Here is a 56299-nt window from a genome sequence, read left to right on the forward strand (position 1 = left end):
CCGCAGCGACCGCGAGGGTCTGCGCCGGGCCGGCCGCGTTCCACGGGGCGACGCCGGTGAGCGCGTGGAAGGCCGCCGCAGCAGCACCGAAGACGTCCGACGCCGGGCCCGGGGCGCCACCGCGGGCCACGACGGGGTCGACGTAGGGCGGGGTGACCTCGGCCCGGGCGGTGTCGCCCACCAGGCGCGCGGTGCCCAGGTCGGTGAGCACCGGACGCCCCTCGGCGGTGAACAGCACGTTGCCGGGTGACAGGTCGCCGTGGACCACCCCGCGCTCGTGCGCCTGGGCGAGTGCGGCGGCGACCGGGGCGACCGTGGTGACCACCTCCCCCGGGCGGAGGCGACCGCGCCGGGCGAGCAGAGCGGCGAGGCTGCCACCGGCCAGCAGCTCGAGCACCAGGCTGACCTCCGCCGGCCCGCCGCGCACCTCACGGCGGACGACGCGGTGCAGCCGGACGAGGTGCGGGTGGTCCAGCTCGGCGAGCAGCCGCGCCTCCCGCTCCTGCCGTTCCGGGTCGCCGCGCAGCAGCACCTTGACCGCCACCGGGGCGCCGCCGCTCTGCGGGCGCGCCCGCCAGACCTGACCGGATCCTCCCCGGCCCAGCAGCTCCTCCAGCACGTAGCCGGGCACGACGGGGGCCGTGGCCGGTGGGGTGGGTGCAGGCACGGAGCGGACCGTAGGCCGATCGGGCACCGGCCCGCTGCCGCTGTCCACAGGCAGCGGCGTGCGAGGCGAGACGGAGCTCCGGTCGCTGCACGAGGACGGCCGCCCCGCGCCGATGCCATGCGCTCCGCCGGTCACTACGGCGGCGCCGTACGGCATCCTGATCCGGGGCGTCGGAGAGAGAAGGGAACGCCGATGCAGGTCGACGGATCGGTCATCGCCCTCACCGGGGCGACCAGCGGGATCGGGCTGGCCGCTGCCCGCCTCCTGATGCGGCGGGTCGGCGTGCTCGTGGTCCAGGGCCCGGAGCAGGAGGACGACGTCCGGGCGACCCTGGACTCCCTGCGCGCCGCGGGGCCCGCGGAGCTGCACTACGTCACGGGCGACTTCACCGAGCTGTCCACCGTGGCGGGCACGGCCGAGGCGATGGTGCGGGCCGCGGGTGGCGGCCTCGACGCCCTGGTCGACAACGCCGGTGTCCCGGGAGCGCCGGACCGGGTCCTCACCGCGGACGGCAACGAGCGCACCCTGCAGATCAACTACCTGGCGATGGTCCTGCTGACCCGCCGGGTCGCGCCGCACCTCCGACGTGGTGGGCGGGTGGTGACCGTCAGCTCGACGACGCACCGGATGGCGGACCTCGCGCTCACCGACCTCGACCTCGGCGAGGGGTACTCCGCGGTGCAGGCGTACGCGCAGTCGAAGCTGGCGATCGTGACCTGGTCGGCGACGCTGGCCCGTGCGCTGGAGCCGCAGGGGGTGGACGTGGTCAGCATCAGCCCGGGTGTGATCAGCACGGGGCTGCTGCATGCGATGTTCGGGGCCGGCGGCCGGGACGTGGAGCACGGCGGGAGGCGGATCGTCGAGGCCCTGGAGGCGGCGGTCCCGACCGGGTCGTACGTCGACGACGGACAGCTGGTCCCCGCCAGTGAGGAGGCCCGCGATCCGGACGTGCAACGCCGTCTGGCGCGGGAGACCGACCGCCGGCTGGGCAGCCTCACCCACGCGCGCGGACGGTCGGGCCTACGCTCGGGGTCGTGAGCGAGCTGCACGTCATCCGGGCGGGTCTGGTCCCCTACGAGCAGGCGTGGGCCTGGCAGCGGGAGCTGCACGAGCAGCGGGTGGCCGGCAGCGGGCCCGACACGATGCTGCTGCTGGAGCACCCGCCGGTCTACACCGCGGGCAAGCGCACGGAGCCGCACGAGCGTCCCTTCGACGGCACCCCTGTCGTCGACGTCGACCGCGGCGGCAAGATCACCTGGCACGGCCCCGGCCAGCTGGTCGGGTACCCGATCGTGCAGCTGCCCGAGCCGGTCGACGTGGTGGCGCACGTCCGGCGGCTGGAGCAGGCGCTGATGCGGGTCTGCACCGGACTGGGACTGGCCACCGAGCAGGTCGAGGGCCGCAGCGGGGTCTGGGTCCGCGCGGACGAGCGCGGCCCGGACCGGAAGATCGCAGCCATCGGCGTCCGGGTGGCCCGCGGCGTGACCATGCACGGCTTCGCGCTCAACTGCGACCCGGACATGTCCGCCTTCGCCAACATGATCCCCTGCGGGATCGCCGACGCCGGCGCCACCTCGCTCAGCACCGAGCTCGGCCGCGACGTCCCGGTCACCGAGGTGCTGGACGCGGTCGAGCAGGCGGTGCGCGAGGTCCTCACCGCCGCCGTCCCCGCCTGATGGCCGTGTCGCTGCCGCAGAGCGAGTACGTCAGCCTCACCACGTTCCGGCGCACCGGCGCACCGGTTGCCACCCCGGTGTGGGCCGCCCCCCACGGCGACGCGCTCGTCGTCTGGACCCAGGCGGACTCGGGGAAGGTCAAGCGGCTGCGGCACACCAGCCGGGTCACCGTGGCGCCGTGCGACGTCCGCGGCAGGCTGCGCGGCCCGGCCGTCGACGCGGTGGCGACCTTCGTGCCCCCCGAGGAGTGGCCGGCGGCACTCGCCGCGCTGCGGCGCCGGTACGGGCTGCGGTTCCAGGTCGGGCTGGTCGCCTCCCGCGCGTGGACGCGCCTGCGCCACCCCGGCACCGAGCGGCACGCCCTGCTCCGCATCTCCGCGGTCGCCTGAGCTCCTGCCGGCCCGACCGCGAGCGGGACCGGCAGGAGCTCCCTGCTCAGCCGACGACGAAGTTGACCAGCCGGCCCGGCACCGCGATCACCCGGCGCACCGTCTTGCCCGCCAGCTGCGCAGCCACCTTCTCGTCGGCGCGGGCAGCAGCCTCCAGGCCGGCGGCGTCCACGTCGGCCGGCACCGCGACCTGCGCCCGCACCTTGCCGTTGACCTGCACCGCGACGGTCACCGTCTCGTCGACCAGCCACCGCTGGTCGGCCACCGGGAACGACGCCCACGCCACCGACGTGTCGTGGCCGAGCCGGGCCCACAGCTCCTCGGCCAGGTGCGGCGCCAGCGGGGAGGTCAGCTGCACCAGCGTCTCGGCGACCGAGCGCGGCACGTCCGTCCCCGGCGGGTAGGCCGAGGTCAGGTGGTTGGTCAGCTCGGTGATCCGGGCGATGGCGATGTTGAACCGCAGGGTGGACATGCCGTCCCGGACGGCCTCGATCGTGCGGTGCAGCGCGCGCGAGGTGTCCTCGTCCGGCTCGACGTCCGCGGCGCGCACCGCACCGGTCTCCTCGTCGAGCACGACGCGCCAGATCCGCTGCAGCAGCCGCTGCGACCCGACCGCCGCCTTGGTCTCCCACGGCCGCGACTGGTCCAGCGGGCCGGTCGACATCTCGTAGACCCGGAAGGTGTCCGCGCCGAACATCGCGATCATCTCGTCCGGCGTGACCACGTTCTTCAGGCTCTTGCCCATCTTCCCGTACTCGCGGTCGACCGGCTTGCCCTCGAAGTACCAGGCTCCGTCCCGCTCCTCCACCTCGGCCGCGGGCACGTGGAAGCCGCGCTCGTCGGTGTAGGCGTAGGCGGAGATGTAGCCCTGGTTCACCAGCCGCCGGAACGGCTCCTCGCTGGAGACGTGCCCCAGGTCGAACAGCACCTTGTGCCAGAACCGCGCGTACAGCAGGTGCAGCACCGCGTGCTCGACGCCGCCGACGTACAGGTCCACGCCGCCGACGTCGCCGGGCTCGCGCGGGCCCATCCAGTAGGCCTCCAGCTCCGGGTCGACCAGGCGCTCGTCGTTCGTCGGGTCGGCGTAGCGCAGGTAGTACCAGCACGAGCCTGCCCAGTTGGGCATCGTGTTGGTCTCCCGGCGGTACTGCTTGGGACCGTCACCGAGGTCGAGGGTGACGGTGGTCCACTCGGTCGCCCGGGACAGCGGCGGCTCCGGCTTGGAGTCGGCGTCGTCGATGGCGAACGTCTTCGGCGAGTAGTCGTCGACGTCGGGCAGCAGCACCGGCAGCAGCGAGTCCGGGACGGCGACCGGCAGGTCGTGCTCGTCGTAGACGACCGGGAAGGGCTCACCCCAGTACCGCTGGCGGCTGAACAGCCAGTCACGCAGCTTGTAGGTGGTGGTCGCCTCACCGTGCCCGGTCGCCACCAGCCAGTCGGTGACCTTCGCGATCGCCTCGGCCTTGTCCAGCCCGTCCAGCGACAGCTGCTCGTTCGAGCTGTTGATCATCGGGCCGGTGCCGGTCCAGGCGCCGGAGGCGTCGTCGAAGTCGGCCGGCGGCTGCACCGTGCGGACGACGGGCAGCCCGAACGCCCGGGCGAAGTCCCAGTCGCGCTGGTCCTCACCGGGCACCGCCATGATCGCGCCGGTGCCGTAGCCGGTCAGCACGTAGTCGGCGATGAACACCGGCAGGTCGCGCCCGGTGAGCGGGTTCCGCGCGGTGACGCCCAGCCAGACGCCGGTCTTGTCCCGGCCCTCGGTCTGCCGTTCCAGGTCGGAGCGGCGGGAGGCCTGCAGCTGGTAGGCGGCGACCGCCTCGGCCGGGCTCGCCGCGCCACCCGTCCAGCGCGGGTCGGCGCCCTCCGGCCAGGAGCCGGCGGTCAGCGCGGCGACCAGCGGGTGCTCGGGGGCCAGCACCAGGTACGTGGCGCCGAACAGGGTGTCGGGTCGGGTGGTGAAGACCTCGACGGTCTCGGCGGCGTCCGCTCCGCCGGCCTCGCCCGCACCCGCCCGGAAGCGGATCCGCGCACCGGTCGAGCGGCCGATCCAGTTGCGCTGCATCTGCTTCAGCGAGTCCGACCAGTCCAGCCGGTCCAGGTCGGTCAGCAGCCGCTCGGCGTAGGCGGTGATCCGCATCATCCACTGGGTCAGCGGGCGGCGGAACACCGGGAAGTTGCCCCGCTCGGAGCGCCCGTCGGCGGTGACCTCCTCGTTCGACAGGACCGTGCCCAGGCCCGGGCACCAGTTGACCGGGGCCTCGTGCCGGTAGGCCAGCCGGTGCGCGTCGACGACCCGGCGGCGCTCGACGTCGGACAGCTCCGACCAGCTCCGCCCCTCGGGCAGCGTGCCCGGGGCCGGCTGCCGGGTGCCGGCGTCCAGCTCGGCCACCAGCTCGGTGATCGGCCGGGCCCGGTCCGCCTCCGGGTCGAACCAGGACTCGAAGACCTGCCGGAAGATCCACTGGGTCCACTTGTAGTAGCCCGGATCGATCGTGGCGAAGGTGCGGCGGGTGTCGTGGTCGACGCCCAGCCGGCGCAGCTGGGCGCTGATCGCGGCGATGTTGGCCTCGGTGGTGACCCGTGGGTGCTGCCCGGTCTGCACGGCGTACTGCTCGGCGGGCAGCCCGAAGGCGTCGTAGCCCATCGGGTGCAGCACGTTGTACCCGTCCATCCGCAGGAAGCGGCTGGTGACGTCGGTGCCCAGGTAGCCCAGCGGGTGACCGACGTGCAGCCCGGCCCCCGAGGGGTACGGGAACATGTCCATCACGAACGCCTTGGGGCGGTCGGCCACCCGGTCGAAGCCCTCGCTCAGCGGGCCCACCGGGTTCGGCGTGTGGAAGGTCCCCGCGGCGTCCCAGCGGTCCTGCCAGGCGAGCTCGATCTGGTTGGCCAGCTGCGGGGTGTACCGGTGCGGGGGCACCCCGTCGGCGGTCGGCTCGGTGCTCGGCTGGCTGGCCGTCTGGCTCATGGCTGGTGCTCCCGGGGGCAGGCAAGGGCGGCGGACATGAAAAGACCCCTCACGCAGGAGGGGTCGCCGTGCTGGTCCGATCGATCAGGTCAGCACGGCCGGAGAAGGAGGAGTCCGCCGGTCACGCCGGCCATCCTAGCGCGCGCACCGGCCGGGGACGTCGCGCTCCGGGCAACGGGAGGGCCTCCACCGCACCCCGTCCCGGTCGCCGGACCGTCCCCGATCAGGTGGTCCAGCGGCGCTCGCCGCCCACTGTTCACCCGAGGGTGTCATGATCGCCCTTGTTTGCCATGTGCACCGACCGGGCATGGCAGCGCTCCGGCGTTCAGCAGCAGCGCCGCCTGCGCACGGTCGTGGAGCGGCGCGCTCCCGGAGACGCACCGGGCCGACGGGCCGTTCCCGTCCCGGCCGGAGCGCCTCCGGTGGAAGCCGATCCGCTCCAGGGCCCGGAGGCGCCGGAGCAGCAGCCCGCCACCGGCGGCGCAGGAGGACCGTCGCACCGCAGCAGTCGTGACCGCGCACCCCCGGTGCCCGTGAGAAGAGGAGGACCGTGCATGGAACAGCTCGCCCAGCCCGGCCCGGCACCCACGGGTGACGTGGACGTCCCCGGTGCCCTCCCCCTGACCGAACAGGCCCTGCCGCTCCTCGCCGGACGCGTCCGGGTGCCCACCTACGACCGCACGGCGCTCACCCCCGCCGTCGTCCACTTCAGCGTCGGTGGCTTCCACCGCGCCCACCAGCTGGTCTACTTCGACGACCTCGCCGAGCAGGGCGACACCGACTGGGGCGTGGTCGGCGTCGGCCTGCACTCGCCCGCGATGCGCGACGCCCTCCGGCCGCAGGACCACCTCTACACGGTGGTGGAGCGCAGCTGCGAGGGGGAACGTGCCCGGGTCGTCGGCTCCCTGGTCGACTACCACTTCGCGCCGGACTCCCCGGAGACCGTGCTGGCGGTGCTCACCGACGAGCGCACCCGGCTGGTGACCATGACCGTCACCGGCACCGCCTACCGCGTCGACCCCGCCACCGGCGAGTTCGTCCCCGACGAGGCGGTGCGGGCCGACCTCGCCGACCCGCACCGGCCCGCCTCGCTGTTCGGCTACATCGTCGAGGCGCTGGACCGCCGGCGCCGGGCCGGGCGCCCCCCGTTCACCGTGCTCTCCTGCGACAACCTCCAGCGCAACGGCGAGATCGCGCGCGCCGCCGTGGTGGGGTACGCGCAGCTGCGCGACGAGTCGCTCGCCCGGTGGATCGACCGGCACGTGAGCTTCCCGGGCAGCATGGTCGACCGGATCACGCCCCGGACGAGCCTGCAGGACCGCATCGCCCTCGCCTCCCGGACCGGTGTCGACGACCGCTGGCCGGTCATCACCGAGCCGTTCTCCCAGTGGGTCCTGGAGGACTCCTTCTGCAACGGCCGGCCCCCGCTCGAGCAGGTCGGGGTGCAGTTCGCCGACGACGTCGCCGGCCACGAACTGATCAAGACGCGCCTGCTGAACGCGAGCCACTCCGCGCTCGGCCACCTCGGCGTCCTGGCCGGCCACCGGTACGTCCACGAGGTGATGGCCGACCCGGTGCTCCGCCGCTACGCGACCCAGCTGATGGCCGCGGAGATCGGTCCGCTGCTCACCGCCCCGGCCGGGGTCGACCTGGCCGACTACCAGACGCGCCTGCTGCGCCGCTTCGCCGACCCGGCCATCGGCGACCGCCTGGAGCGGCTGTGCCGACGCGGCTCCTCGAAGGTCGCGCTGCACGTGCTGCCCTCCGTGCGGACCGGGCTGGCCCAGGGCCGGCCGACCGAGCTGCTGACCGTCGCGGTCGCCGGGTGGTGCCGGTACGTGCGCGGCACCGACCTGCAGGGCGGCGAGCTGGCCGTCGAGGACGAGCTCGCCGACGAGCTGCGCCGGCTGGCCCGCGCCGGCGGCACCGACCCCCGCCCGCTGCTGGGCCTGCACCCGGTCTTCGGCGACCTGGCCACCGACCCGGTGTTCGTCGCGGCGCTCACCCGCGCGCTGCAGGACCTCGAGGCGGACGGCGTCCGGGTCACGGTGGCCCGGGCACTGGCCCGCGCGGGCACCGACACCGGGGTCGCGGACCCCACCACCGCGAACCGGGTGGCGGCCGTCCACGACGACCTGCTGCCCGCATGACCACGCCCCCCCGGGCCCGGACCCCCAGGAGACCGCCCCAGATGCCAGGGATCACGACCACGCAGGTCCAGCGCCTCACCGCGCTGCTGTGCGACGCGGACGGGAACCTCTTCCCCTCCGAGGAGCCGGCCTTCGCGGCGTCGGCCGACGTCACCAACCGGTTCCTGGCCGCCCACGGGATCCCGGACCGCTTCACCGCAGAGGAGCTCCGCCGGGCCGCGACCGGCCGGAACTTCCGGTCGACCGCCGCCGACCTCGCCGCGGCGCGCGGCGTCGAGGTGAGAGACCTCGACGAGTGGGTCGCCGAGGAGCGGCGCGTGGTGACCGAGCACCTCGGCCGCGAGCTCCGTCCCGACGCCGACGTCACCGCCGGGCTCACCGCGATCGGCGAACGGCTCACGCTCGCCGCGGTCAGCTCCAGCGCACTCACCCGGCTGGCCGCCTGCTTCACCGCCGCCGGGCTGGACGAGCTCATCCCCCCGCCGCTGCGGTTCAGCGCCGAGGACTCACTGCCCACGCCGACCAGCAAGCCCGATCCCGCGGTGTACCTGCACGCCTGCGAGCAGCTGGGCATCTCCCCGGCGCAGGGCCTGGCGGTCGAGGACTCGGTGGCCGGTGCGCTCTCCGCCGTCCGCGCCGGCTGCCCCACCGTGGGCAACCTGCGGTTCGTGGCCCCCGACGAGCGCGCCGAGCGCGCGGCCCAGCTGCGCGACGCCGGCGTCGTCGCGCTGGTCTCCTCCTGGGCGGAGCTGACCGACCTGCTGCAGCCGACGCCCGCCGGGCGCCCGGCGACCGTGGCGGGGGTCGCCCGGTGAAGGTCGTGTTCAACAGCTTCCGCGGGGTGTTCTCCGACAGCCCGCGGACCATCTTCGAGGCACTCCGCGAGCGGGGCGACGACCACGAGGTCGTCTGGCTGGCCGCCCCGGACCGGGTGGGCGACTTCCCGGCCGACGTGACCACCGTCGAGTTCGGCAGCGCCGCGGCCCGGGCAGCGCTGGAGGCCGCCGACGTCGTGGTGTCCAACGACCACATCGGCTTCGACTGGGACAAGCGGCCGGGCACGACCTACCTGCAGACCTGGCACGGCACCCCGCTCAAGCGGATCCACAACGACGTGCTGTGGGCCCCGGAGGGCCGGCTGGCCTACCTGGACACCGAGATCGCCCGGTGGGACGCGCTGCTGTCCCCCAACGCGGTCAGCACGCCACGGTTCCGCAAGGCCTTCGGGTTCACCGGGCCGGTGCTCGAGACCGGCTACCCGCGCAACGACCTGCTGAACTCCCCCGACCGCGAGCGCATCCGGGCCGAGGTCCGCGACTCCCTGGGCATCGCCGAGGGTGTCACCGCCGTCCTCTACACCCCGACCTGGCGCGACGACCAGGTGTTCGGCGGGGACGGCGGACCGCAGCACACCTTCCCGCTCGACCTCGGCGACTTCGCCCACGGTCTCGGCGCCGACCACGTGCTGCTGCTGCGCCTGCACCAGATGGTCTCCGACCGGCTGGAGGTGCCCGCGGGCGCACCGGTCCGCGACGTCTCGCGCTACCCGGACATCCGGTACCTCTACCTGGCCGCCGACGTCCTGGTCACCGACTACTCCTCGACGATGTTCGACTTCGCCGTCACCGGGAAGCCGATCATCAACTTCACCTACGACCTGGACTACTTCCAGGACACCCTGCGCGGCTTCTACTTCGACCTGGCCGAGGCCGCACCGGGCCCGCTGCTGTCCACCAGCGACGAGGTGCTCGCCACGATCGCCGAGCTCGCCCGGCGGCCGTGGGAACCCACCGCCCGGTACACCCGGTTCCGGGAGACCTTCTGCTCCCTCGAGGACGGCCACGCGACCGACCGGGTCCTGGAGCTGTTCTTCCCCCGGACGGACCACCCCGGCCCGTCCGGCGCCACCCCGAACGACGTAACGAGGAGATGAGCATGCGCACTGCTGACCCGATCCTGACCGGGGGCCGCGACCGGCGGTCGCGTCCGGCGGTCGCCGCCGGCTCGTCCGAGACCCGCGCCGCCGCCCCGCAGGTGGTCATCCTGGCCGCGGGCATGGGCACCCGGCTGGGCCGCAAGCTGCCCAAGCCGCTCACCCCGCTGATGGACGGCCGGAGCATCATGCAGCAGCAGCTGGACGGCGTCCGGGCGGTCTTCGGTGCCGCGACCCCGGTGACCGCGGTGGTGGGCTACCGCGCGAAGGCCGTCATGCGCGCGCAGCCGGACCTGCTCTTCGCGTTCAACCCCGACTTCGCCGTCACCAACACCTCGCAGAGCCTGCTCAAGGCGCTGCGGTCCTCCCACGACGGCGGGGTGCTCTGGATGAACGGCGACGTGGTGTTCGACCCGGCCGTGCTCGACCACGCCGCCCCCTTCATCGAGGCCGACGAGAGCTTCGTCTGCGTGGACACCTCGACGGTCGCCGACGAGGAGGTCAAGTACACCCTGGACGACGACGGCTGCATCGCCGAGCTGTCCAAGACCGTCGTCGGGGGGCTCGGCGAGGCGGTGGGCATCAACTACGTCTCCGGGGCCGACAAGGCCGCGCTGGTCGAGCACCTGGCGGCCTGCGAGGCCGGTGACTACTTCGAGCGGGGCATGGAGCTGGCGATCCAGCGGGCCGGGGTGCGCTTCCGCCCCGTCGACATCTCGCGGTTCTCCGCCGTCGAGGTCGACTTCGACGACGACCTGCAGCGAGCCAACACCTGGCTGGGCTCGCGCGCGGCACTCGAGCCGCTGGCCTCCGAGCTCCGCTGAGGCAACGGCGCCCCGCCCGTCACCGGCGGGCGGGGCGCCGCGCCGCTCACCCCAGCTGCGGGGCCACCTCCGCGGCGACCAGGTCCAGGTGGTCCAGGTCGGCGAGGTCGAGGACCTGCAGGTACACCCGCGTGGCGCCGGCCTCGGCGTAGCGGCCGAGGGTGTCCACGGCCTCCGCCGGGGTGCCGGCGACGCCGTGCGCCCGCAGCTCGTCGACGTCCCGGCCGATGGCGGCGGCCCGGCGGGCCAGCTCGGCCTCGTCCCGGCCGACGCACAGCACCAGCGCGGAGCTGTAGACCAGCTCGCCGGGGTCCCGGCCGGCCTCCGTGCAGGCGTCCCGCACCCCGGCGAAGAGCCGGGCGTTGTCCTCGGCCGAGCCGAACGGCACGTTGAACTCGGCGGCGTACCGGGCGGCCAGCCGCGGCGTGCGCTTCCTGCCGTTGCCGCCGACCAGGATCGGGACGCCGCCGGGCTGCACCGGCTTGGGCAGCGCCGGGGAGCCGGTGAGCTGGTAGTGCTCGCCGGCGAAGTCGAAGGTCTCCCCCGCCGGGGTGCTCCACAGCCCGCTGATCACGGCGAGCTGCTCCTCGTACCGGTCGAACCGCTCCCCCAGCTCGGGGAAGGGGATGCCGTAGGCCCTGTGCTCCTCGGCGAACCAGCCCGAGCCGATGCCCAGCTCCACCCGGCCACCGCTCATCTGGTCGACCTGCGCGACCGAGATCGCCAGCGGGCCGGGCAGCCGGAAGGTCGCGGCGGTCATCAGCGTGCCCAGCCGGATCCGGCTGGTCTCCCGGGCCAGCCCGGCCAGCGTCACCCAGGCGTCGGTCGGCCCGGGCAGCCCGTCGCCGCCCATGGTCAGGTAGTGGTCGGAGCGGAAGAACGCGTCGAAGCCGGTCTCCTCGGTGCGCCGGGCCACCGCGAGCAGGTCGTCGTAGGTGGCGCCCATCTGGGGTTCGGTGAAGATCCGTAGCTGCACGCGCCGAACCTAGCCAGCGCCGTCGGCGGCTGCCGACGGGCCACCGGTCGGCGGGCCCTCCGGCGCCGGCTCGGGGTGTGCCCGTCGTCGATCCCGGGCAGGATGATCGTCACGCGATCTACCGGAGGTGCTGCTGTGTTCCGCAGGAAGAGCCCGTCAGAGGTCATCGGGGCCGAGTTGCAGGAAGGGCTCGCGCACATCGGTGCTGCGGTGACCGAGGCCCGCAGGGCGACGACGGAGCAACTGCGACCCCAGGTCTCGACGGCCACCAAGGCGGCCGCCGCGGCCTACGCGACCGACGTCGCCCCCCGGGTGGAGGCCGCGGTGGCCGCGCTCTTCCCCCAGCTGGAGGCCGCCCGTGAGGTGCTCGTGCCCCGGCTGGACGCCGCTCGCGAGGCGCTGGCCCCGCAGGTGGCCGCGGCTCAGAAGGCCTACGAGAAGGACGTCGTCCCCCGCCTGGACGCCGCGACCCGGGCGGCGCGGGCGAACCTGGAGACGGCGGTGGCCGCCGCCGTGCCGCGGATCGAGGCCGCCCGCGAGGCGGCCGGTCCCGCGTGGGAGAACGCCGCCAGGACCGCCCGCACGAATCTCGACGCCGCCCGGGAGGCCGCCGGCCCGCGGCTGACCGCGGCGTCCACCGCGGCCACCGCCTACGCGGTCCCGCGGGTGACGGCGGCCCGCGAGGCGGCCGGCCCGGCGCTGGGGGCCGCCCGGACGGGCCTGCTCTCCGGCGTCGAGTCGGCCCGGGCGCAGCTGGAGGCCCGCAGCGCGGAGCTCGCCGCCACCGCGGCCACCCTGGGCACCGCCGCCGGCGCGCAGACAGAGAAGGCGCGCCGCGACGCGGTGGCCGCTGCCGAGGCCGCCCGCGAGGTGGCCGCCGCGCGGCTCGCTGCGGCCCTGGCCGCCGCGGAGACCGGTCGTCGCGCCGCCCGCAAGCGGGCCGATGAGCTGGGCAAGCGGGCCGACGAGCTGTCCCGGACGGCGGCCAAGCGGCGCGCGGAGCTCGAGAAGGCCGCCGCCCGGGCCCGCAAGGACGCCGCCAAGCGGGGTGCCGCCACCGTCACCTCGGTCAAGCGGGGCGTCGGCATCGAGGAGCAGCCGCCGCGGCGCTGGCCCTGGGTGCTGGCGGTCCTGGCGGTCGTCGCGGGTGTGGTGGTGTTCCTGCGGGGGAAGAAGAGCGAGGACCCGTGGAACCCGGCGCCCACCGGCGACGGGCCCGTGCCCAGCTACCGAGAGGACCCCGTGTCCAGTTCCCCCAGCACCCCGGCCGGCGGCACCGAGACGCCGGCGGCGCAGAGCGGCAAGGCCGTGTCGACCGCCGAGACCGCGCCGTCGGACTCCGCCCCCACCGACGCGAACGTCGGCGCCCTGGAGGCCCAGCCGGCCTCCGGCCCGGGCGAGCCGAGCAACCAGTCCGCCCCCGAGCCGGCGAGCAGCACCCGCAACGACTCGGAGACCCCGGTGGCCACCGCCGGGTCGGCCGAGGCGGAGGACACCGGCGGCCCGGAGGGCACGCCCGGCAACGTCCGCGGCTGACCACCACACCCCGGAGGGGCCCGGCGCGCGTGCGCCGGGCCCCTCCGGCGTCTCCGGGACCGTGCCGGACCGGGAGTACCGTGCTCGTCATGAGCCTGGGCACTGACGAGGCGACCACGCACGAGGAGACTCCGAACACCCCGGGCACCGGGTCCCGGATCGAGCCGGCCGGCCGCAAGCTGCTGCGCCTGGAGGTCCGCAACAGCCAGACCCCCATCGAGCGCAAGCCCGAGTGGATCAAGACCAGGCTGAAGACCGGCCCGGAGTACACCGAGCTGAAGTCGCTGGTCCGCCGCGAGGGGCTGCACACGGTGTGCGAGGAGGCCGGCTGCCCCAACATCTACGAGTGCTGGGAGGACCGGGAGGCCACCTTCCTCATCGGCGGCGACCAGTGCACCCGTCGCTGCGACTTCTGCCAGATCGACACCGGCAAGCCCGCCGACTTCGACCGGGACGAGCCCCGCCGGGTCGCCGAGAGCGTCGCCACCATGGGGCTGCGCTACGCCACGATCACCGGCGTCGCCCGCGACGACCTGCCCGACGGTGGCGCCTGGCTGTACGCCGAGACGGTCCGGCAGATCCACGAGCAGATCCCCGGGTGCGGGGTCGAGCTGCTCATCCCCGACTTCAACGCCGAACCCGACCAGCTCGCCGAGGTGTTCTCCTCCCGGCCCGAGGTGCTCGCGCACAACGTCGAGACCGTGCCGCGCATCTTCAAGCGCATCCGCCCCGGCTTCCGCTTCGAGCGGTCGCTGGCCGTGATCACCGCCGCCCGCGAGGCCGGGCTGGTCACCAAGTCCAACCTGATCCTGGGCATGGGCGAGGAGCCGCACGAGGTCGTGGAGACCATGCAGGCGCTCCGCGACGCCGGCTGCGACCTGCTGACCATCACCCAGTACCTGCGCCCGAGCGTCCGGCACCACCCGGTGGTCCGCTGGGTGAAGCCCGACGAGTTCGTCGAGTTCGCCGCCCAGGCCGAGGAGATGGGCTTCCCCGGTGTGCTGGCCGGGCCGCTGGTGCGCAGCTCCTACCGGGCCGGCCGGCTCTACCAGCAGGCCGCCGAGGCTCGGGGACTCGCGATCCGCAGCTGAGCGCGCCTGCCCGGACGCCACGGCGTCCGGGCAGGTGCGACGGCGTCCGTCGCCGGGGGCCCTATCCTCGACGCATGGCACGCAGCAGGTCTACCGACACCTCCGCCCCCGCCGGCAAGGCCGGCCGGGGCCCGGCCGGCGGCGCGCCCGGACGCGGCAGCACCGGCGCCACCGCCGCGAGCAGCGGCAAGAGCGGCAAGCCGGGCAAGGACGGCAAGCCCAAGGTCAAGCGGCTGACCAAGCTCAAGAACCAGGCGGGGATGATCCGCCAGGCGTACACGCTGACCTACCGGAACGACCCGAAGCTCCCCTGGATCATGCTCATCGCCTTCGTGGCGGTGGCGGCGGTGGTGGAGCTGTTCGGTCTGCTGGTCTTCAGCTCGCCGTTCCTGTTCCTGCCCATCGCGATCCTGCTCGGTCTGCTGGCCGCGCTGATCGTGTTCGGCCGGCGAGCCCAGGGCTCGGCCTACCGGCAGGTGGAGGGCCAGCCCGGCGCGGCCTCCTGGGTGCTGGAGGGGATGCGCGGTGACTGGCGGGTCTCCTCCGGCGTCGCCGGCACCCGGGAGTTCGACGCCCTGCACCGGGTGCTGGGCCGGCCCGGGATCATCCTGGTCGGCGAGGGCACCCCGCAGCGGGTGCGCTCCCTGATCGCCCAGGAGAAGCGCCGGATGGCCAAGGTCGTCGGCGACGCCCCGATCTACGACGTCGTGGTCGGCGACGGCGAGGGCGAGGTGCCGCTGAAGAAGCTCAGCGCGCACGTCATGAAGCTCCCCCGCAACCTCTCCGGCGCCGAGGTCAACGCCCTGGCCAAGCGGATGAGCGCGCTGGGCGGCCAGCGGATGCCGGTCCCCGGCGGCCCGCTGCCCGGCGGCCGGCAGATGTCGATCAGCCAGCGACAGGTCCGCCGCCGGTAGTCCGGCACCTCTGACGACGAACGCCCCCGGCCGCTCGGCCGGGGGCGTTCGTCGTCCTCGCTCACGCCCGGTCGCGGACCACCGCGGTGTCGGTGAGCCGGTCGTGCATCCCGCGGCCGTCGGCGTCGACCACCAGGGCCGGCACCAGCAGCACGAGCAGGGCCGTGCGGACGACGGCCCGCCAGGGCGCCAGTCCCTGACGGGGGTGCGGGTGGGCCAGGCGCAGCCCCACCAGCCGCATGCCCGGCGTCTGCCCGGCGAGCACCAGGGACACCACGGTGACCAGCCCGAACGACAGCAGGCTCCAGTTGCGCGGCAGCTCCGGGGCGGTCACCAACCCGGCGATCAGCGCGGCGGCGAAGGCGTCGATGACGAAGGCGAGAGCGCGCTGGCCGAACGAGGCGAGCGACCCCGGGCCGTCCGCGGGCAGCCCCAGTGCGGCGCCGCGGGTGCGTTGCTGAGAGGGTGGGGCGTCGTCCGCGGCCATCCCGCCAGCGTAGGACCTGCCCGCCGCCGTCCCGGGCGGGACCGCACGGCGGGGTGACCGACCGTGGCGACCGTCTCCCGGCGACACGCCGGGAGCGGTGTTACCGGCAGGAAACACGAGGGACACCGGGGAGCAACTCCCCACTCGTAACTTGCCGGTGAGCTGGCCGTCCACTCCCGGAGGATCGATGTTCAACAGTCCCGAAGAGGTCACCGCCTACATCCGCGACAACGACGTGAAGTTCGTCGACGTCCGGTTCTGCGACCTCCCCGGCGTCATGCAGCACTTCACCATCCCTGCGGAGACGTTCGGGCCGGACACCTTCGCCGACGGCCTGGGCTTCGACGGCTCGTCGATCCGCGGCTTCCAGGCGATCAACGAGTCCGACATGCTCCTGCTGCCGGACGCGAGCAGCGCCTACGTCGACCCGTTCCGCATCCACAAGACGCTGAACATCAACTTCTTCATCCACGACCCGATCACGCGCGAGGCCTACAGCCGCGACCCGCGCAACGTCGCGAAGAAGGCCGAGGCCTACCTGGCCAGCTCCGGCATCGCCGACACCGCGTACTTCGGCCCCGAGGCCGAGTTCTACGTGTTCGACTCGGTGCGGCACAGCACCTCGATCAACGAGGGCTACTACCACATCGACGCGGTCGAGGGCTCCTGGAACACCGGGGCGCTGACCGGCGAGAACGGCGGCCCGAACCTGGGCTACAAGACCCGTCCCAAGGGCGGCTACTTCCCGGTCGAGCCCTACGACCACCAGAGCGACCTGCGCGCCACCATGATGGTGAACCTGGCCAACGCCGGGCTGGAGCTCGAGCGCGGCCACCACGAGGTCGGCACCGGTGGTCAGGCCGAGATCAACTACAAGTTCGACACCCTGCTGCGCTCGGCGGACAGCCTCATGCTGTTCAAGTACGTCATCAAGAACACCGCCTGGGCGCACGGCAAGAGCGCGACCTTCATGCCCAAGCCGCTGTACGGCGACAACGGCTCGGGCATGCACTGTCACCAGAGCCTCTGGAAGGACGGCGAGCCGCTCTTCCACGCCGAGACCGGCTACGCGGGGCTGTCCGACACCGCCCGGCACTACATCGGTGGCCTGCTGGCGCACGCCCCGTCGCTGCTGGCCTTCACCAACCCGACGGTGAACAGCTACCACCGCCTGGTGCCCGGCTACGAGGCGCCGATCAACCTGGTCTACTCCGCGCGCAACCGCTCGGCCTGCTGCCGCATCCCGATCTCCGGCGACAGCCCGAAGGCCAAGCGCATCGAGTTCCGCGTGCCCGACCCGTCGGCCAACCCGTACCTCGCGTTCTCCGCGATGCTGATGGCCGGCCTCGACGGCATCAAGAACAAGATCGAGCCGCCGGCGCCGGTCGACAAGGACCTCTACGAGCTGCCGCCCGAGGAGGCCCTGGGCATCGACAAGGTGCCCGCCTCGCTGGACGCCGTCCTCGACCGGCTCGAGGTCGACCACGACTACCTGCTCGACGGTGGCGTGTTCACCTCCGACCTGATCGAGACCTGGATCGAGTACAAGCGGGAGAACGAGATCGACCCGATCCGCCTCCGCCCGCACCCGCACGAGTTCGCGATGTACTACGACATCTGATCCAGCGCACGCACTGCGGCCCCCGACCTCACCGAGGTCGGGGGCCGCGGTGCGTCCGCCCCCCGCTCGGCGCGCCGGGCGGCGGTGGGTGGGTGAGGATCGAGCCGCGGGCACGGGTCCGCAGCCGACGACGAGGGGGACCCGATGACGCCACGACTGGTGCTCCTGCCGCAGCCGGACAAGTCCCTGGCGGGGTGGCGCGACCGGCTGGCCGAGCAGGTGCCACAGCTGGACGTCGTGCTGGCCCCCACGGAGGCCGGCGAGGACGAGCTGGCCGAGGCGCTGGCCGAGGCGGACGCGGCGTTCGGCCGGCTCACGCCCCGCCTGCTGGCGGCCGCCGACCGGTTGCGGTGGCTGCACTCCCCGCAGGCCAACCCGCCGGCGGGGTTCTTCTTCCCCGAGCTGGTCGGGTCCGACGTCGTCGTCACCAACGTCCGCGGCATCTACGGCGACTCGGTCGGGGTGCACGCGATCGCGCTGGTGCTGGCGCTGGCCCGCCGGCTGGACGTCTACCGGGCCCGGCAGGACGAGCGCTCGTGGCGACCGGACGACGAGGCAGTGCTCCACCTGGGCGGGGCGACCCTGCTGATCGCCGGCCTGGGCAGCATCGGTGCCGAGGTCGGCCGGCTGGCCGCCGCGCTGGGGATGACCGTGCTGGCCACCGACGCGCGCCCCGCGGACCCGCCGCCGGGCGTGGCCGAGGTGCACGGTCCGGACGCGCTCGACGCGCTGCTCCCCCGCGCCGATGTCGTGGTGAACGTCCTGCCCGAGACCCCCGCGACGACCGGGACCTTCGACCTGGCCCGGTTCCGCCGGATGCGGCGTGGCGCCCTGTACGTGACGGTCGGCCGCGGCGCCACCACCGTGACCGCCGACCTGGCCCGGGCCCTCACCGACGGGCTGCTCGGCGCGGCCGGGGTGGACGTGACGGACCCCGAGCCGCTGCCGGCCGACTCAGCCCTCTGGGGCGCCCCCCGGGTCCTGGTCACCCCGCACGTGGCCGACCGCGGCCCGGACCTGGAGGAGCGGCGGTACGCCGTGCTCGCGGAGAACTGCCGCCGCTTCGCAGCCGGCGAGCCGCTGATCAACGTCGTGGACAAGGCCGCCGGGTTCTGAGCTCGTCCCCGCCCCCTGCTCCGGCGGCCCGTCATCAGATGGCACCCGATCCGGTCGGTCGTCGGCTCAACACCGGCCGCCCACAGCCGATGAGAGCGGTGGACCCGGGCTGGGTGATCGCACGGCACCCGGCCCAGGAGGCCGACCGAGCGCGGCGGCCGGGAGGGCACGAGACATGGGGGACGACACATGAGGCGACGCACCAGCACCCCGGAGCGGACCGCCCTCTCGCCGGCGGAGATGCCCCGGGACGTCGAGGCGGTGGAGCGGGTCATCGCCGTGCTGGACGGGGGCGTCCGCGACTCCGTCGACGCCCACGACAAGATCACCGCCACCCTCGTCGACGAACTCGGGCTCTGCTACGGCGCCACCTGGCTCCCCAGCCCGGACGGCGCCTTCCAGCTGGTCGGGGAGCACGGCGAGATGGCCGGTCCTCTCGCCGTCACCCCGGCCGGCGGCGTGGACCGGGTCACCACCGGGGACGGCTACGCCGGCCAGGCGATCCGCACCAGGACCGCGGTGCTGGTCGACGAGACCAGCGACCCGGCCACGTGCCTCCGCTGGGCCGGGGCCCGTGCGGCCGGCGCCACCCACGGCTGCGTGCTGCCGACGGTCGAGAACGGCACCGTCGTGGCGCTGAACGAGTACTACGGCCGCGGTGAACTGCCCTTCACCGGCGCCCGCCAGGGCAAGTGGGACTCCCTGGGCCGTCTGCTGGCGCACGCCCGGCGGGCCGCGCTGGGCAGGAACGAGCTGCAGGAGACGCTCGACGACCGGGTCGCGGTGACCACCGTCGTCACCGAGCTGGGCGCGGCCGGTGACCAGGCATCCGCACTGCGGATCGCCCTGGACACCGTCCGGGAGGCGTTCGGGTGGGCGTACGGCTCCTACTGGGCGCTGGACGAGGCGGCCGGCCTGCTGCGCTTCCAGCAGGAGTCCGGCTCGGCCGGTGAGGAGTTCCGCAAGGTGACCCTGGCCGCCAGCTTCGCCGAGGGCGTGGGGCTGTCCGGCCGCGCCTGGCGGTCCCGCGACCTCTACTTCGTCAGCGACATCGGGGAGATGACCGACTGCGTGCGGGCGCCCGCGGCCCAGCGTGCCGGGGTCAAGTCCGGGGTCTGCTTCCCCCTGATGGTCGGCGGGCGGGTCGTCGGCACGATGGACTTCTTCGTCACCGAGACCATCGAGCTGTCCGAGTCGCGCCGCTCGGCGCTGCGCAACGTGCAGCAGCTGGTCTCCCAGCGGCTGGACGTGCTGCGGCGCACCGAGGAGTCGGCGGCGAACGCCCGCGAACTGCTGGACACCGTCTCCCGGCTGCGCGAGGCCGCCGGCGACGCCGGGCGGGTCGCCGAGAGCGCGGTCAGCCAGGCCTCCACGATGACCGGCGAGGTCGTCTCGCTGGACGAGGCGTCGGCCGCGGTCGGCGAGGTCATCCGGATCATCTCCGGCATCGCGGACCAGACCAACCTGCTCGCGCTGAACGCCACCATCGAGGCCGCCCGCGCCGGTGAGCTCGGCAAGGGCTTCGCCGTCGTCGCCAGCGAGGTCAAGGACCTGGCCCGGGAGACCGCCAACGCAACGCAGAAGGTCTCCGACCAGATCGCCGGCATCCAGGCCAGCAGCAAGGCGGTCGCCGACGGCATCCACGCCACCAGCGAGATCATCGGCCAGCTGGACGTGGTGCAGGCGCGGATCAACGACGTGCTGGAGGAGCAGGCGAAGATGGCGACCGCCTTCGAGACGCACGCCTGACCCCCGGCGCGGGGCAGCCGGGGCAGGTCACGTTCGGGAGGGCGCCGTCCGGGGCATGATCGCCACCATGCGTCTTCCTGAGCCACGGGGCCCGCTGAGCGCCGCGCTGTGCGCGGACCTGACCACCGGGGACTCACTCGGCCCGGCCACCGTCGCCACGGCCGAGGCCCTGGTCGCGGCCACCGCCGAGCCGCTCACCGACGAGGACCTGCAGCTCAGCCTCGCCATCTGCTACGAGCTGCACTACCAGGGCTTCGACGAGGTCGACGACGCGTGGGAGTGGGACCTCGACCTGCTCCGGGTGCGGGCACTGCTGGAGGCGGCGCACCTGCGGGCCCTGCAGGCGCTCGTCCCGGACGTCGACCTCCCCGAGGACACCGTCGACCGGCAGCTGACGGCGGTCATCGAGGCCGACGACGGCCCGTCGCTGTCGCGGTACATGGCCAAGCAGGGCACCGCCGACCAGTGGCGGGAGTACCTGACCGTGCGGTCGGTCTACCACCTCAAGGAGGGCGACCCGCACACCTGGGCCATCCCCCGGATCTCCGGGCGCAGCAAGGCCGCCATGGTGGAGATCCAAGCCGACGAGTACGGCGGCGGGGCCCCCGAGCGCATGCACAGCCGGCTGTTCGCCGGGATGATGCGCGACCTCGGGCTGGACGACGGCTACGGCGCGCTGTGGGACGACGCACCCGCGGTCGCCTTCACCTCGGTCAACACCATGTCGCTGTTCGGCCTGCACCGCCGCTGGCGGGGCGCCTGCCTGGGCCACCTGGCTGCCGTGGAGATGACCTCCTCCGAACCGAGCCGGCGCTACTCCGCCGGGCTGCGGCGGCTCGGGTTCGGCGCGGGGACCAGCGTCTTCTACGACGAGCACGTCGAGGCCGACGCGGTGCACGAGCAGATCGCCGCCGTCGACATGTGCGGCTCGCTGGTCGCCGAGGACCCGGCGCTCGCCGCCGACGTCCTCTTCGGCGCCCAGTGCTCCCTCGCCCTGGACGGGCTCACCGCCGGGTACCTGATGGACGCCTGGGCGGCGGGGCGGTCGGCCCTGCGGACCGCGGAGCCGGTCGCCGCCTAGCAGCGACCGGCTCCCGGGCCTCAGCGCAGGCCGAAGACGGACAGCGTGCCGTCGTCCTCGTCGCTGGTCACGAACAGCTCGCGCGACTCGATGGCGAGCAGCCCCTCGGGGGCGTCGCCGGTGGGCAGCACCTGCAGCAGCGCCGGGGTCGCCGAGCGGCCGATGTCGTAGACGAGCACCGCGTCGCCGCGCTCGGCGCCGATGAACGCGTAGTCGGTGCCGCGCATGCGGGCGACCTCGGCCCCCTCGAACTCCGCGCCCTTGTCGTCGCTGCGCCCGTCGGGGTACCGGCCGGCGTCGGCGAGCGCGCGCTCGGCCGAGCCACCGCTGGACCAGCGCACCGCGCCGTCCTGGCCGAACACCGTCCACCCGCGGCCGCCGGCGGGCTCCTCCGCCAGGTCGCCCTCATCGGCGGTCACCAGCTCGCCGCGCAGCGTCCACTGCACGGCGTCCGGCTCGCGCGGCGCGACGAGCGGGTCGTCGAAGGCCACCGTGCCGTCGTCGGCGGTGTCGGCGTCGCTCCGGGTGACCGTGCCGGCGGAGAAGGAGTGCACGACCCGCCGCCGGGCCAGGTCGACCAGGGCGATCGCGTTGTTCTCCTGCAGCGTCACCGCCGCGACGTCCCGGCCGTCGACGTCGACGAACTCCGGCTCGGGGTCGGCGGGGAACACCATGCCCGGCAGCCCGGTGAGCTCCACCCGCCCGGCGGTCCACGCCGACACCGGGCCGCGCAGGTCCACGACGGAGAGGAACCCGGCCGGCAGCTGCGGCAGGCCGCCCTCGACGCCGTCGACGACCAGGTCCTCGTCGCGCTGGTTCTCGATGGCGATGGCCGCGAAGACACCGCTGGGTCCGACGTCGATCGAGTCGGGCTGGCCGCCCAGCTCGATGGTGCGCACCACCGCGCGCCGCGGGAGGTCGACGACCGCCAGGTGGCCCGAGGGGCGGGCCAGGTCGGTGGTGGTGTCGACGGCGACGAGGGCGTACCGCGCGTTGGACATGACCGTGACCGAGGTCGGTGAGCCGCCCACGTCGATGGTGCCCAGCTGGCGGGGCGCGGTGGGCCGGCTCAGGTCGACCAGGCCGACCTGGCCCAGTTCCGAGTCGGTGTAGACGACGGTCCGGCCGTCCGGCGTGGCCGAGATGATCTCGGCGACCTCACCGGCGACCGGGAAGGTGGCCAGCGCTCGGAAGGTCGGCGGGGTGGCCGCCGACGCCGTGCCGGCGGTCAGGACGGCGGCCAGCACACCGGCGGCGAGGACGGGGACGGAGCGGAGCGGACGACGGAGCACAGGCCACCTTCTGCGGTCGGGGCGGGATCGCGCCCACCCTGACCTCGGCCGGCCAGCAGCCGGTGGCCGACCGGTGAACGAGGGGTGACCCGGCTCCGTCCAGCCGGGTCAGCCCCGCTGCTCCCGGGCCTCGGCGACGATCCGCGCGGCCGGCCGGGGCCGGGCCGGGGAGCTCGCGGCGTGGAAGCCGGACCGCTTGTGGGTGCCGTCGCAGAACGGCTTGATCCCCGACTTCCCGCACCGGCACAGCGCCACGGTCTTCCGTCCGGGGTCGATCTCGTTGCCGTCGGTGTCGACCAGCCGGAAGTCGCCCCGCACGACCAGCGGACCGTCGCGGTAGGGCGTGATGGTCGCGGTCGGCTCGTCGGCGGGGGCCAGGTCGCGCACGGTCGCGTCGGAGACGTCGGCGGCGTCGGTGGGCTCGGCAGCGGCCGGAGGCTGGGCCGGGGTCTCGGGAGGCACCGGGAGCTGGTTCCCGGGCGCCGCCCCGCTCAACCCCGCTCCCCCGGGCGGGCGGCGGCCACCGCGTCGGCCGTCGTCCCGGCGCCGTCGGCGCGCAGGCCGGCCACCACCCCGTCGACGTCGGCGGCCGACCGGTTCTGCGAGAGCTTCCACTTCGCCTCGACCCGGCCGATCCGGACCTCGACGCCGACGATCGCGCGCAGCTGGCCGGCGACGAAGCGCTCCGGGGCGTCGCCGACCGCCCACGGCTCGGCGCGGCCGCCCTCGTGGGCGTCGGTCAGCGCCGCCACGTGCGCGGCGAGCCAGGCCGGGTCCTCGTGCACGACCAGCTCGCCGTGCACGTGCGCGACGACGTAGTCCCAGGTGGGCACCACGCGGCCGTGCTCGGCCTTGGTGGCGTACCAGGACGGCGAGACGTAGGCGTCCGGCCCGCGGACGATGACCAGCACCGGGCCCACGGTGTCCCGCCACTGGGTGTTGTTCCGCGCGAGGTGACCGCGCAGGGTGCCGTCGGCCGGGTCGTGCACCATCGGCAGCGTCGTGGCGGTCAGCCCGGTGGAGGTGACGCTGACCAGGTCGACGGCGCCCGGGGCGGCGAGCAGCTGGGCGACGGCGTCGTCGGGCGCGGCGAAGGCGGCGGGCACGTACACGGGGGTCAGGACTCCTCGGTGCGGCCGTAGAAGACCGATTCGACGACGGTGCGCGCGTGCCGGGTGACCCGCCGGTAGTCGTCGAGGAACTGGCCGGGGTCGGTGTCGGGACCGTAGCCGCAGGCGCGCGCCACCCCGCCCAGCTCCAGGCCCTGCCGGGGCAGCTGGTCGCCGGGGCGCCCGCGCACCAGGAAGACGGCGTTGCGGGCGCGGCTGGCCAGCTCCCACGCCGTCTGCAGGGCGGTCCGCTGGTCGTCGGTGAGCAACCCGGCGGCGGCGAGGGCGTCCAGCGCGGTCACCGTGGAGGTCACCCGCAGCGGCGGGTGGGCTGCGGCGTGCTCCAGCTGGAGCAGCTGCACCGTCCACTCGACGTCGGCCAGGCCGCCGCGCCCGAGCTTGGTGTGCGTGGCCGGGTCCGCGCCACGGGGCAGTCGCTCGCTGTCCACCCGCGCCTTGATCCGGCGGATCTCCGCGATCTGGTCGCTGCTGAGCCCGGCGGCCGGGTAGCGCAGCGGGTCGACGAGGCGGACGAACTCCCGCCCCAGCTCCTCGTCGCCGGCCACCGGGTCGGCGCGCAGCAGCGCCTGCACCTCCCAGGTGGACACCCAGCGCTGGTAGTACTCGGCGAAGGCCTCCAGGCTGCGCGACAGCGCACCCTGCCGGCCCTCGGGACGCAGGTCGGCGTCCACCTCGAACGCGGGGTCCGGGGCCGGCTCGCCCAGCAGCCGGCGCAGGGTGTGCGCGACGTTGTTCGCCGCGGCGGCCGCCTTCGCCTGGTCGGCGCCGGGCCGCACCCGGTGCACGAAGAGGACGTCGGCGTCCGAGCCGTAGCCCATCTCCGCACCACCCAGCCGGCCCATGCCGATCACTGCCAGGTCGACCGGCACGTCGGCGGCGGTGGTGCCGGTCTCGGCGGCCCAGCTGCGCACCGCGGCGTCCAGCCCGGCGCGCAGGGTGGCGACGGCGACGGCGTGCAGCGCCTGCCCGACCCGGACGACGTCCAGCCGGCCGAGCAGGTCCGCGCAGGCGATGCGCAGCAGCTCCTGCCGGCGCAGCGCGCGCAGCACCTGCATGCCGGCGGCGGCGCCGCCGGCCCGGGACACCGCCTGCCGCCAGGCGGAGGTCAGCGCGTCGGAGCTGCGCGGCTCCAGCTGGGCGTCGTCGGCCAGGGTCCGCATCGCCTCGGGGGTGCGGGTCAGCAGCCCCGCGATGTACTGGCTGGAGCCCAGCAGCACGGCCAGCCGCTCGGCGGTGCGCCCCTCGTCGCGCAGCAGCCGGAGGAACCACTGGTCGTTCCCGAGCGCCTCGCTGACCCGGCGGTAGGCCAGCAGGCCGGCATCGGGGTCAGCGCAGGAGGCGAAGGTCTGCAGCAGCACCGGGAGCAGGTAACGCTGCATGGAGGCCGAGCGGCTCAGCCCGCCGGTCAGCACGCCCATGTGCCGCAGGGCGCCGTCGGGGTCGGCGAAGCCCAGGGCCCGCAGCCACTCCCCCGCGGCCTTGGGCCCCAGCTGCAGCTGCGCGCCGGGCACCTTCGCCACCGAGGACAGCAGCGGCCGGTAGAAGAGCTTCTCGTGCAGCCGGCGCACCACCCGGGTGTGCAGGGCGAGCTCGGCGCGCAGCACCGCCACCGAGTCGCCGCGGTCGTCGGGCTTGTAGCCCAGCGAGCGGGCCAGCCAGCGCAGCTGGTCGTCGGCGACCGGGATGAGGTGGGTTCGGCGCAGCCGGAGCAGCTGCAGGCGGTGCTCGACGGTGCGCAGGAAGCGGTAGGCCGACACCAGGGTCGAGGCGTCCTCCCGGCCGATGTAGCCACCGGCCCCGAGCACGGTGAGCGCCGGGATGGTGCCGCCCACGCGCAGGGTGACGTCGGCGCGGCCGTGCACCAGCTGCAGCAGCTGGACGCTGAACTCCACGTCGCGCAGCCCGCCGCGGCCCAGCTTCAGCTCCCGGTCCGCCTGGGCAGCGGGGATGTGCTGCTCGACCCGGCGGCGCATCGCCTGGATCTCCCCGACGAACCCGGGCCGGTCACCGGCCTGCCACACCAGCGGTTCCAGCGCGTCGACGTACTCACGCCCCAGGGCCGGGTCACCGGCGACGGGGCGCATCTTCAGCAGCGCCTGGAACTCCCAGGTGCTGGCCCACTTCTCGTAGTAGGCCCGGTGCCCGGCCAGGGTGCGGACCAGCACGCCGGCCTTGCCCTCGGGGCGCAGCGCCGCGTCGACCTCCCAGGCCGCTTCCCCGCAGATCCGCATCAGGGCACCGGCGACCCGGGTGGCGGTGGCCAGGGCGGCCGCCTCGTCGGCGCCGTCGGGGGCGTCGGCCAGCGCCTCGGCGACGAAGACGACGTCGACGTCGCTGACGTAGTTGAGCTCGCGCCCGCCGGCCTTGCCGAGCCCGATGACCGCCAGCCGGCAGGGCGCCGACCCGGGCGGCTGCTCGGCCACGGCCAGGGCCAGCCCGGCGGTGAGCACCGCCGCGGCGATGTCGGCGAGCTCGCCGGCCACCTCGTCGGCGGGCAGACCGTCGGCGATGTCCCGGCCGGCGAGGGAGAGGACGGCGCGGAGGTAGGCGTTGTGCAGGTCGCGGACGCGGGCCGGGTCGGCGTCCGGCGCCGCGGTGCCCAGGCCCACCCCCCACGGCGGGTCGTCGGGGTCGGCCCCGACGGCGAACAACAGCTGCTGCTCCAGCTCCTGCGGGCTGGGCCGGGCGCCCCAGCGGTCCTCGGTGTCGAGCACCACCCAGTCGGCGGGCTGGGCGGCGAGGTGGTCACCGAGCCCGGCAGAGGCGCCGAGCACCCCGAGCAGCCGGGTCCGCACCATCGCCGAGCCCCGCAGCCGAGCGAGCAGCGCGGCGGCGGCCTCGCCGTCGGAGTCCATCTCGTCGAGCGCCTCGATCAGCCGGCCCAGCGAGCGCAGCGCCAGGTCGGGGTCGCCCGCGCGGGCCAGGGCGGAGACCACCGGGGCGGCCTCCGGGTCGGCGGGCTCGTTGCGGTCCAGGTCCCACAGGCCCAGCGACGGGTCCGACAGCTGCCGGGCGGCGCGCTCGCCGTCCTCGAACCCCAGCCGGACCAGGCGGACGACGGCGCGCCGTGGGATCTCGTCGTCCTGCTGCGCGGTGGTCACCGTCAGCCCCCGGCCGGCGCGGGACGGGTGCGGGCGTGCTCGGTGACCAGCGCGGCGAACCGGCCGGCGAACGGCGCCCACACCTCCGCGACGTCGGGCAGCACCGCCGCGGCCCGGGCGCAGACGGTGTCCACGTCGGTGCCGCTGCTGGCCACCCCGACCGGGTCGGAGCCGGCCCACTGGCGCAGCACCGCCTCGTCGGGCTCGACGTGGAACTGCAGCCCGTACACGTGCCGGCCGACCCGGTACGCCTGGTGCGGGTAGGCGGGGTTGCTGGCCAGCAGCGTCGCGCCGGCCGGCAGGCGGTCGATCTCGTCGTGGTGCCACTGCAGCACGTCCGGCGACAGCGGCAGCGGGGCGAACAGCGGATCGGCGTCGGCGGCGTCCCGCTTGGCCACCAGCGTGGCGCCGACCTCCGGGCCGCCGGCGCCCACCCGGGTGCTGCCGCCGCCGACCTGGGCCAGCAGCTGCGCACCCAGGCAGATGGCCAGCGTCGGCACGTCGGCGGCCAGCGCCTGGGCCAGCAGGCGCCGGACCCCGACGAGCTCCGGGGAGACCTCCTCGGCGTCCAGCGAGGACTGCGGCCCGCCGAGCACCAGCAGCCCGTCGACGCCGGTCAGGTCGCCGGGCAGCGGCTCCCCGCGGGACAGCCGCCGCTCGTCGAGCTCCAGGCCGGCGTCCCGCAGCCACTCCCCCAGCCGGGTCGGCGGGTCGGTGTCGGACGGGACGACGACGAGCAGGCGGGCCACGTGGGTGAGCTTATGGAACGGCCCCCTCGCAGGGACCCGCGGCGTGCGGAGCACGTCGTGGGGGGCGAGGGGGTCCTTCCTCAGAGCCCGGGGAGGTAGCGCTGCAGCTCGAAGGGCGTGACGTTCTGCCGGTAGGCGTTGAACTCCTCCCACTTGTTGCGCAGGAAGAACTGGAACACGTGCTCGCCCAGGGTCTCGGCGACCAGCTCACTGCCCTCCATGGCGGTCAGCGCCTCACCGAGGGAGACCGGGAGGTCCTGGTAGCCGGCGGCGCGGCGCTCGGTGTCGGTCAGCGACCAGACGTCGTCCTCGGCCTCCGGCGGCAGCTCGTAGCCCTTCTCGATGCCACGCAGCCCGGCGGCGAGCAGCACGGCGAAGGTCAGGTACGGGTTGCAGGCGGAGTCCGGGGAGCGGACCTCGACCCGTGCCGAGTTGCCCTTGTTCGGCTTGTAGGAGGGCAGCCGGACCAGCGCGGAACGGTTGGCCCGGCCCCAGGTGGCCGCGGTCGGCGCCTCGGTGCCGGCGAGCAGCCGCCGGTAGGAGTTGACCGTCTGGTTGGTGACCGCGGTCATCTCCCGGGCGTGGGTCAGCAGCCCGGCGATGAACTGCTTGGCCGTCGTCGACAGCCGCATCGGGTCCGACGCGTCGTGGAAGGCGTTGCGGTCGCCCTCGAACAGCGACAGGTGGGTGTGCATCGCCGAGCCGGCCAGCTCGGTGAACGGCTTGGGCATGAAGGTGGCGTGCACCCCCTGGGCCAGCGCGACCTCCCGCACCACGTGCCGCAGCGTCATGATGTTGTCGGCCATGGACAGCGCGTCGGCGTAGCGCAGGTCGATCTCCTGCTGGCCGGGCGCGACCTCGTGGTGGCTGAACTCCACCGAGATGCCCATCGCCTCGAGCGCGAAGACCGCCTCGCGCCGGAAGTCGTGCGCGACGTTGTGCGTGGAGAGGTCGAAGTAGCCGCCGGTGTCCGCCGGCTGCGGCGGCGTGCCGTCGCTGGGCAGGTCCTTGAGCAGGAAGAACTCGACCTCGGGATGGGTGTAGAAGGTGAACCCCATGTCCGCGGCCTTGGCGAGGGTGCGGCGCAGCACGTGCCGCGGGTCGGCCCACGCCGGCGCCCCGTCGGGCAGCGTGATGTCGCAGAACATCCGGGCCGTGTCGCTGGCCTGGCCCTTGGCCGCCGGCATCACCTGGAAGGTGCCCGGGTCGGGCTTGGCCAGCATGTCGGACTCGTAGACCCGGGCGAAGCCCTCGATCGCCGAGCCGTCGAAGCCGATGCCCTCCGCGAACGCCGCCTCGATCTCGGCCGGGGCGACGGCGACGGCTTTGAGGTATCCGGAGACGTCGGTGAACCACAGCCGCACGAAGCGGATGTCGCGCTCCTCCAGGGTGCGCAGGACGAACTCCTGCTGGCGGTCCATGCTCGCCATGCTGGCCTCCGGTCGTGACGGTCGTGTTACGCGGGCCCCAGCGTGCCCCCTGAGAGGGGTGGGCACGAGTGGGATGCGGGGTCGGGGTCCAGATCGGCGGTCCGCGGTCCGGTCGGCACCGGGGGCGGGCGCACCGCCGCGCACGGGCAGGACGAAGATCTCCCCCGGCACCGCCCGCCGGGGGTGCCACTCACCGTCAGCGCCGCGCGGCCCGCCGCCGGCGTCGCGAAGGGAGCGGCTGCGCCATGACCGAGTCGGTGCTCTACGGCGGCACGTCCACCGCCCGGGTGCGCGTGCACCACCTGCAGCAGGCCAAGGAGCGGGGCGAGAAGTGGGCCATGCTCACCGCCTACGACACGGTCAGCGCCGCGGTCTTCGAGGAGGCCGGGATCCCGGTGCTGCTCGTGGGCGACTCCGCCGGCAACGTCGTGCTCGGTCACACCAGCACGGTGCCGGTGACGGTCGAGGACCTCCTGCTGCTGACCAAGGCGGTCACCCGGTCCACGACGCGGTCGCTGATCGTCGCCGACCTGCCCTTCGGCAGCTACGAGTCCGGGCCGCAGCAGGCCTACGAGAGCGCCGTGCGGATGATGAAGGAGGGCGGCGCGCAGGCGGTGAAGCTGGAGGGCGGGGTCCGGGTGGCCCCGCAGATCCGCCTGCTGACCGAGGCCGGCATCCCGGTGATGGCGCACATCGGCTTCACCCCGCAGAGCGAGCACGCCCTGGGCGGCTTCCGGGTGCAGGGCCGCGGCGCCGGCGCCGAGCAGCTGCTGGCCGACGCGCGGGCGGTGCAGGAGGCCGGCGCGTTCGCCGTCGTCCTGGAGATGGTGCCGGCGGCCGTCGCCGGCCAGGTGACCGCCGAGCTCGCCATCCCCACCATCGGCATCGGCGCGGGCCCCGACTGCGACGCCCAGGTGCTGGTGTGGCCGGACATGGCCGGGCTCACCGGCGGCCGGGTGCCGAGGTTCGTGAAGAAGTACGCCGACCTGCGCGCCGAGCTGCTGCGGGCGGCCCGGGAGTACGCCGACGAGGTCCGCGAGGGCGTCTTCCCGGGACCGGAGCACAGCTTCGACTGAGCACCCCCGGCCGTCAGGCCACGAAACGGCTCAGCGCAGGCCGGAACGGCACCCGGCCGCGGTGCGGCCGGAGGATCGCCGTGTCAGACGTCGGTGATGCGGACGCCGGCGTGCGCCTTGTAGCGGCGGTTGACCGACACCAGGTTGATCGTCAGCGCCTCGACCTGCTGGGCGTTGCGCAGCCGCCCGGCGTAGACCCCGCGCATCCCCGGCAGCCGCCCGGCCAGGGCCTGCACCACGTCGGTGGCCTCCCGGGTGTCGCCGACGACCAGCACGTCGCCGTCGAGGGTGGGTCGGGAGAGGTCCTCCAGCAGGACGGCGGACAAGTGGTGGAAGGCGCCGACGACGAAGCTGTCCGGCAGCAGCACCGCGGCCTGCTGGCACACGCTGCCCTCGGGGACGTCGAGCACGTAGGCCCCGAGCTCGTCCCAGCCCATCGGCACCACGCAGTCGACGACGACCTTGCCGGCCAGCGGGGTCGCGAGCTCGGCCAGGGTGTCGGCGTGCCCGGCGTAGGGGACGGCGACGACGACCAGGTCGGCCGCTCCGGCGACGTCGGTGTTCGACCCGCCGCGGACCGAGACCTCCACGCCGCCCGCGGCCGCGCCGGCCCGGGTGGCGACCTCGGTGGCGACCTGCTCGGCACGTCCGGCGTCCCGGGAGCCGAGCAGCACGCGCTGCCCGGCAGCGGCCAGCCGCACGGCCAGCCCACGGCCCTGCGGCCCGGTGCCCCCGAGCACGCCGACCACGAGGTCCTCCAGCGCACGTCCGTCCGTCACGAGCCCTCCCGCCGCTCCGGCCGCGCACCGGCGCGCGCCCGCTGCCGACGATCATGCCCCTCCCGGCCGTTCCCGGCCGACCGGACACCGGCGGAGGGCCGCTCAGCGGCGGCGCCCCTCCTCCCACTCGCGGTCGGCGGCGTCGGCCGCCTCGTTGCGCTCGGCGACCTTCGCGAGCGCCTGCTCGGCCTCCTCGCGGGTCTCGAACGGACCGAGCCGGTGCCGCTCGGCACAGCCGTCGCGGGTCTCCACCGCGTGGTGCTTCAGGCAGTAGAACCAGGGACCTGCGGCCACGTCGGCCTCCTCTCTCCTCGGACCGCTCCAGCCTCGCACCCGGGTGCGGTGTGCGCCGTCCGTGCGACGTCCCCACGGACCTCGCGGTACCGGAACGGGCAGCTCAGCAGGCCTTCTGCCGGAGCCGCCGGTGGTGCATCCTGCTGCCATGACGGGGCAGCGGGGGCCGGGTACGGAGCGTCACCGACGATCGTGGGGCGCCCCCGACCGGCCGGCCGGACGGGCCCCGGACAACCGGGTCGCCGCCTGGTGCCTGGCCTCGCTGCTGGCCGTGGGCGCCGGCCTGGGCTCGCTGAACCTCGTCATCGACGGCGTGCTGCGCCCCGGCCCGCCCCGGTGGCTGTACGCCGGCGCGATGACCGCGCTGCTGGTCATGGGCATCGCCCTCGCGGTGCGGCGGCGGGTGGGCCCGGCCACCACGGCCGCGCTGGTGGTCGTGGGCGACGTCGTCTACGTGGTGGTGGCCCGCTCGGTCACCGACCCGCTGCTGTACTCCCCGCCGCTGATGCTGCTGTTCTGCTGCGCGGCGGCGGCCTGGTTCCTCGGCCCCCGGATGCTGGCCGTGCACATGACCCTGGTGGTGGTGGCCTGCGTCGCCGCCCTGGCCGGCAGCCACCCCGACCCGGCCGGGCTGCTGGTGCAGGTCACGGTGAACGCGGTGGTGCTGGACCTGGTCACCTTCGGCGTCTTCCTGCTGCGCCGCCGGGTGGAACGGCTGCTGACCCACACCCGGGCGCTCTCCTCGACCGACCCGCTGACCGGCCTGGCCAACCGCCGGTGCCTGGTGGAGCAGGCCCCGCGGATCTGGCGCCAGGCCCACCGGGAGGGGCAGCGGGTGGCCGCCCTGGTGCTCGACCTGGACCACTTCAAGCGGCTGAACGACGCCTTCGGTCACGCGGTCGGTGACGACGTGCTGCGCTGCGTGGCCGCGGCACTGGCCGCCACCGTGCGCCCGACCGACGTGCTGGCCCGCACCGGCGGCGAGGAGCTGGTGGTCATCGGCCTGGCCGTGGACCCGGCCGAGGCGCGCCACCTGGCGGAGCGGCTGCGCACCGCGGTGGCCGTCAGCTCCGCCGGGCGGGACCGGGAGGTGACCGTCTCCATCGGGGTCGCGCTCGCCCGTCCCGGTGTCGCCGAGGACCCGACGGAGGCGCTGTGGCGGCTGGTCGACCGCGCCGACGCGGCGATGTACCGGGCGAAGGAGGGCGGCCGGGACCAGGTGGTGCTGGCCGGCACCCACCTCGTCCCGGTCCCCCGCGACCCCCGGCGGCCCTCCGCCGAGGCCTCCGACCCGGCGGCCGGTGGCATGGCGTGACGGCATCCGTGCGGTGGACCGCCGCCGGTTCTGCTTTCCTGCCCCCATGACCGTGATCACGCCCGGGCACCCGGGCCCCGACCCGACCCGCACCGTGCCGCTGTCGCTGCGCGAGCAGGCCGACGTCCGCGACCGCTGGCTCACCCAGCGGCTGCTGGACCTGCTGCCGGGGCTGATGGACCGCGCGGGCATCGACCTGTGGGTGGTCGTGGGCCGGGAGTACAACGAGGACCCGGTGCTGCCGACGCTGCTGCCGGCGACCTGGCTGTCGGCCCGGCGGCGCACGATCCTGCTGTTCCACCGCAGCGACGACGGGGTCACCGCCGCCGCCGTCTCGCGCTACCCGGTCGGCCAGTTCCAGCCGGCCTGGTCCCACGGCGAGCGCCCCGGGCTCAGCACCGAGGAGTCGCAGTGGGCGTCGGTGCGCCGGTTCGTCGACCAGGCGGCGCCCCGGACCATCGGCATCGACGTGTCGGCGACGTTCGCGCACGCCGACGGCCTGTCCGCCACCGAGCACCGGCTGCTGCTGGCCGCGCTCGGCCCGCACGCAGACCGGGTCGTCCCTGCGGAGCAGCTGGTCGTCGGCTGGCTGGAGACCCGGCTGCCGGAGGAGATCGCGGCGCTGCACGCGATGAACCGGCTGGTCCACGAGGTGATCGGGCAGGCCTTCTCCCCCGCGGTCATCGAGGTCGGGCGCACGACGGCGCTGGACGTCGCGTGGTGGATCCGGCAGCGGTTCGCCGACCTGGGCGTGGACCCGTGGTTCCAGCCGACCGTGGGGCTGCAGCGCGCCGGCACCCCGCTGGTCGGCGAGCACGGCACGGTGCTGCCCGGCGTCCCCTACGACGCCGTCGTCGAGCCCGGCGACCTGCTGCACTGCGACGTCGGGCTGTCGAGCCTGGGGCTGACCACCGACACGCAGCGCAACGCCTACGTGCTCCGGCCCGGGGAGACCCGGCCGCCGGCCGGCCTGACCGAGGCGCTCCGGGTGGGCAACCGGATGCAGGACCTGACGACGGCGGCGCTGCAGCCGGGCTGCACCGGCGACCAGGTGCTCGCCGCCGCCCGCGCCGCGGCGGCTGCGGCCGGGATCGACGGCGACGTCTACTCCCACCCGGTCGGCGTCCACGGGCACGGCGCCGGCCCGGCGATCGGCATGTGGGACCAGCAGGACGGCGTCCCCGGTGCCGGCGCGGCGGTGGTGCACCCGGACACCGTCTGGGCGCTGGAGCTGTGCGTCCGGGTGCCGGTGCCGGAGTGGGGCGGTCAGCTGGTCCGGATGGGGCTGGAGCAGGGCATCGCGCTCACCACCGGCGGGGTCGAGTACCTCGACGGCCGGCAGACCGAGCTCATCGCGGTCGCGTCGTCCTGAGCTGCTCCTCGCCCAGCTGGGCGCGCAGGCCGCGGACCTCCTCGGCCAGGGCGCGCACCTCGGCCCGCAGCGCGTCGTCGTCCCGCTGGTCCTGCTCCTGCGCCGCGTCGGCCACCCGGCCGACGAACCAGGAGGCGACCGCGGCGGTGACCACCCCCAGCAGGGCGATGCCGCCGACCATGAGCAGCACGGCGACCAGCCGCCCCTCGGCGGTCACCGGGTAGGTGTCGCCGTAGCCGACGGTGGTGATGGTGGTCAGCGCCCACCAGACCGCGTCGCCGTAGCTGGTGATCACCGCGTCCGGGGCGTCCCGCTCGGCGTCGTAGACCGCCAGCGAGGCCATGAAGGAGATCAGCACCGCGATCAGCGTGACGTACCAGGCCACCCGGCCGTGCAGCGAGACGGTGAGCTTGCGGTCGAGCACCCGCGCGACCCGGACCAGGCTGATGATCCGCAGCGGTCGCAGCAGCGGCAGCAGCACCGCCAGCCCGTCGACCCAGTTCCGCCGGACGAACCGCCAGCGGCGCTCGGCCAGCACCAGCCGGACCAGGTAGTCGCCGAGGAAGACCGGCCAGGCCGCGAGGGTGACGACGGTCAGCGTCGTCTGCACCCACTCCGGGACCCCCGGCCGCAGCACGCGCCACGCGTAGGCGGTGACGAACAGCAGCGCGACGACGACGAGCGGCCACTGGCTGGCGCGCTCGTAGCGGGCCCTGATCTCCTCCCGGTGCACCCGCTCAGTGTCGCCGGGTCACTTCTCCCGCGCCTCGGCGGTCTTCCGGTCGTTGGACTTCTGCAGCGCGTCGGCGAGCTCGTCCTTGTCCATCGTCGAGCGACCCGGGATGTCGGCGTCCTTGGCCAGGTCGTAGAGGTGGGACTTGGAGGCGTTCGCGTCGACCCCGCCCTTGCTGTCCAGATCGGTGCCGGCGTTCCCCTGGGCCGACTGCTCGTCACTCGGGCCCTTCCGGTCGCCCTCCTTGGGCTCCCAGTGGTCGCCGACCTTCTCGTGGGTGTGCTTCACCGCGCCCCAGGCGACGCGGTTGGCCCGCTGCTCGTCCCCGTACTCCTCCGCGGCGGAGTCGTGCGCCTTGGCGAAGGTGCGCTGCGCCTTCTCGTCCGAGCGCTGCAGCGTGCTGGGGATCTCGCTCTGCTTCGCGTCGCCGCTCTTCGTCGTCTTCGGCACCGTTCCTCCTCCGGCTCGTCGGTGGACCGACGCAGGAGCGGCTACCCGGTGGGGAGCCCGGCCAGTCACCGGGCTCCCCACCGGGTGCGGTTCAGCGACGGGCCGGCAGGGTGAAGCGCCAGCCCTGGGCCCGCAGCTCGGTGATCAGCCGGTCCACGGCCTCGACCGTGCCGCTGCGGTCGCCGCCCCCGTCGTGGAGCAGCGCCACGTCACGCGGGCTCATCCGCTCGTACGCCCGCTGCACCAGCACGTCCGCGCCGGGCTCCTCCCAGTCCCCGACGTCGAAGCCCCAGCCCAGCGGCTGCAGCCCGAGCCCGGCGGCGACCTGGGCGCTCTGCCCCCAGCTGCCGTAGGGCGCCCGGAAGTACCGCAGCTCCGCCCCCGGTGCCGCCTGGCGGATGACCGCGGTGGTCGCCGCCAGGTCGGCCCGGATCTGCTCCGGGGTCCAGGTGCTCAGGTCGGCGTGGGTCATCGTGTGGTTGCACAGCACGTGCCCGTCCGCGGCGATCTGCGCGACGAGCTCCGGGTGCTGCCGGACGTGGTCGCCCCAGAGGCAGAACACGGCGGTCACGTGGTGGCGCCGCAGCACCTCCAGCAGCGCCGGGGTGTCCTCCGGGTCGGGGCCGTCGTCGAAGGTCAACGCCAGCGTCCGGCCGCCCTGCTGGGTGGTGGTGACGATCTCGTCGGTCACCTTCCCGCCGGCCCACGGCGGTGCACCGGCCGAGGCCGGTGCCGCGCCGCCGACGACGAGCGCCCCGAGCAGTGCCGGCGCGACCAGCCGAAGGACCCGGGACCGGGTCAGGCCCCGGGTCACCGCCAGCCCAGCCAGCGGGCCTTGGCCAGGGTGAGGGCCAGCGCCCAGTAGGCGGGCTTGCGCGTGTAGTCCTCGAACATCACGTTGGCCGCGCCGGTGCCCTCGAAGAAGTGCGGCACCCACGAGTACTTGTCGTTGAAGCCCCAGATGGTGAAGCTGTTGCACTCCTCGACGCGCAGGCAGGCCTGCAGTGCCATGCGGTACCAGTCGGCCTGCTGGTCCAGCTGCTGCCAGGTGGGCCGGCCGTTCTCACCGAGCGGCATGCGGACGTCGAGCTCGGTGATCGCGGTCTCCAGGCCGAGGTCGTCGAAGCGCTGGAGGTTCTCCTGCAGGGTCGCCGGGAACGGGTACTCGAAGCTCAGGTGCGCCTGGGTGGCGAAGCCGTGCAGCGGCACGCCCTCGGCCAGCAGGTCCTGGGCGAGCGAGTAGTAGGCGTCGCTCTTGGCCCCGATGTCGTCGACGGCGTAGTCGTTGAGGAACAGCTTCGCCTGCGGGTCGGCCTCGTGCGCCCAGCGGAAGGCATCGGCGATGATGCCCGGGCCCAGCTCGCTGATCCAGATGTTCTCCGGCCGGAAGGTGGGGTTCGCGCCGTCGGTGAAGATCTCGTTGGCGACGTCCCACTGCTGGATCTTGCCGGCGTACCGGCCGACCACGGTCTGGATGTGGTCCTTCAGGATCGCGCGCAGCTCGTCGGGGGTGAAGTCGCCCTCCTGCAGCCACGCCGGGTTCTGGCTGTGCCACAGCAGGGTGTGGCCGCGCACGGCCTGCCCGTTGCGCTGGGCGAACTCGACGATCGCGTCGGCGGCGGCGAAGTCGTACCGGTCCTGCTCCGGGTGGATGAACTCCCACTTCATCTGGTTCTCCGGCGACAGGGAGCTGAACTCCTGCGCGAGCGCCTTGCGGTAGGGCTTGTCGAAGGTGAACGGGTCGGGGTAGTCCTGCTCCAGGTGGTGCCCACCGCCGGCGACGGCGGTGCCGATCTCCAGGTCGTGCGGCGCCACGGTGCGCAGGCCGAGCCGGTCGAGGACCTTGTGGACGCGCTGCTCCACGGCGTGGTCGGGTGCCCGACCACGTTCCCCGGCCGGGGCGGCAGCGGCCGGGGCGAGGGTGGCGCCGAGGAGGACGGGCAGCATGCCCACCCCCACGGCACACCGGACGAACGTTCGGGACAGGGACCGCTGGGGGCGCATGGCGCAACCTCTCGTCGGCGACGTTGCCAGTACCGGGAGTTTCCGGAAGTGCTGCGCGCCACATTAGGGACGGCTGTGGAGCGTGACAACCGGCGGTCGGCGTGTCCCGGTCTCACCCGGTCGGGGCTGGTGGACCGACCGCCGAGCCGTAGGGTGAGTCCTCCGACGAGGAGGAGGGCTCCGTGTCCGAGACCCAGACGCGCACGGTCACCATCGCGGCCATCGCGGCCGAGGCGGGGGTGTCCGTGCCGACGGTCTCGCGTGTGCTCAACGGCCGCTCCGACGTCGCCCCGAACACCCGCCAGCGGGTGGAGGCGCTGCTGCGCTCGCACGGCTACCAGCGGCGCGGCGGGCGTGCGCCGGAGAGCCCGAAGCTGGTCGACCTGGTGTTCAGCGACCTGGACAGCCCCTGGGCGGTGGAGATCATCCGCGGGGTCGAGGGGGCCGTGCACGCCGAGGGTGCGGGCACGGTGATCAGCGCGATCCACCGCCGGGCCAGCGACGCACGGGTGTGGCTGGACAACCTCCGCGCCCGGGCGAGCGACGGCGCGGTGCTGGTGACCAGCGCCCTGGACCCGGCGCTGGAGTCCGAGCTCCGCGAGCTGCACGTGCCCGCCGTGGTGATCGACCCCGCCGGCGTGCCCGCGCTCGACGTGCCGACCATCGGCGCGACCAACTGGGGCGGCGGGGTCAGCGCCACCGAGCACCTGCTCGGCCTGGGACACCGGCGGATCGGCTACGTCGGCGGCACGCCGTCGCTGTCGTGCAGCCGGGCCCGGCTCGGCGGGTACCGCGCGGGGCTGGCGGCGGCCGGGCTGCGCGTCGATCCGGACCTGGTGCTCGAGGGCGACTTCGGCTACGAGTCCGGGTTCGCCGCGGCGACTCGGCTGCTAGCCCTCCCCGAGCCGCCGACCGCGGTGTTCGCCGCCAACGACCAGATGGCGATGGGCGTCTACGAGGCGGTCCGGCGCAGGGGCCTGCGGGTGCCCGAGGACGTCAGCATCGTCGGCTTCGACGACCTGCCGGCGGCCCAGTGGTCCTCCCCGCCGCTGACCACGGTGCACCAGCCGCTGGCCGAGATGGGCATGGTCGCCGCCCGCACCCTGCTGCGGCTGGTCCGCGGAGAGCCGGTGGAGAGCCCCCGGCTGGAGCTGGCCACCGAGCTGGTGGTCCGGGACAGCACCGCACCCGCACCGGCCTGACGCACCACAGCGCCCCCCGAGGCATCCTCGGGGGGCGCTGTTCGTGGGCGTGCTCAGTCGGCGGTGTCGGAGCTCTGCCGGTGCCCGCCCTGGGCGTCGTCGGGGTCGGCGTGCACCGTGCGCTCCTCGGACTCGGCCAGGATCACCGCAGCCTGCAGCTCCGGGTCGGCGCTCGGCCCGACCGAGCGCTCCTCGGGCAGCAGCTCGGATCGCGACTCCACGTTCTCGTCGGTGACGTTGGCCAGCGCCTCGGGCGTCGGGTCCTTCATGCTCGGCACGGTGCTCTCCCCGTCAGAACCGGTGCTGCTCGGTGCCCATGCCCAGGGCCGCGGCGACCTCCTGGACGTTGGCGAACTCGGCGTGGGCGGGCAGCCGGTGCAGGGCGGAGAGGACGCCGTCCGGAGCGTTGGACTCCTGTGCCTTGGCCACGAGCGTGTCGCGGTCGGCCGGCCAGACCTCCTTGCCCAGGGCCTCGGCGATCTGCGCGCGCCGCTCGACGTCGGCCGGGTCGGTGCCCGGGGAGGTGGCGGGCTGGTGGGGGTCGGTCATCGGTGCTCCTTCGTAGGGGGTGAGAGGGTCAGCTGGGGGTGGAGTCGTCGGTGTACCGCAGGACCGCGGCCACCGGGATGTCGCCGGGCATCGCCGTCCGGGGGACGACGACGACCCGCGCACTGCTGCCGATCGCGGCGCGCACCAGCGCTCGGTCGGCGGGCACGGACTCGGCGCCGTCCACGCCGAGGGTGCTCATGTCGTCGGCGCCGACGCCGAGCTGCAGCGGGTCGGCGCCCACCAGGAGCTCCCCCTCGTCGGCGATGTCGTCGGCCAGGACCAGCTCCTCGACCTGCGCCTTGCGCAGGGCCTCGACGACCAGCGCCGTGCCGGTCACCGCGAGGCCGTGGGCGCTGGCGGCCTGGACGCGCTCGACGGCGCCGGCCTGCTCGTGCGCCTCGTTCTCGGCCACCAGCTGGACGGCGCGCTGCTGGATCGGCTCGCGATCGGCACCGGCGGCCCGGCCCCCCTCGGTCATGCTCACCAGGACGTCGGAGACCTCCTTGGTCGCCTTGTCCGCGATGAGCTGGGTGGCGCGGACGTCGCCGGCGAGCAGGACGAACTGCGCCTTGTGCTGCTTGACCAGGGTGTCGACCTCGTCGGCCACCCGGCCGGCGTTCTCCTCCCACTGGTTCTCGGCGGTGTGCATGTAGGTGTTGTGCGCCCAGCCGCCGACCTTCACCTTGCGCATGTGGAAGGTGTCACCCTCGACCTCCTCCTCCTCGGACGGGTACCCGGCCAGGGTGGCCACGGAGACGTCCGCCCCGACCCGGTCGGCGACGACGACCACGTGCGGCACCCGGCCCGCCAGCTGGCGGAGCACCGGCAGCAGCGGCGGGTGCGCCGACCAGGAGGCCAGCGGCTCGCGGGGCGCGTCGGCGAGCACCTCGTCCAGGACGATCCGGCCGTCGCCGGCCGCGATCAGCGCCCGGCCGCGCAGGGTGGCCAGCTGACCACCCTCGTTGGCCTGCAGGAGGCGGCTGCGGACGGCCTCGACGACCGGCTCGGGCGCTCCTTGCGCCGCCAGCTCCTCGCAGGCGGCGCGGACCCGGAGCTCCACCTCGGCATCGGCGTTCTCGGTCGTGTGGGTGACGTCCACGCAGACGGTGGCGTACGGGCCCGGGGCGGCGAACACCGGCTCCAGGAAGGACACGTCCATCAGGTGAGCAGCTCCTTCGGTCGTTCGTCTCGCGGCCCGGCGGGGACCGCGACGTGCGTCGTCGCGGCCTACCCACACCCCCGGTGCTCACACCCGGTGTGTCAGTCCGGGCCACCCGGGTAGGCGGACCCGGACACGTTGCCGCGACGCACCCGAGGAGCCGGCATGGCCGAACACGACACCCTGCCCCTGCCCGACTACGACCACCTGCCCGTGGGCAGCCTGACCTCCCGCATCCGGACGCTGGACGCCCAGCAGCTGGAGACGCTGCGCGACTACGAGCAGTCCCACGCGAACCGCGTGCAGGTGGTGCAGGCGATGGACCACCGGCTCGAGGAGCTGAGGTCCGGCGCCCAGCCGTCCGGGGGCGACCCGGAGGGCGCGCAGCCAGAGCACGCGCCCGCCCCGGCCGGCGGTTCACCGGTCTCCGAGGCGACGACCGGACCGGTGATCAACCCGCCGTCCCAGGGCGACCCGACCAACCCGGCGCAGCCCCGCTCGACGGGCTGAGCCGGCCGGCCGGTCAGTCCGGCTCCGCCGCGTTGTAGCGCTGCAGGGCCGAGGCGAAGGCGGCCAGCTCTGCATCGCTCCACCCGGCCACCCGGCGGGCCAACTCGGCCCGCTGGGCGGCCGCCGCCTCGCTGAGCACCCGCTGCCCGGCCGCGGTCACCCGCAGCACCTGCCCCCGTCCACCCGCCGGGTCGGGGGCACGGGCCACCAGGCCCCGGCGCTCGAGGTCGCCGACCTGCCGGCTGACGGTGGACTTGTCCAGGCGGTAGAGCGCGGCCAGGTCGACACCGCGGCAGCCGTCGGCAGCGTCGATCGAGCTGAGCATCGAGTGCGCCACGAACGACAGCTCCTGGTCGAGTCGCTGCGGCAGGCCGCGCACCCGCCGCGCGAAGAGCGTCAGCTCGCGCTGCACCGATGCGGACAGCTGGTCCCGGGACATCACGACTCCGACAAGTTGTATCGTGCAACCCGTTCGTCGAGTTGCAAACTACAACCTAGAGGACGTCGCATGAGCACGGCCGCCGCTCCCCCCGGCCCACCCCCCGCCCGCACCGTCGTCCGGCACGTCCTCACCCATCTGGTGGTGCCGGTCTTCCTCGCCACCGGGATGGCGCTGGCGTACCTGGGCGGCTTCCACCAACCGGAACCGCACGGGCTGCGGCTGGACGTCGTGGGCACCGAGCCCGCCGTGGCCGTGCTCGCCCAGGACCTGCAGGACTCCTTCGGCGACGCCGCCACGGTCCGCACCGTGCCCACGGTCGACGACGCCCGCACCGAGCTCGCCCGCCTCGACGCCGCCGGCGCCTACGTACCCGACCCGGAACGGCCGACCCTGCTCGTGGCCACCGCCGCGTCCGACACCACCGCCGTCACCGTGGAGCGGATGCTCTCCCCGGTCGCCCTGGCCCAGGGGCTCCCGCTGCAGGTCGAGGACGTCGTGCCCACCGCGCCCAGCGACCCGACCGGGCAAGGCGCCTTCTTCTACCTGGTGGCCCTGTCGGTGGGCGGGTACAGCGCCGCCATCGCGATCGCCGCGGCCGGCGGCCGGCTGCTGATGCGGGTGCGGGTGCTGCTCGGCATCGCCGCCGCCGGGGTCATCGCCGTCCTGGCCACCGTCGTCGCCGGGCCGCTGTACGGCGCGCTGCCGAGCTCGGCCTGGCCGATCGGCGCCCTCGCCTGGCTGTACGTCAGCGCGGTCGTGCTGATCGGGATCGGGCTGCACACGTTCCTGGGCCGCTGGACGACGGCGACGCTGGTCGCACTGTTCGTCATGCTGAACTTCACCTCCGCCGGCGGGGTCTTCGCGCCGGCGCTCCAGCCGGGCTTCTTCGGAGCGCTGCACGAGTTCTGGATCGGCTCCGGGCTGGTCGAGGCCGCCCGCCGCCTGCTCTACTTCCCCGACCTCGGCGTCGGACGCCAGGTGCTGACCCTGGCGCTGTGGGCGCTGGCCGGGGTGGCGCTCACCGTGATCGCCGCGGCCGCCGAGCGGCGGCGCGCGCGGCGCACGGCCCCAGCTCCCCTGCCGCCCCGCCACCGGTCGGACAGCGAGGAGGAGGAGATCGAGGAGGCGGTCGCCGCCTGAGCTCAGGCCACCGCGCGCGGGTCGCCGAGCAGCCGCTCGATGATCCGCCGGTCCCCCGGCCAGGCGTCCAGCAGGACGTCGCGGGGGACCCGGCGGGCGGCGTAGCGCAACGCCAGGGCAACGACGACGACGTCGTCCAGCGGGCCGATGACCGGGAGGAACTCCGGGATCAGGTCGATCGGCGACAGCACCCACAGCCCGGCGACCACGAGCGCCGCCTTGGCGCGGCGGGGCACCGCCGGGTGCCGGCGGAGCCTGCGGACCGCGGTGACGCAGGCCGGCAGGAAGCGGGCCAGCTCGCGTGCGGTGCCCGGCGGCAGCCGCCGGGCCAGCAGCACCAGCACCGCCCAGCTCACCAGCACGACGACGCCGGCGACCAGCGCCGTCCACCACCCGCCCACGGCAGCCATCGTGGTCGACGCCCCGGCCTCGCGACAGCCCCGGCGCCGGCTCGCACATGACGCTCTCGTGGCGATCGCCGTCCCCGACGTTCGGATGCCACCGCGGGGGCATCCCACCGGGTGACCTGGACCCGAGATCGGGAGGCTGATCGGCACCATGCGCCATCTCCTCGCGGGGGCCTGCGCGGCCCTCCTGCTGGCCGGCTGCGGCTCGTCCGCCGAGGACACCCGGGCTGAGCCGGCACCCGGCACTCCGGACACGACCGGCACCGCGGGTGCGCCCGGCACACCGAGCGCGCCCGGCACACCGAGCACGCCCGCGACGACCGGCGCCGGGGCCCCGCCCTCCGGGGAGGACCCGGCCGACCGCTCCCTGGAGCCGATCGGCGCGCCGGACACGGTCGACTCCGCGGCGGAGGGAGCCGGTGCCCCGGTGACCCTGGTCGACGTGCGGCTCGGCGCGCACGAGGCCTTCGACCGGATCGTCGTCGAGCTGACCGGCGACGGGCTGGCCGGCTGGGAGGTCGGGTACACCGACCAGCCGCGCTCGCAGGGCTCCGGACAGGAGCTCGAGGTGCCGGGTTCGGCCACGCTGGGGATCACCCTCACCAACATCGCGCTGCCCGGTGACGCCCCGGCCGGGGTCCAACCGTGGAGCGGACCGGAACGCCTGCGGCTGCCCGGCAGCGGGATCCTGGACGCACTGGTCCGGGACACCGTGCTGGGCGGGCGGGCCACCTTCTTCGCCGGGCTCGACGAACGGCGGCCCTTCGCGGTCGGGCTGCTCTCGGAGCCGCAGCGGATCGTCGTCGACGTCGTCGCCCAGCAGGACACGGGCGCCCTCCCGCTGAGCCAGCGGTGCCAGAGCCCCGCCGGGTTCGCGATCAGCTACCCCGAGGAGTGGGCGGTCAACTCCGGGGACGCCGCGCCGCCGTGCACCCGGTTCGCCCCGGACCCCTTCACGGTGCCGCCGGGGACCGACGCCCGGGTGGGCGCGGTGACGGCGTCGGTCGAGCCGGTGGCCATGGACCGGGTCGCCGCGCCCGACCCGGACCGGGACCTGCAGCGCAGCGAGACCACCGTCGACGGGCGTCCGGCGGTGCGGGTGGAACGGGAGAGCCTGGGCCGCGGCCTGTGGCCGGCGGGCGTCCGGTCGACGAGCTACGTCGTCGGCCTGCCCGCCGGCGACGAGGGACCGCGCACGCTGGTGGTCGACACGGTCGGCCTGCCGCAGTTCGACTACGCCCGCAACGTCGACGTGCTGGACCGGATGGCCGAGACGGTGGAGGTCACGACGGGCGGCTGACGGCGGGGCGGCTGGGCACCGTGTGACGTGCGGGGTCGGTCGTCCACGACACGACGGCCGACGCGCACGGGGGCGGTGGACGGTCCTCCTACCGTCCGTCCATGCGCGAGAACCGCCCTTCCCCGGCCGCCTCCTCGACCGCCCGCCTGCACCAGCTCCGGCTGATCGCCGCCGCCCGGGTCAGCGCCTGCGGCTCGACCACCCGCCAGCAGGTCACCGACATCGTCCGGGTCACCGTGGACGACGAGGTCGACACCCGCACCTTCCGGGCGATCGTCGCCGACGTCGCCGGCGACTCCCTGGACTGACCGACCCGACCGGCGCGGTGCGGGAGGGCGGCGCCCCCTCCCGCCAGCTCCAAGCTATAGCGCACCTGGGGGCTTGCGGCAAGACCCGGGTGGCCGCGCAGAATCGCCGACCATGCCTCTGACCTGCGCAGACGACAGCGTGTTCGACCTCCCCGACCGGCCCGTCGCCAAGGCCGACCCCGCACTGGTCGCCGCCGACGCCGAGCACCTCGCGGCGGTCGGCGCGACCCTCGCCGAGTCGATCGCCGAGCTGTCCGCCCGACTCGATGCCGCGCGGCGGGCACCCGGCGGGACCGGGCAGGCGGCGCTGGACCGCGACCTGGAGGTCCACCGGCTGGCCGCTCGGTTGCGCACCCTGCGCCGGTTCGGCCTGGACCTGTGCCTCGGCCGCATCGTGCACGCCGGAGACGCCGAGCCGGTGTACGTCGGGCGCCTGGGCCTCACCGACCGCGCCGGTCGCCGGCTGCTGGTCGACTGGCGCTCCCCCGCGGCCGAGCCGTTCTTCGCCGCCACCCACGCCCGGCCGATGGGCCTGGCCAGCCGCCGCCGGTACCGCTGGACCCGTGGCCGGATCAGCGACTACTGGGACGAGGTGTTCACCCCGGAGGGGTGGGTGGGGCACGCGGCACTGGACGACCAGTCCGCGTTCATCGCCAGCCTGGGCGCCGACCGGTCGGCCCGGATGCGTGACGTGCTGAGCACCATCCAGGCCGATCAGGACGCGATCATCCGGGCAGGGTCGGCCGGCGCGCTGGTCGTCGACGGTGGCCCGGGCACCGGCAAGACCGTCGTCGCCCTGCACCGTTCGGCCTACCTCCTCCACGCCGACCCGCGGCTGGGCCCCGGCAAGGGCGGCGTGCTGTTCGTCGGCCCACACCAGCCGTACCTGGCCTACGTCGCCGACGTCCTCCCCAGCCTCGGGGAGGAGGGCGTCCGGACCTGCACCCTGCGGGACCTGGTGCCCGAGGGCGCCGCGGCGGCGGTGGAGGCCGACCCGGCGGTAGCCCGGCTGAAGTCCTCCGCCGATCTGGTCGCGGCGGTCGAGGCCGCCGTCCGGTTCCACGAGGAGCCACCCCGCCGGGGGACGACGGTGGAGACCGACGGAGGGGAGCTCCGGGTCAGCGCGGAGGACTGGGCCGAGGCCTTCGCCGCGGTCGAGCCCGGCACCCCGCACAACGAGGGGCGCGAGGAGGTCCGGGCGGCGCTGCTGGCGATCCTGGCCGACCGGGGAGAGGACGCCGACGAGCTCGTGGACGAACTGGAGCTCCGGGCCGCGGTCGACCGGGCCTGGCCGCTGCTGGAGGCGACCGACGTCGTCGCGGACCTGTGGTCGGTGCCGGCCTACCTGCGCACGTGCGCTCCCTGGCTCGGCCCCGACGACGTCCGGGCACTGCAGCGGACCGACGCCCACGCCTGGACGGTGTCCGACCTCCCGCTGCTGGACGCCGCGCGGCAGCGGCTGGGCGACCCGGAGGCCGCGCGACGCAGGCGGCGACAGGACGCGGTCGTCGCGGCCGAGCGGGCGCGGATGACCGACGTGGTCGACCGGCTGATCGAGGCCGACGACGACGGGCTAGGACTGGTGCAGAGCCTGCGCCACGGGGACCTGCGGGACGCCCTGGTCGACGAGGGCGCACTGCCCGCCGCGGACCCGGACGTGCTGGCCGGCCCCTTCGCGCACGTGGTCGTGGACGAGGCCCAGGAGCTGACCGACGCCGAGTGGCAGATGCTGCTGGCCCGCTGCCCGTCCCGCAGCTTCACCGTGGTCGGGGACCGCGCGCAGGCCCGGCACGGGTTCACCGAGTCGTGGCAGGACCGGCTCGAGCGGGTCGGGCTCGACCGGGTCAGCCTCGCCTCGCTGACGATCAACTACCGGACGCCGGAGGAGGTGATGGCCGCGGCCGAGCCGGTCATCCGGGCCGTGCTCCCGGACGCCAACGTGCCCACGTCGATCCGCCGCAGCGGCGTGCCCGTCGCCTACGCCTCGGTCGCCGACCTGGACGCGGTGCTGGACACCTGGCTGGCCGAGCACTCCGACGGGATCGCCTGCGTCGTCGGCGCCCCCGCGTTCCCGGCGACGTCGCGCGTCCGGTCACTGAGCCCGGTCCTGGCCAAGGGGCTGGAGTTCGACCTCGTCGTGCTCGTCGACCCCGAGTCGTTCGGCACCGGCGTCGAGGGGGCGGTCGACCGCTACGTGGCGATGACCCGGGCGACCCAGCAGCTCGTGGTCCTGACGCGCTCCTGACCCCGGCCGGGCTGGGCGGGGGGCGACGGACGAGTCGGCCTGTACGCCGGGGACTGTCGAGCGGGATCGCGTCCTTCGTCATCGCCAGACAGCAGCCACTTTAGCTCGGCCCATTACGCTGAGTGTCTGCATCCGTGCTCGTCGTCAGTCGACCTGTTGTGCCCCCGGTGTGCCCCGGACGACCCGGGGTTGTTAACGCGGGACCGGACGATGGACATACGTACCCCGCCTCCGATCCTGCGGGGAACGGGGGCAGGGAGGACTCGTGTCAGCCGCGACGGCGGCGTCACCACGGGCGGCGCCGCCCTCTGTCGGTGACGTCGGTTACAATCTACTCGACTGACCTGGTCGTGCCGCTGTCGAGCGGGGCCGCTGGGTCGGGATCGTGCGCGAGGCCTTCGGGTCATCACGCGGGAGACCGGCCGCCAGCCCCAGCAGCTCGTCGGCGTGACACGAGCCAGCTCGGTCACCAGATCGGACCCACGCCACTCGATGGAAGGGCCACTGGGACGAGTCCACAGGACGGCGCCCCACGTCTGGGTGTCCATGCTCACGCCGTCCTGGAAGGACCTTTCCGATGTCGCAGTACCCGTCCACGCCCTACGTCCTCGCCGGCGAGAAGGTCGAGTTCCCAGACCTCGCCGCCGGCACGGCGATCAAGAACTCTGCGAAGCGCTTCACCTCGGACTGGGGACTGCCCCCCGAGGCCGCGTTCGCCCTCTCCGCGGCGATGGTCGACCCCGCCGCCGACCGGCTCACGATCGATCCGAAGAACCCGACCGAGCACCTGCGGCCGATCCAGACCCCGGCGGGCAAGTTCCTGCTGACCCATCACACGCGCCTGTGGACGCCGCTGGTGTCGGGCGACGGCGGCAACGGCCGCAGCCGCTACGCCATCCAGACCGCGAACGGCAACGGGGCCCGTCCCCGGCCGTGGCCGATCGGGCGGCACCACAAGCCGGCCATCATCGACTACCACCCCGCCTCGCTGGAAGCGATGACGGACGCGGTGAAGCTGAGCGCCAACGAGATCCGCTCCCAGGACCTCATCACTCAGATCGCCCGCAACCCGAGGGGCGTGTGGAACCCCCCGGTGGTGGTCCTGGCGCGCGCCTTCTTCACCCTCCCCAACGGCGAGGTGAAGGAGCGCTGGTTCCTGCACACGATCGAAGGCAGCACCCGCGTCGAGGGCTGCCACGAGCTGAGCGACATCGACCCGGCCGCGCCTCTGCAGCGCAGCGACGAGCCCCTCGTTCACCTCCGCGACGCCCACGCCCAGTTCGTGGAGCGCTTCACGACGACGCCGTCCTCGCAGCGGGCCCTCGCGACCGCTCGCGCCGCCACGATGCCGGCACTCGTCGTCGTTGCGGTCACCGAGGAGGACGGCCTCACGCCGATCTCCGACGGCTTCCCGGTCGTCGTCAACGACTACGTCGAAAGCGTCCACGTCCAGCCCCGCCAGTTCAGCGACGTCGCCGCGAGCAACGTCATCGGCGAGCGCTTCCTCATGACGCTGACGCAGAAGGGCAAGCTGACCAACCCCGAGGCGGAGGCCCTCCTCGGCCGGGATCCGCACGTCGCCGGCAAGCCGTCCGTCCGGGCCGCCCAGCTGGTGCACGCGGTATGCGCCCCCGGAAACGACGAGATCGTCCGGAACTTCGCGATCACCGACAACGGCAAGAACCTCACCAAGGTCAAGCGGGCCCGACTCGTCGGGCCCCTCGTCGTCCGCCAGTTCAACGAGTCGGCCCCCTCGGCCGAGCGTGCCCTCATGTACGCCTTCACCCCCGACCTCCTGATCAACCAGACGTGGTCGATCACCGGGGTGGGCAGTGAGACGCTCCGCAAGCGCTGCGCCAAGGATGTGGCGGAGGGCAAGTTCGAGACACCCTCGATCGCCGAGCTCATGGCCCGCGGGGGCCCCGCCCTCTGCGCCTCGGGCCTCCTGCTCAGCAACCAGGCGTCCACCGTCGAGGGCATCAACATCCTCCGTGGTGCGGTCGACAAGGTCGTCGAGTCGCTGAGCAAGACTCTCGGCGGCGTCAACGTCCTCGCCGACGCGATCGCGTGGGCCGACGGTGAGCGCAAGGATCGGCCCCGGCAGTTCGACGTCGAAGGCAAGCCCAGGACCGACAAGCACGGCGACCAGCTCCACTACGCGGCTGCCTGGCAGAGCGGCAACATGGGCGTCCGCGCCCTGGCCTTCAACAAGGGGGTCATCCCCAAGGACAAGGCGAAGACGAAGGAGAGCAACGAGCTGCCCCCGCCTTCTCCCGAGGAGCAGTACCAGACCAAGGAGAAGAACCTCCTTGAGCTGGTGATCCGTACGAGGACCACGCTGTGGGATCTCTACGCCATGGAGGACGAGAAGAAGCGGCGGCTCATCAGGCTCTTGGGGCTCACGAAGGCGGAGGCCTACGCGAAGCTCCCCGGTGAGCTCACGCAGCTCTACGCGAAGTTCGGCAAGGACGATGACCCCTTCGGCGCGTTCGGCGAGGACGACCTGCCCGATGGCGAGCCCGACGCCTCCTGGGTGGACAGCGAGGAGGCGAACTCCGACGACGACCTGGGTGAGGACGAGGTCGACCTGGAGGACGACGACGTCGAGGACGACGAGTGATGCCTCGGCTCACCCAGTCCCTGTACCGCGATCTGTGTGTCCTGGCCGGCGACGACCTGGACCACCCCGAGGCCCGGGTGCAGAAGATCGGCTCGGTAGTCGGCTGGCCGGTGGGCGTCTACCTGCTCGGCCACCGCGACCCCGTGCGCAACTCCTTCATGGTCGACTACGTCGGCAGCACGGCTCGCACGCGGTCCGACATCGCGGCGCGGATGCAGGAGCACCTCCGCGACGAGGGTAAGCGCGCGCGGTTCACCTGCCAGGTCGTGCTCCCGCTGAAGAAGGACACCGACCTCGCGGTCGTCCGCCGGCTGGAGGGCGCCGCGGCTCGCGCGCTGGGGGTCCCGCGCTGGTGCAAGAGGGTCCCGGGCGGCCGCGGCTGACAGGGGGTGGCACCCACCGCGAGGGGTGCCACCCTCCCCCACCCCCGCCCCCTGTCCTTCCGCCGCGAGGGGCGTGGACGACGCCGCCGAGAATGCTGTTCCACCGATATCTTCGAGAGCTAGCGACAGCTGAAGACCTGGCGACGACCCATCGCATCTTGGTCCCGTGCATGCCGCTGGTACCTACACTCAACGAGTGCCGGACTGCTTACCGCCGATTGCCCGCCTCAATCTCACGCGGGAGGCGCGGGAGCGCCTCGAGCAACCGCGCGAGCTACCGGGCGCCCCGTTTATCCCAGCAACTCGGGAACAGTGGCAGAACTGCCTCCAGGACGCCTCAGTGTCCACGATCATTGAGGACGTACACCGAGAACTTGATAATGCATCACAGCTGCGCCACTCCCACGACCCGGCCGCCATAAAGAAGACCGCCGACACACTGGTTGAGAACTTCGAACGTCGGTCGAGTGATTTGGTTTCTCTGTCTCGACTCCGCCCGAGCTGGCAGCTTTCATTGCCAGCGCTGCAAATTTCCCTGAGCGATGCGTATCGCCACGCCCTTACCAACCTCGCCGGGACACCTAGCGCAGACCATTTGCCACTCTTTCCCTCAAGCACAGAATGGCAGAAGAGGCTCGACGACACTTGGTCCGACGTCTCAGATGACCCGTGGCAGGACATGTTCGGTATACCTGAGGCCAGCGTCCGTCTACCCGACGGCACCTACTCCCACTCGCTGTTGCTCGCCGCCTTCCACGGGCGCTATGACGAACTGCAGAGGCGCATCGGTGAACTTTTGGGATGGATCGACTCAGCTGAACTAGAAATCACTAAGGGCAGCCATCTTGCCGCGTACCTACTAAATTCACCCCGACCTTTCATCACCACGCAGACAGCCAAAATCATCCTTGCCGCGATTCGCAGCGCTCTGGAGGATAGCGCTATCCAAACGGCTGCGGCCCTTAAGGACTTGGCTAGTCGCATAGACAAGAGCTACAGCAACAGTCGTCTCGCCATTCACACTCAGCGCGCGATCATTGCCGCCGACATCACGGCTGAACGTGCATTTTTACGTCTTGATCTATATCGTCGGGCCGTTGAAGGGCAACTTCGCCCCTGGGCCTGGACCTTTCTCCGGCTCTGCGGGCGAGGCGAGGGCGAAAGGCCTCCCGAGCTGGCTCAGCTGCGGGAGCGCCTCGCGGCCGAAGGCTCGACCTTCAGTGTCCTTGCGGCCGCCTGTATGAACACCTCTGTTCGTAACGCTGCGGCTCACGAGGATTACCATTGGGACTCAGGCCGGCGATGTCTCGTAGCGGGCGACAACGCGGTCACCGAGAATGAGTTGATCAACTCAACTGAGATGGTCTACGCGCTCATGTGTGGCGCGGAACTTGCTTGGGCGAAGGCTCGGGCAAGCTCCCCTATCCTGCGAATGTTTCAGGACATCGGACTCGTCGAGACCGCTGAACCAGTACGACTAAGGGACGCTGCTGCCCTCTTCGGCACAAATGGTCTAACACTCAGAACGTTTCGGCATAATGACGACATCCTGGAGGTCGGCCTAGCTTCTGTCACTAGAAATGAGTTCAATCCAACCATTCAGGCAACGATGTGGGCGTCTACCCTGCTGCCCCACGTAAATCGATTCATCTGTCGCATAGAGTCACAATCCGAATCCATTATGGATATCGAGCGTCGGCCGTTGCAGTTGTGCTTACCGCTTTGGCACCAGAGTCGCGCGGATGAAAGCGCCATGCCCTTGTGTGTCTTCCTGCCTGCACACACTGCGATCCGAAATGCTTTGCACGACTCGGCCGAAGTGGCAGCCGCACTGCAGTGGTTAGCACTTAATGACGCCGCCTTGGCACTGGATGCCGCGGCCGACACATCGAGACGCTTACTGTTGCCTCGTCGCCAAGTTCAGAGGCAACTCGCCAATCGCCTTGAACGCTCGGCTCTGGCACTCGACCTGTCACTAACGCTAGTCGAACAGTTCACTGCGGAACGGGACGCGGCCGAGCGATGCGTCAAGCTCTTGAATGCGGCCGCTCGTTGGACCTCTTTCGAACTTGAAACCGGAGCCCGCGTCTTAGCAAGGCAACTCTACGATGAAATCTACGAGTTGTACGACGAGACCGCAGCTCCAGAGGTTTTTCCAACGCTTTAATAGGCGGTAGAACTAGGACGCACAGAGTGGGAGGATCTGCCCTGCGCGATGCCGAGAGCAGTCAAGGCCTCGACCGTTGACTCGAAGGTCTCCCCGGACAAGGAGTACCGAAAGGCCGATTTCCGTCTCTCGGCCCCAAGTTGCCATGCCCGGATGGGGTCCGCCGTTAGCGAACAGGAGTCCCACCGCAGCCACCCACCTCCGTCCGCAGCCTACGGCGCATGCCTGTCGCCGAGCTGCGCTCGACATGCTGACTGCCCCTGGACGACTGAGACAGGCGGGGGCGGGTTTTGCCTCGCTCCGCGCAGTGTCTCGCCCATACATGTCTCGTGACGCCCGACGACACCATCCGCGCTCTCACCGAGGACGTCCGCGCCTTCAGCGCCGCTCGTGACTGGCAGCAGTTCCATCAGCCGCGCAACCTGATTCTTGCGCTAACTCCCCCAGCTGGTCGTGGACGCCCTGGCGGCCCACCTGGCGGCCTTCCCTGCCGGTGCGGACGGCTTCGTGTTCACCACGGAGGCGGGCAAGCCGATCCGCCGGACGGCGTTCTCGGCCCAGGTGTGGCGGCCGGCAGCACGGGCCGCGGCGCTTCTACCGGCGGAGACCTTCCACGGGCTTCGACACCACTACGCGTCCCTGCTGATCCGACACGGGGAGTCGGTGAAGACGGTCCAGGCCCGGCTGGGGCATGCCTCGGCCTCCGAGACGCTGGACACCTACTCGCACCTTTGGCCGGACTCCGAGGAGCGCACCCGCGAGGCTGTCGACGAGGCGTGGCGTGGCGCTGCTGTGCCCCCGGTGTGCCCCCAGAATCAGACCGCTCGGTAACGCTGCGGAGTGCATGCAGGCCGGCGCCCCGCCGGAGCGGGGGCGACGGACGAGTCGACCTGTACGCCGGGTTCTGTCCCCGGGGGCCTCGCGGCACCCCGTTGGGCGGCCATCCATCTGGGCCTGCCGTTGCCGGCAGGCTCGAGCGGTCCACCCGCAGGCTCGGGCGGGCAGCCCTCGAACGCCTGCGCAGGACGGCGGCGAGCCGCCGTCCCTTTTCGACCTTGCTCCGGGTGGGGTTTACCGAGCCACACCGGTCACCCGGTGTGCGGTGGTCTCTTACACCGCCGTTTCACCCTTACCAGTGCGAGCACTGGCGGTCTGTTCTCTGTGGCACTGTCCCGCGGGTCACCCCGGGTCGCTGTTAACGACCACCCTGCCCTGTGGAGCCCGGACGTTCCTCGGCGGCGGGGTCTCCCCCACCGACGCGACCGCCCAGCCGACTCGTCCGTCGTGCCGGGCAGCTTACCCGCCGGTCAGCCCCAGTAGAGCCGGAAGCCCACCCGGCGGTCCCCGTCCTCGGTGAGCGTCGACATGTCGACCTGCCGGCGGGCCTGCTCCTCGACCGGGTCGTCGGAGAGCGCCTCCAGGTAGCGGCGGTGCTCGACCAGCGAGGCGACGGCGGGCTCGACGCCGGCGGTGACGTCGACGACGTGCGGTGGTGGGTACCCGACCGCGTGCACCGCCACGTACTGCACGCCCGACCACGGCGTCTCGGTGAGATCAGGGAAGATCCACTCGTTGCCGGCGTCGGCGACCGCGTCGAGCACCGACCGGGTCAGCGCCCGGTGATCGGCGGAGTTCAGCGCGCCGGGGGTCACCTCCGGTGGGGTCCAGGTGTCCCCGCCGTGCATGGTCACCACCAGGTCCGGCCGGTGCCGGCGGATCGCCGCGGCGAGGTCCCGCCGCAGCTGCAGGTCGGCCACCAGCACGCCGTCGGCGTGGTCGAGGAACTCCACCTGGGAGACCCCGACGACCGCCGCGGACCGCCGCTCCTCCTCCTCGCGCAGCGGCCCGGCCTCCGCGGGCGCGAGACCGGCGATGCCCGCCTCGCCGCGGGTGGCCAGCAGGTAGCGGACCTCCTTGCCGGCGGCGGTCCACACCGCCACGGCCGTGGCCGGGCCGTACTCGATGTCGTCGGGGTGGGCGGCGACGACGAGGGCACGCTGCCAGTCGTCGGGGAAGGGGGCGGCCATGCGGTGAGTCTGCCCGCGCTCAGTGCTGGGCGGCGGGTTCGGGACGCCCGGCCGGCCGGGGCCCGGCGCTCGGCGCGGCCGCCCGGACCAGCAGCAGCACCAGCACGCCGCCGATCAGCCCGGCCGCACCGCAGGCGAGGAAGACGTCCCGCAGGCCGGAGGCGTACGCCGTCCCCAGCAGGTCGGCCAGCTCCGCCCGGGCCCCCGCCGGCGCGCCGCCGACCAGTTCGCCGGCCTGCCCGGCGCTGAGCGCCGACGCGGTGCCGGCCGGGTCGGGGACGCCGGCCTCCCGCAGCTGCGCGGTCGCGCGGGCGGCGAAGACGCTGCCGAGCAGCGCGACGCCGAGCGCGAACCCCAGCTGACGCGAGGTGTTGACCGCGCCGGAGGCCATCCCGCTGCGCTCCCGCGGGACCGCGGCCAGCGCGGCCGAGGCCAGTGTCGGGTTGGCCATGCCGACGCCGGCACCGAGCACGGCCAGCCCGGCGACCAGCACCCGCCACGTCGAGTCGCCGTCGACCAGCGCCATCAGCAGCGATCCGGCCCCGATGAGCAGCAGGCCACCGCCGAGGACCCAGCGCGGGGGCTTCGTCTGCAGGTACCGGCCGGCCCCCGCCGCCACCCCGAAGCTGAGCGCCGAGAGCGGGATGAACACGCACCCGGCCTGCAGCGGCGACAACCCGCCGATCGACTGCAGCCACAGCGAGGTGAACACGAGCGCGGCGAAGGCCGCACCGTTGAGCACCATCGCGCCGATCATGATGCCGGTGAACGACCGGGACCGGAACAGCCGGACGTCGAGCATCGGGGCCGGGCGGCGCAGCTCCAGCAGCACCCAGGCGGCCACCACCACCAGGCCGGCGACGATCGGCCCCCACGAGGCCGGCTCGCCCCAGCCGTCGGCCGCCGCCCGGACCAGGCCGAAGACGACGCCGGCGGCCCCGAGGGTGAACAGCGCGATGCCGGGGACGTCCGGGCGGGGCGCGCCCGGCTGGCGGGCCTCCTGCACGGCGGTGAGGGTCAGCCACACGGCGAGCACGCAGACCGGCAGGTTGACGTAGAAGATCCACCGCCACGACAGCTCGGTCAGCGCACCGCCGAGGATCGGGCCGAGCGCCGCGGAGGCGCCGACCACCGCGCCCCAGATGCCGAACGCGGTGCCCCGGTCGCGCCCCTCGTAGCTGGTGTTGATCAGGGCGATGGTGGTGGCGAACATGATCGCGCCGCCGATGCCCTGCACGCCGCGGGCGACGAGCAGCAGACCGGCGTCCGGCGCCAGCCCGCAGGCCAGCGAGGCGACCGCGAAGACCACCAGCCCGATCAGGTAGAGCCGCCGGCGGCCGAAGACGTCCGCGAGGGAGCCGGCACCCAGCACCAGCGCGGCCAGCGCCAGGGCGTAGACGTCGACGACCCACTGCAGCTGGCTGAACGAGGTGTCCAGGTCGGTCGCCATCGCGGGGAGCGCGACGTTCACGATGGTGACGTCGACCAGGAGCATGAAGGTGCCGGTGCAGATCGCCACCAGCGGGAGCCACTTGCGCATGGCACAACTGTGCGGGCAGGCCACCCGATCCCGTGCGCCGATCCCGTTCGGGCGACGGAATCCTCCACTCGTCGCCGCGTCGGTGCAGGATGCTCACTGTGTTCGACGCCACGGATCGCCAGATCATCCACGCCGTGCAGGTCGACGGGCGGGCTCCGTTCAGCCGGCTCGCCGCCGTCCTCGGCGTCTCGGAGCAGACCGTCGCCCGGCGCTGGCGGCGGCTGCGCGCGGAGGGCGTCGTGCGGGTGCTCGGGTTGCGCACCCCCGACGGCGTCGAGCCGCACTGGCACGTCCGGGTGCGGGTGCAGCCGGCGGCCGCCGGGGCCGTCGCCGACGCGCTCGCCCGTCGTCCCGACGTGTCCTGGGTGAACATCACCTCCGGCGGTGCGGAGATCGCCTTCGCCACCCGCCCGACCACCGACTCGCAGCGCGACGCCCTGCTGCTGGACCGCCTGCCGCGCACCGTGCAGGTGATCGACCTCAGCGCGTTCTCCGTGCTGCACGACTACGTCTCCGGCCCCTTCGAGTGGACCGACCTCGCCGACCCGCTCACCACCGACCAGATCGCCGCCCTCACCCCCGAGCCAGCCGCGGCCGGCGGGCGCCCGGTGCGGGTCGAGCCGGAGGACCAGCCGCTGCTGGCCGCCCTCGCGGTCGACGGCCGGCTGCCGTGGGCCGAGCTGGCCGCGGTGACCGGCTGGTCGGAGAGCCGGGTGGCCCGCCGGGTGGAGGCGCTGCGCGCGGCCGGCGTCCTCTACTTCGACCTGGAGGTGGCCAACGCCCTGCTCGGCCACCCGGTGAACGCGCTGCTGTGGCTGCAGGTCGCGCCGGGTGACCTGGCCCGGGTCGGCGAGGCGCTGGCCCGCGCACCGGAGACCGCCTACACCGCGGTGCTCACCGGACCGGCCAACCTGCTGGTGGCCGTGGTCGCCCGGGACAACGCCCACCTCTACCGGTTCATCACCACGCAGGTCGGGTCCCTGCCGGTGCAGTCGATGGAGACCTCACCGGTGCTGCGCCGGGTGAAGCAGGCGGGCAGCCGGATGGACGGCGCACGGCTGACCGAGCCCGACCTGGTGCCCACCCGGGGCCGCTGAGGTCAGCCGCCCCGCGCCACCCGCAGCGCCGCCTGCAGCATCGGCACCTGGAACGGGATCCGGGCCGCCGCCACCGCCAGCTTCGCCGGCTGGTGGCGGAACGCGCGCAGCGTCTGGGCGTGGGCCGGCAGCACACCGACGAGCAGCGCGACCGCCGCCCAGCCCCCGGCCCGCCGCGTCGCGGGGACCGCCAGCAGCGCCGCGGTGGCCAGCTCGGCCACCCCGCTGCCCAGCACCCACGGCCGGGCCGGGCCCAGCTCCGGCGGGATCATCCAGTCGTAGACCTGCGGCCGGACCAGG

Annotated in this window: 52 protein-coding genes and 1 other RNA gene (2 of these 53 cut by a window edge); 28 read left to right on the forward strand and 25 right to left on the reverse strand. The window is 73.8% G+C overall.

Going from position 1 to position 56299, the window contains the following annotated elements; all coding sequences use genetic code 11:
- A protein-coding gene (locus ACI795_RS06055; protein WP_457074380.1) for a protein kinase domain-containing protein crosses the window boundary here: on the reverse strand, window positions 1-667 show its 5' end (the start). Its footprint begins 1094 nt before the window's first position; 667 of the gene's 1761 nt are visible here — the first part of the coding sequence; its start codon is at window positions 665-667; its stop codon lies off the left edge, out of view.
- Between the two features lie 192 nt (window positions 668-859).
- On the opposite strand from ACI795_RS06055, the gene ACI795_RS06060 reads away from it, so the two are divergent.
- From ACI795_RS06060 to ACI795_RS06070, 3 genes are read left to right on the forward strand one after another with little or no spacing between them, the layout of a single operon-like run.
- Window positions 860-1705 (forward strand): SDR family NAD(P)-dependent oxidoreductase, encoded by an 846-nt coding sequence (locus ACI795_RS06060; protein ID WP_457074381.1) that lies wholly within the window; start codon window positions 860-862, stop codon window positions 1703-1705.
- Entirely contained in the window at window positions 1702-2343 is a 642-nt protein-coding gene (gene lipB, locus ACI795_RS06065) for a lipoyl(octanoyl) transferase LipB (protein WP_457074382.1), read from the forward strand. The genes ACI795_RS06060 and lipB overlap by 4 nt, the downstream gene beginning before the upstream one ends.
- 5 nt (window positions 2344-2348) lie before the next feature.
- Entirely contained in the window at window positions 2349-2732 is a 384-nt protein-coding gene (locus ACI795_RS06070; protein ID WP_457074383.1) for a PPOX class F420-dependent oxidoreductase, read from the forward strand.
- Between the two features lie 46 nt (window positions 2733-2778).
- Here the strand turns inward: ACI795_RS06070 and leuS are convergent, their stop codons facing one another.
- Window positions 2779-5700 (reverse strand): leucine--tRNA ligase, encoded by a 2922-nt coding sequence (leuS, locus tag ACI795_RS06075; protein ID WP_457074385.1) that lies wholly within the window; start codon window positions 5698-5700, stop codon window positions 2779-2781.
- Between the two features lie 554 nt (window positions 5701-6254).
- Here leuS and ACI795_RS06080 point away from each other — a divergent pair.
- From ACI795_RS06080 to ACI795_RS06095, 4 genes are read left to right on the forward strand one after another with little or no spacing between them, the layout of a single operon-like run.
- Window positions 6255-7850 carry a mannitol dehydrogenase family protein gene (locus tag ACI795_RS06080; protein WP_457074386.1) on the forward strand — a complete coding sequence of 532 codons (1596 nt, stop codon included), beginning with the start codon at window positions 6255-6257 and terminating at the stop codon, window positions 7848-7850.
- Window positions 7851-7891: 41 nt separating this feature from the next.
- Complete coding sequence (locus ACI795_RS06085) at window positions 7892-8665, forward strand: HAD family hydrolase (protein ID WP_457074389.1); 774 nt, start codon at window positions 7892-7894, stop codon at window positions 8663-8665.
- Window positions 8662-9783: a CDP-glycerol glycerophosphotransferase family protein gene (locus ACI795_RS06090; protein WP_457074391.1), complete on the forward strand. Its 1122-nt coding sequence runs from the start codon at window positions 8662-8664 to the stop codon at window positions 9781-9783. The genes ACI795_RS06085 and ACI795_RS06090 overlap by 4 nt, the downstream gene beginning before the upstream one ends.
- A 2-nt stretch (window positions 9784-9785) precedes the next feature.
- Window positions 9786-10607, forward strand: a complete 822-nt coding sequence (locus ACI795_RS06095; protein WP_457074392.1) for a phosphocholine cytidylyltransferase family protein — start codon at window positions 9786-9788, stop codon at window positions 10605-10607.
- A 46-nt stretch (window positions 10608-10653) separates the two neighbouring features.
- Here ACI795_RS06095 and ACI795_RS06100 read toward each other — a convergent pair whose 3' ends face one another.
- A complete protein-coding gene (locus ACI795_RS06100; protein WP_457074393.1) occupies window positions 10654-11583 on the reverse strand; it encodes an LLM class F420-dependent oxidoreductase in 930 nt (309 codons plus the stop codon).
- Between the two features lie 135 nt (window positions 11584-11718).
- Here ACI795_RS06100 and ACI795_RS06105 point away from each other — a divergent pair, with 135 nt between their 5' ends.
- The 3 genes from ACI795_RS06105 (at window position 11719) to ACI795_RS06115 (ending at window position 15124) form a co-directional block, all read left to right on the forward strand.
- Entirely contained in the window at window positions 11719-13119 is a 1401-nt protein-coding gene (locus ACI795_RS06105; RefSeq protein WP_457074396.1) for a hypothetical protein, read from the forward strand.
- 89 nt (window positions 13120-13208) lie between these two features.
- Complete coding sequence (lipA, locus tag ACI795_RS06110; protein ID WP_457074397.1) at window positions 13209-14210, forward strand: lipoyl synthase; 1002 nt, start codon at window positions 13209-13211, stop codon at window positions 14208-14210.
- Between the two features lie 74 nt (window positions 14211-14284).
- Window positions 14285-15124 (forward strand): DUF4191 domain-containing protein, encoded by an 840-nt coding sequence (locus ACI795_RS06115; RefSeq protein WP_457074398.1) that lies wholly within the window; start codon window positions 14285-14287, stop codon window positions 15122-15124.
- A 61-nt stretch (window positions 15125-15185) separates the two neighbouring features.
- Here ACI795_RS06115 and ACI795_RS06120 read toward each other — a convergent pair whose 3' ends face one another.
- A complete protein-coding gene (locus tag ACI795_RS06120; RefSeq protein ID WP_457074399.1) occupies window positions 15186-15611 on the reverse strand; it encodes an RDD family protein in 426 nt (141 codons plus the stop codon).
- A 187-nt stretch (window positions 15612-15798) separates the two neighbouring features.
- Between ACI795_RS06120 and glnA the strand changes: the two genes are divergently transcribed.
- The 4 genes from glnA to ACI795_RS06140 all read left to right on the forward strand — a co-directional run bounded on the left by glnA (window position 15799) and on the right by ACI795_RS06140 (window position 21178).
- Window positions 15799-17232: a type I glutamate--ammonia ligase gene (gene glnA, locus ACI795_RS06125; RefSeq protein WP_457074401.1), complete on the forward strand. Its 1434-nt coding sequence runs from the start codon at window positions 15799-15801 to the stop codon at window positions 17230-17232.
- Window positions 17233-17376: 144 nt separating this feature from the next.
- A complete protein-coding gene (locus tag ACI795_RS06130; RefSeq protein WP_457074402.1) occupies window positions 17377-18348 on the forward strand; it encodes a D-2-hydroxyacid dehydrogenase in 972 nt (323 codons plus the stop codon).
- A gap of 189 nt (window positions 18349-18537) precedes the next feature.
- Window positions 18538-20097 (forward strand): methyl-accepting chemotaxis protein, encoded by a 1560-nt coding sequence (locus ACI795_RS06135; RefSeq protein WP_457074404.1) that lies wholly within the window; start codon window positions 18538-18540, stop codon window positions 20095-20097.
- Window positions 20098-20164: 67 nt separating this feature from the next.
- Window positions 20165-21178, forward strand: a complete 1014-nt coding sequence (locus tag ACI795_RS06140) for an iron-containing redox enzyme family protein (RefSeq protein ID WP_457074405.1) — start codon at window positions 20165-20167, stop codon at window positions 21176-21178.
- A 20-nt stretch (window positions 21179-21198) separates the two neighbouring features.
- On the opposite strand, the gene ACI795_RS06145 is transcribed toward ACI795_RS06140, so the two are convergent.
- The 6 genes from ACI795_RS06145 to ACI795_RS06170 all read right to left on the reverse strand — a co-directional run bounded on the left by ACI795_RS06145 (window position 21199) and on the right by ACI795_RS06170 (window position 28871).
- Window positions 21199-22470, reverse strand: coding sequence for a hypothetical protein (locus tag ACI795_RS06145; protein WP_457074406.1), 1272 nt, complete (start codon window positions 22468-22470; stop codon window positions 21199-21201).
- 108 nt (window positions 22471-22578) lie between these two features.
- Window positions 22579-22932, reverse strand: a complete 354-nt coding sequence (locus tag ACI795_RS06150) for a CDGSH iron-sulfur domain-containing protein (RefSeq protein ID WP_457074407.1) — start codon at window positions 22930-22932, stop codon at window positions 22579-22581.
- Window positions 22933-22961: 29 nt separating this feature from the next.
- A complete protein-coding gene (locus tag ACI795_RS06155; RefSeq protein WP_457074409.1) occupies window positions 22962-23582 on the reverse strand; it encodes an FMN-binding negative transcriptional regulator in 621 nt (206 codons plus the stop codon).
- A 5-nt stretch (window positions 23583-23587) separates the two neighbouring features.
- Window positions 23588-26701: a bifunctional [glutamine synthetase] adenylyltransferase/[glutamine synthetase]-adenylyl-L-tyrosine phosphorylase gene (locus ACI795_RS06160; RefSeq protein WP_457074410.1), complete on the reverse strand. Its 3114-nt coding sequence runs from the start codon at window positions 26699-26701 to the stop codon at window positions 23588-23590.
- Window positions 26702-26703: 2 nt separating this feature from the next.
- Window positions 26704-27450, reverse strand: coding sequence for a type 1 glutamine amidotransferase (locus ACI795_RS06165; protein WP_457074412.1), 747 nt, complete (start codon window positions 27448-27450; stop codon window positions 26704-26706).
- Window positions 27451-27530: 80 nt separating this feature from the next.
- Window positions 27531-28871 carry a glutamine synthetase family protein gene (locus ACI795_RS06170; protein WP_457074414.1) on the reverse strand — a complete coding sequence of 447 codons (1341 nt, stop codon included), beginning with the start codon at window positions 28869-28871 and terminating at the stop codon, window positions 27531-27533.
- 254 nt (window positions 28872-29125) lie between these two features.
- Here ACI795_RS06170 and panB point away from each other — a divergent pair, with 254 nt between their 5' ends.
- The gene (panB, locus tag ACI795_RS06175; protein WP_457074416.1) at window positions 29126-29956 is read left to right on the forward strand and encodes a 3-methyl-2-oxobutanoate hydroxymethyltransferase; all 831 of its coding nucleotides are present in this window, start codon (window positions 29126-29128) and stop codon (window positions 29954-29956) included.
- Between the two features lie 83 nt (window positions 29957-30039).
- Here the strand turns inward: panB and npdG are convergent, their stop codons facing one another.
- Together npdG and ACI795_RS06185 are read right to left on the reverse strand one after the other, a co-directional pair.
- Entirely contained in the window at window positions 30040-30735 is a 696-nt protein-coding gene (npdG, locus tag ACI795_RS06180) for an NADPH-dependent F420 reductase (RefSeq protein ID WP_457074417.1), read from the reverse strand.
- Window positions 30736-30837: 102 nt separating this feature from the next.
- Complete coding sequence (locus ACI795_RS06185; protein ID WP_457074418.1) at window positions 30838-31029, reverse strand: hypothetical protein; 192 nt, start codon at window positions 31027-31029, stop codon at window positions 30838-30840.
- A 148-nt stretch (window positions 31030-31177) separates the two neighbouring features.
- On the opposite strand from ACI795_RS06185, the gene ACI795_RS06190 reads away from it, so the two are divergent.
- Together ACI795_RS06190 and ACI795_RS06195 are read left to right on the forward strand one after the other, a co-directional pair.
- Window positions 31178-32344: a diguanylate cyclase gene (locus ACI795_RS06190; RefSeq protein ID WP_457074420.1), complete on the forward strand. Its 1167-nt coding sequence runs from the start codon at window positions 31178-31180 to the stop codon at window positions 32342-32344.
- 46 nt (window positions 32345-32390) lie between these two features.
- On the forward strand, window positions 32391-33716 hold the full coding sequence (locus ACI795_RS06195; protein ID WP_457074422.1) for a M24 family metallopeptidase: 1326 nt from the start codon (window positions 32391-32393) through the stop codon (window positions 33714-33716).
- Here the strand turns inward: ACI795_RS06195 and ACI795_RS06200 are convergent.
- From ACI795_RS06200 to ACI795_RS06215, 4 genes are all read right to left on the reverse strand, one after another.
- Window positions 33694-34449, reverse strand: a complete 756-nt coding sequence (locus ACI795_RS06200) for a potassium channel family protein (RefSeq protein WP_457074424.1) — start codon at window positions 34447-34449, stop codon at window positions 33694-33696. The genes ACI795_RS06195 and ACI795_RS06200 overlap by 23 nt on opposite strands.
- Before the next feature lie 18 nt (window positions 34450-34467).
- Window positions 34468-34899 carry a ChaB family protein gene (locus tag ACI795_RS06205; protein ID WP_457074425.1) on the reverse strand — a complete coding sequence of 144 codons (432 nt, stop codon included), beginning with the start codon at window positions 34897-34899 and terminating at the stop codon, window positions 34468-34470.
- A 91-nt stretch (window positions 34900-34990) separates the two neighbouring features.
- On the reverse strand, window positions 34991-35713 hold the full coding sequence (locus ACI795_RS06210; RefSeq protein ID WP_457074426.1) for a polysaccharide deacetylase family protein: 723 nt from the start codon (window positions 35711-35713) through the stop codon (window positions 34991-34993).
- Window positions 35710-36846 (reverse strand): endo-1,4-beta-xylanase, encoded by a 1137-nt coding sequence (locus ACI795_RS06215; RefSeq protein WP_457074428.1) that lies wholly within the window; start codon window positions 36844-36846, stop codon window positions 35710-35712. Before ACI795_RS06215 ends, ACI795_RS06210 begins: the two co-directional genes overlap by 4 nt.
- A gap of 239 nt (window positions 36847-37085) precedes the next feature.
- Between ACI795_RS06215 and ACI795_RS06220 the strand changes: the two genes are divergently transcribed.
- Complete coding sequence (locus tag ACI795_RS06220; protein WP_457074430.1) at window positions 37086-38105, forward strand: LacI family DNA-binding transcriptional regulator; 1020 nt, start codon at window positions 37086-37088, stop codon at window positions 38103-38105.
- 53 nt (window positions 38106-38158) lie between these two features.
- On the opposite strand, the gene ACI795_RS06225 is transcribed toward ACI795_RS06220, so the two are convergent.
- The 3 genes from ACI795_RS06225 to ACI795_RS06235 are packed head-to-tail and all read right to left on the reverse strand — an operon-like array spanning window position 38159 to window position 39813.
- Window positions 38159-38374 carry a hypothetical protein gene (locus ACI795_RS06225; RefSeq protein WP_457074431.1) on the reverse strand — a complete coding sequence of 72 codons (216 nt, stop codon included), beginning with the start codon at window positions 38372-38374 and terminating at the stop codon, window positions 38159-38161.
- A gap of 22 nt (window positions 38375-38396) precedes the next feature.
- Complete coding sequence (locus ACI795_RS06230; protein ID WP_457074432.1) at window positions 38397-38654, reverse strand: DUF2795 domain-containing protein; 258 nt, start codon at window positions 38652-38654, stop codon at window positions 38397-38399.
- 28 nt (window positions 38655-38682) lie between these two features.
- Entirely contained in the window at window positions 38683-39813 is a 1131-nt protein-coding gene (locus ACI795_RS06235) for a baeRF2 domain-containing protein (RefSeq protein WP_457074433.1), read from the reverse strand.
- Between the two features lie 165 nt (window positions 39814-39978).
- On the opposite strand from ACI795_RS06235, the gene ACI795_RS06240 reads away from it, so the two are divergent.
- Complete coding sequence (locus ACI795_RS06240) at window positions 39979-40323, forward strand: hypothetical protein (protein ID WP_457074435.1); 345 nt, start codon at window positions 39979-39981, stop codon at window positions 40321-40323.
- 13 nt (window positions 40324-40336) lie between these two features.
- Here the strand turns inward: ACI795_RS06240 and ACI795_RS06245 are convergent, their stop codons facing one another.
- A complete protein-coding gene (locus ACI795_RS06245) occupies window positions 40337-40762 on the reverse strand; it encodes a MarR family winged helix-turn-helix transcriptional regulator (RefSeq protein WP_457074436.1) in 426 nt (141 codons plus the stop codon).
- A gap of 69 nt (window positions 40763-40831) precedes the next feature.
- Between ACI795_RS06245 and ACI795_RS06250 the strand changes: the two genes are divergently transcribed.
- On the forward strand, window positions 40832-41905 hold the full coding sequence (locus ACI795_RS06250; protein WP_457074437.1) for a hypothetical protein: 1074 nt from the start codon (window positions 40832-40834) through the stop codon (window positions 41903-41905).
- A gap of 2 nt (window positions 41906-41907) precedes the next feature.
- Here the strand turns inward: ACI795_RS06250 and ACI795_RS06255 are convergent, their stop codons facing one another.
- Window positions 41908-42315, reverse strand: a complete 408-nt coding sequence (locus ACI795_RS06255) for a YkvA family protein (RefSeq protein WP_457074440.1) — start codon at window positions 42313-42315, stop codon at window positions 41908-41910.
- Window positions 42316-42463: 148 nt separating this feature from the next.
- Here ACI795_RS06255 and ACI795_RS06260 point away from each other — a divergent pair, with 148 nt between their 5' ends.
- From ACI795_RS06260 to ACI795_RS06290, 7 genes are all read left to right on the forward strand, one after another.
- Window positions 42464-43612: an AMIN-like domain-containing (lipo)protein gene (locus ACI795_RS06260; RefSeq protein ID WP_457074441.1), complete on the forward strand. Its 1149-nt coding sequence runs from the start codon at window positions 42464-42466 to the stop codon at window positions 43610-43612.
- 101 nt (window positions 43613-43713) lie between these two features.
- Window positions 43714-43920, forward strand: a complete 207-nt coding sequence (locus ACI795_RS06265; RefSeq protein ID WP_457074442.1) for a hypothetical protein — start codon at window positions 43714-43716, stop codon at window positions 43918-43920.
- Between the two features lie 112 nt (window positions 43921-44032).
- Window positions 44033-46165 carry an RNA polymerase recycling motor ATPase HelR gene (helR, locus tag ACI795_RS06270; protein ID WP_457074443.1) on the forward strand — a complete coding sequence of 711 codons (2133 nt, stop codon included), beginning with the start codon at window positions 44033-44035 and terminating at the stop codon, window positions 46163-46165.
- 577 nt (window positions 46166-46742) lie between these two features.
- Window positions 46743-48785 (forward strand): hypothetical protein, encoded by a 2043-nt coding sequence (locus ACI795_RS06275; RefSeq protein ID WP_457074445.1) that lies wholly within the window; start codon window positions 46743-46745, stop codon window positions 48783-48785.
- The gene (locus tag ACI795_RS06280) at window positions 48785-49168 is read left to right on the forward strand and encodes a hypothetical protein (RefSeq protein WP_457074447.1); all 384 of its coding nucleotides are present in this window, start codon (window positions 48785-48787) and stop codon (window positions 49166-49168) included. The genes ACI795_RS06275 and ACI795_RS06280 overlap by 1 nt, the downstream gene beginning before the upstream one ends.
- A gap of 340 nt (window positions 49169-49508) precedes the next feature.
- Window positions 49509-51335, forward strand: a complete 1827-nt coding sequence (locus ACI795_RS06285; protein WP_457074448.1) for a hypothetical protein — start codon at window positions 49509-49511, stop codon at window positions 51333-51335.
- 453 nt (window positions 51336-51788) lie between these two features.
- A complete protein-coding gene (locus tag ACI795_RS06290) occupies window positions 51789-52166 on the forward strand; it encodes a tyrosine-type recombinase/integrase (protein WP_457074449.1) in 378 nt (125 codons plus the stop codon).
- Between the two features lie 46 nt (window positions 52167-52212).
- Here ACI795_RS06290 and rnpB read toward each other — a convergent pair.
- The 3 genes from rnpB to ACI795_RS06305 form a co-directional block, all read right to left on the reverse strand.
- Window positions 52213-52613: RNase P RNA component class A (gene rnpB / locus ACI795_RS06295), an RNA gene on the reverse strand.
- A gap of 29 nt (window positions 52614-52642) precedes the next feature.
- The gene (locus tag ACI795_RS06300) at window positions 52643-53362 is read right to left on the reverse strand and encodes a PIG-L deacetylase family protein (protein WP_457074451.1); all 720 of its coding nucleotides are present in this window, start codon (window positions 53360-53362) and stop codon (window positions 52643-52645) included.
- 19 nt (window positions 53363-53381) lie between these two features.
- Complete coding sequence (locus ACI795_RS06305; protein ID WP_457074452.1) at window positions 53382-54902, reverse strand: MFS transporter; 1521 nt, start codon at window positions 54900-54902, stop codon at window positions 53382-53384.
- A gap of 98 nt (window positions 54903-55000) precedes the next feature.
- On the opposite strand from ACI795_RS06305, the gene ACI795_RS06310 reads away from it, so the two are divergent.
- Entirely contained in the window at window positions 55001-55999 is a 999-nt protein-coding gene (locus tag ACI795_RS06310; protein WP_457074455.1) for an Lrp/AsnC family transcriptional regulator, read from the forward strand.
- Between the two features lie 2 nt (window positions 56000-56001).
- Here ACI795_RS06310 and ACI795_RS06315 read toward each other — a convergent pair whose 3' ends face one another.
- On the reverse strand, window positions 56002-56299 hold the 3' portion of the coding sequence (locus tag ACI795_RS06315) for a DoxX family protein (RefSeq protein ID WP_457074456.1). Its footprint extends 62 nt past the window's final position; the window shows 298 of its 360 coding nt (coding positions 63-360); its start codon lies off the right edge, out of view; the stop codon is at window positions 56002-56004.

This window comes from Modestobacter sp. SYSU DS0290, from assembly GCF_054050955.1.

Excerpts from the sequence above, each read along its gene's own strand:
- helR (WP_457074443.1), top strand. The coding sequence starts at position 44,033 with ATGCCTCTGACCTGCGCAGACGACAGCGTGTTCGACCTCCCCGACCGG.
- ACI795_RS06235 (WP_457074433.1), bottom strand. The coding sequence starts at position 39,813 with ATGGACGTGTCCTTCCTGGAGCCGGTGTTCGCCGCCCCGGGCCCGTAC.
- ACI795_RS06215 (WP_457074428.1), bottom strand. The coding sequence starts at position 36,846 with ATGCTGCCCGTCCTCCTCGGCGCCACCCTCGCCCCGGCCGCTGCCGCC.
- ACI795_RS06300 (WP_457074451.1), bottom strand. The coding sequence starts at position 53,362 with ATGGCCGCCCCCTTCCCCGACGACTGGCAGCGTGCCCTCGTCGTCGCC.
- ACI795_RS06135 (WP_457074404.1), top strand. The coding sequence starts at position 18,538 with ATGAGGCGACGCACCAGCACCCCGGAGCGGACCGCCCTCTCGCCGGCG.
- ACI795_RS06280 (WP_457074447.1), top strand. The coding sequence starts at position 48,785 with ATGCCTCGGCTCACCCAGTCCCTGTACCGCGATCTGTGTGTCCTGGCC.
- panB (WP_457074416.1), top strand. The coding sequence starts at position 29,126 with ATGACCGAGTCGGTGCTCTACGGCGGCACGTCCACCGCCCGGGTGCGC.
- glnA (WP_457074401.1), top strand. The coding sequence starts at position 15,799 with ATGTTCAACAGTCCCGAAGAGGTCACCGCCTACATCCGCGACAACGAC.
- ACI795_RS06095 (WP_457074392.1), top strand. The coding sequence starts at position 9,786 with ATGCGCACTGCTGACCCGATCCTGACCGGGGGCCGCGACCGGCGGTCG.
- ACI795_RS06085 (WP_457074389.1), top strand. The coding sequence starts at position 7,892 with ATGCCAGGGATCACGACCACGCAGGTCCAGCGCCTCACCGCGCTGCTG.
- ACI795_RS06240 (WP_457074435.1), top strand. The coding sequence starts at position 39,979 with ATGGCCGAACACGACACCCTGCCCCTGCCCGACTACGACCACCTGCCC.
- ACI795_RS06130 (WP_457074402.1), top strand. The coding sequence starts at position 17,377 with ATGACGCCACGACTGGTGCTCCTGCCGCAGCCGGACAAGTCCCTGGCG.
- ACI795_RS06275 (WP_457074445.1), top strand. The coding sequence starts at position 46,743 with ATGTCGCAGTACCCGTCCACGCCCTACGTCCTCGCCGGCGAGAAGGTC.
- ACI795_RS06305 (WP_457074452.1), bottom strand. The coding sequence starts at position 54,902 with ATGCGCAAGTGGCTCCCGCTGGTGGCGATCTGCACCGGCACCTTCATG.
- ACI795_RS06195 (WP_457074422.1), top strand. The coding sequence starts at position 32,391 with ATGACCGTGATCACGCCCGGGCACCCGGGCCCCGACCCGACCCGCACC.
- ACI795_RS06265 (WP_457074442.1), top strand. The coding sequence starts at position 43,714 with ATGCGCGAGAACCGCCCTTCCCCGGCCGCCTCCTCGACCGCCCGCCTG.
- ACI795_RS06115 (WP_457074398.1), top strand. The coding sequence starts at position 14,285 with ATGGCACGCAGCAGGTCTACCGACACCTCCGCCCCCGCCGGCAAGGCC.
- lipA (WP_457074397.1), top strand. The coding sequence starts at position 13,209 with ATGAGCCTGGGCACTGACGAGGCGACCACGCACGAGGAGACTCCGAAC.
- ACI795_RS06230 (WP_457074432.1), bottom strand. The coding sequence starts at position 38,654 with ATGACCGACCCCCACCAGCCCGCCACCTCCCCGGGCACCGACCCGGCC.
- ACI795_RS06120 (WP_457074399.1), bottom strand. The coding sequence starts at position 15,611 with ATGGCCGCGGACGACGCCCCACCCTCTCAGCAACGCACCCGCGGCGCC.
- ACI795_RS06080 (WP_457074386.1), top strand. The coding sequence starts at position 6,255 with ATGGAACAGCTCGCCCAGCCCGGCCCGGCACCCACGGGTGACGTGGAC.
- ACI795_RS06170 (WP_457074414.1), bottom strand. The coding sequence starts at position 28,871 with ATGGACCGCCAGCAGGAGTTCGTCCTGCGCACCCTGGAGGAGCGCGAC.
- ACI795_RS06140 (WP_457074405.1), top strand. The coding sequence starts at position 20,165 with ATGCGTCTTCCTGAGCCACGGGGCCCGCTGAGCGCCGCGCTGTGCGCG.
- ACI795_RS06255 (WP_457074440.1), bottom strand. The coding sequence starts at position 42,315 with ATGGCTGCCGTGGGCGGGTGGTGGACGGCGCTGGTCGCCGGCGTCGTC.
- ACI795_RS06190 (WP_457074420.1), top strand. The coding sequence starts at position 31,178 with ATGACGGGGCAGCGGGGGCCGGGTACGGAGCGTCACCGACGATCGTGG.
- ACI795_RS06250 (WP_457074437.1), top strand. The coding sequence starts at position 40,832 with ATGAGCACGGCCGCCGCTCCCCCCGGCCCACCCCCCGCCCGCACCGTC.
- ACI795_RS06060 (WP_457074381.1), top strand. The coding sequence starts at position 860 with ATGCAGGTCGACGGATCGGTCATCGCCCTCACCGGGGCGACCAGCGGG.
- ACI795_RS06225 (WP_457074431.1), bottom strand. The coding sequence starts at position 38,374 with ATGAAGGACCCGACGCCCGAGGCGCTGGCCAACGTCACCGACGAGAAC.
- leuS (WP_457074385.1), bottom strand. The coding sequence starts at position 5,700 with ATGAGCCAGACGGCCAGCCAGCCGAGCACCGAGCCGACCGCCGACGGG.
- ACI795_RS06260 (WP_457074441.1), top strand. The coding sequence starts at position 42,464 with ATGCGCCATCTCCTCGCGGGGGCCTGCGCGGCCCTCCTGCTGGCCGGC.
- ACI795_RS06245 (WP_457074436.1), bottom strand. The coding sequence starts at position 40,762 with ATGTCCCGGGACCAGCTGTCCGCATCGGTGCAGCGCGAGCTGACGCTC.